Origin of the sequence: Streptomyces sp. NPDC059788 (genome assembly GCF_042732265.1) — a bacterium.
GTDB lineage: Bacteria > Actinomycetota > Actinomycetes > Streptomycetales > Streptomycetaceae > Streptomyces.
This window is the reverse complement of sequence record NZ_JBHWHY010000065.1, coordinates 1-53,398: the sequence shown is the minus strand read 5'-3', so window position 1 is coordinate 53,398 and position 53,398 is coordinate 1. Positions and strand designations below refer to the sequence as shown.

The 53,398-nt window shown below is 71.2% G+C and carries 42 protein-coding genes and 3 pseudogenes; 15 read left to right on the top strand and 30 right to left on the bottom strand.

The window, feature by feature from the left end:
• Positions 1 to 117: 117 nt before the first annotated feature.
• The 6 genes from ACFV57_RS38245 to ACFV57_RS38220 form a co-directional block, all read right to left on the bottom strand.
• On the bottom strand, positions 118 to 876 hold the full coding sequence (locus tag ACFV57_RS38245) for a LuxR C-terminal-related transcriptional regulator (protein WP_385242393.1): 759 nt from the start codon (positions 874 to 876) through the stop codon (positions 118 to 120).
• A 320-nt stretch (positions 877 to 1,196) separates the two neighbouring features.
• Positions 1,197 to 3,938, bottom strand: a complete 2,742-nt coding sequence (locus ACFV57_RS38240) for an ATP-binding protein (protein ID WP_385242390.1) — start codon at positions 3,936 to 3,938, stop codon at positions 1,197 to 1,199.
• Entirely contained in the window at positions 3,928 to 6,747 is a 2,820-nt protein-coding gene (locus ACFV57_RS38235; protein ID WP_385242387.1) for a LuxR C-terminal-related transcriptional regulator, read from the bottom strand. The genes ACFV57_RS38240 and ACFV57_RS38235 overlap by 11 nt, the downstream gene beginning before the upstream one ends.
• 12 nt (positions 6,748 to 6,759) lie before the next feature.
• Positions 6,760 to 9,642 (bottom strand): AAA family ATPase, encoded by a 2,883-nt coding sequence (locus ACFV57_RS38230; protein WP_385242384.1) that lies wholly within the window; start codon positions 9,640 to 9,642, stop codon positions 6,760 to 6,762.
• A gap of 149 nt (positions 9,643 to 9,791) precedes the next feature.
• Complete coding sequence (locus ACFV57_RS38225; protein WP_385242382.1) at positions 9,792 to 10,544, bottom strand: thioesterase II family protein; 753 nt, start codon at positions 10,542 to 10,544, stop codon at positions 9,792 to 9,794.
• A gap of 214 nt (positions 10,545 to 10,758) precedes the next feature.
• Entirely contained in the window at positions 10,759 to 11,790 is a 1,032-nt protein-coding gene (locus ACFV57_RS38220; protein WP_385242379.1) for a GDP-mannose 4,6-dehydratase, read from the bottom strand.
• A 392-nt stretch (positions 11,791 to 12,182) separates the two neighbouring features.
• On the opposite strand from ACFV57_RS38220, the gene ACFV57_RS38215 reads away from it, so the two are divergent.
• The 3 genes and pseudogenes from ACFV57_RS38215 to ACFV57_RS38205 form a co-directional block, all read left to right on the top strand.
• Positions 12,183 to 12,608 (top strand): ABC transporter transmembrane domain-containing protein, encoded by a 426-nt coding sequence (locus tag ACFV57_RS38215; RefSeq protein WP_385242376.1) that lies wholly within the window; start codon positions 12,183 to 12,185, stop codon positions 12,606 to 12,608.
• A pseudogene (locus tag ACFV57_RS38210) lies at positions 12,575 to 12,823 on the top strand (ABC transporter transmembrane domain-containing protein); the annotation flags it as partial. The gene ACFV57_RS38215 and the pseudogene ACFV57_RS38210, both read left to right, overlap by 34 nt.
• A 136-nt stretch (positions 12,824 to 12,959) precedes the next feature.
• Positions 12,960 to 13,385, top strand: a pseudogene (locus ACFV57_RS38205) (ATP-binding cassette domain-containing protein); the annotation flags it as partial.
• 32 nt (positions 13,386 to 13,417) lie between these two features.
• On the opposite strand, the gene ACFV57_RS38200 reads toward ACFV57_RS38205, so the two are convergent.
• From ACFV57_RS38200 to ACFV57_RS38135, 14 genes are all read right to left on the bottom strand, one after another.
• Entirely contained in the window at positions 13,418 to 14,626 is a 1,209-nt protein-coding gene (locus ACFV57_RS38200) for a DUF6895 family protein (RefSeq protein ID WP_385242373.1), read from the bottom strand.
• On the bottom strand, positions 14,619 to 14,870 hold the full coding sequence (locus ACFV57_RS38195) for a hypothetical protein (protein ID WP_385242370.1): 252 nt from the start codon (positions 14,868 to 14,870) through the stop codon (positions 14,619 to 14,621). The genes ACFV57_RS38200 and ACFV57_RS38195 overlap by 8 nt, the downstream gene beginning before the upstream one ends.
• Positions 14,871 to 15,237: 367 nt before the next feature.
• Positions 15,238 to 16,983: an asparagine synthetase B family protein gene (locus tag ACFV57_RS38190; RefSeq protein WP_385242367.1), complete on the bottom strand. Its 1,746-nt coding sequence runs from the start codon at positions 16,981 to 16,983 to the stop codon at positions 15,238 to 15,240.
• 23 nt (positions 16,984 to 17,006) lie between these two features.
• Positions 17,007 to 18,398 (bottom strand): DUF6271 family protein, encoded by a 1,392-nt coding sequence (locus tag ACFV57_RS38185; RefSeq protein WP_385242364.1) that lies wholly within the window; start codon positions 18,396 to 18,398, stop codon positions 17,007 to 17,009.
• 70 nt (positions 18,399 to 18,468) lie between these two features.
• Positions 18,469 to 19,413 carry a glycosyltransferase family 2 protein gene (locus ACFV57_RS38180; RefSeq protein WP_385242361.1) on the bottom strand — a complete coding sequence of 315 codons (945 nt, stop codon included), beginning with the start codon at positions 19,411 to 19,413 and terminating at the stop codon, positions 18,469 to 18,471.
• A 40-nt stretch (positions 19,414 to 19,453) separates the two neighbouring features.
• Positions 19,454 to 20,176, bottom strand: coding sequence for an LOG family protein (locus tag ACFV57_RS38175; RefSeq protein ID WP_385242358.1), 723 nt, complete (start codon positions 20,174 to 20,176; stop codon positions 19,454 to 19,456).
• Positions 20,173 to 21,327, bottom strand: a complete 1,155-nt coding sequence (locus tag ACFV57_RS38170) for a hypothetical protein (protein ID WP_385242355.1) — start codon at positions 21,325 to 21,327, stop codon at positions 20,173 to 20,175. The genes ACFV57_RS38175 and ACFV57_RS38170 overlap by 4 nt, the downstream gene beginning before the upstream one ends.
• Positions 21,324 to 22,481, bottom strand: a complete 1,158-nt coding sequence (locus ACFV57_RS38165; protein ID WP_385242352.1) for a histidine phosphatase family protein — start codon at positions 22,479 to 22,481, stop codon at positions 21,324 to 21,326. The genes ACFV57_RS38170 and ACFV57_RS38165 overlap by 4 nt, the downstream gene beginning before the upstream one ends.
• Positions 22,482 to 22,489: 8 nt before the next feature.
• The gene (locus ACFV57_RS38160; RefSeq protein WP_385242349.1) at positions 22,490 to 23,659 is read right to left on the bottom strand and encodes a DegT/DnrJ/EryC1/StrS family aminotransferase; all 1,170 of its coding nucleotides are present in this window, start codon (positions 23,657 to 23,659) and stop codon (positions 22,490 to 22,492) included.
• A gap of 10 nt (positions 23,660 to 23,669) precedes the next feature.
• Complete coding sequence (locus ACFV57_RS38155) at positions 23,670 to 24,620, bottom strand: DegT/DnrJ/EryC1/StrS family aminotransferase (RefSeq protein ID WP_385242346.1); 951 nt, start codon at positions 24,618 to 24,620, stop codon at positions 23,670 to 23,672.
• The gene (locus tag ACFV57_RS38150) at positions 24,607 to 25,608 is read right to left on the bottom strand and encodes a GNAT family N-acetyltransferase (protein WP_385242343.1); all 1,002 of its coding nucleotides are present in this window, start codon (positions 25,606 to 25,608) and stop codon (positions 24,607 to 24,609) included. The genes ACFV57_RS38155 and ACFV57_RS38150 overlap by 14 nt, the downstream gene beginning before the upstream one ends.
• A gap of 80 nt (positions 25,609 to 25,688) precedes the next feature.
• A complete protein-coding gene (locus ACFV57_RS38145) occupies positions 25,689 to 26,603 on the bottom strand; it encodes a hypothetical protein (RefSeq protein ID WP_385242339.1) in 915 nt (304 codons plus the stop codon).
• A gap of 77 nt (positions 26,604 to 26,680) precedes the next feature.
• Entirely contained in the window at positions 26,681 to 27,493 is an 813-nt protein-coding gene (locus ACFV57_RS38140; protein WP_385242336.1) for an NAD(P)-dependent oxidoreductase, read from the bottom strand.
• A gap of 145 nt (positions 27,494 to 27,638) precedes the next feature.
• Positions 27,639 to 28,850 carry an MFS transporter gene (locus ACFV57_RS38135; RefSeq protein ID WP_385242334.1) on the bottom strand — a complete coding sequence of 404 codons (1,212 nt, stop codon included), beginning with the start codon at positions 28,848 to 28,850 and terminating at the stop codon, positions 27,639 to 27,641.
• 976 nt (positions 28,851 to 29,826) lie between these two features.
• Between ACFV57_RS38135 and ACFV57_RS38130 the strand changes: the two genes are divergently transcribed.
• Positions 29,827 to 30,564 (top strand): class I SAM-dependent methyltransferase, encoded by a 738-nt coding sequence (locus tag ACFV57_RS38130; RefSeq protein WP_385242331.1) that lies wholly within the window; start codon positions 29,827 to 29,829, stop codon positions 30,562 to 30,564.
• A gap of 191 nt (positions 30,565 to 30,755) precedes the next feature.
• On the opposite strand, the pseudogene ACFV57_RS38125 reads toward ACFV57_RS38130, so the two are convergent.
• Positions 30,756 to 30,924, bottom strand: a pseudogene (locus tag ACFV57_RS38125) (MFS transporter); the annotation flags it as partial.
• Positions 30,925 to 31,273: 349 nt separating this feature from the next.
• Positions 31,274 to 32,275 (bottom strand): aldo/keto reductase, encoded by a 1,002-nt coding sequence (locus ACFV57_RS38120; RefSeq protein WP_385242328.1) that lies wholly within the window; start codon positions 32,273 to 32,275, stop codon positions 31,274 to 31,276.
• A 256-nt stretch (positions 32,276 to 32,531) separates the two neighbouring features.
• Between ACFV57_RS38120 and ACFV57_RS38115 the strand changes: the two genes are divergently transcribed.
• Positions 32,532 to 33,110, top strand: a complete 579-nt coding sequence (locus tag ACFV57_RS38115) for a TetR/AcrR family transcriptional regulator (RefSeq protein ID WP_385242325.1) — start codon at positions 32,532 to 32,534, stop codon at positions 33,108 to 33,110.
• Positions 33,111 to 33,245: 135 nt separating this feature from the next.
• Here the strand turns inward: ACFV57_RS38115 and ACFV57_RS38110 are convergent, their stop codons facing one another.
• Positions 33,246 to 33,509, bottom strand: a complete 264-nt coding sequence (locus ACFV57_RS38110; RefSeq protein WP_385242322.1) for a hypothetical protein — start codon at positions 33,507 to 33,509, stop codon at positions 33,246 to 33,248.
• A gap of 479 nt (positions 33,510 to 33,988) precedes the next feature.
• Between ACFV57_RS38110 and ACFV57_RS38105 the strand changes: the two genes are divergently transcribed.
• Positions 33,989 to 34,339 carry an STAS domain-containing protein gene (locus tag ACFV57_RS38105; RefSeq protein ID WP_385242320.1) on the top strand — a complete coding sequence of 117 codons (351 nt, stop codon included), beginning with the start codon at positions 33,989 to 33,991 and terminating at the stop codon, positions 34,337 to 34,339.
• Positions 34,340 to 34,430: 91 nt separating this feature from the next.
• Here the strand turns inward: ACFV57_RS38105 and ACFV57_RS38100 are convergent, their stop codons facing one another.
• On the bottom strand, positions 34,431 to 35,279 hold the full coding sequence (locus tag ACFV57_RS38100; protein ID WP_385242318.1) for a DUF4394 domain-containing protein: 849 nt from the start codon (positions 35,277 to 35,279) through the stop codon (positions 34,431 to 34,433).
• 372 nt (positions 35,280 to 35,651) lie between these two features.
• Here ACFV57_RS38100 and ACFV57_RS38095 point away from each other — a divergent pair, with 372 nt between their 5' ends.
• Both ACFV57_RS38095 and ACFV57_RS38090 read left to right on the top strand, forming a co-directional pair.
• Positions 35,652 to 36,896 carry a PucR family transcriptional regulator gene (locus ACFV57_RS38095; protein WP_385242315.1) on the top strand — a complete coding sequence of 415 codons (1,245 nt, stop codon included), beginning with the start codon at positions 35,652 to 35,654 and terminating at the stop codon, positions 36,894 to 36,896.
• A gap of 161 nt (positions 36,897 to 37,057) precedes the next feature.
• Entirely contained in the window at positions 37,058 to 38,206 is a 1,149-nt protein-coding gene (locus ACFV57_RS38090; protein ID WP_385242312.1) for a cytochrome P450, read from the top strand.
• Positions 38,207 to 38,400: 194 nt separating this feature from the next.
• Here ACFV57_RS38090 and ACFV57_RS38085 read toward each other — a convergent pair whose 3' ends face one another.
• Positions 38,401 to 39,774 (bottom strand): glycosyltransferase, encoded by a 1,374-nt coding sequence (locus ACFV57_RS38085; RefSeq protein ID WP_385242309.1) that lies wholly within the window; start codon positions 39,772 to 39,774, stop codon positions 38,401 to 38,403.
• A gap of 825 nt (positions 39,775 to 40,599) precedes the next feature.
• On the opposite strand from ACFV57_RS38085, the gene wecB reads away from it, so the two are divergent.
• Positions 40,600 to 41,769: a non-hydrolyzing UDP-N-acetylglucosamine 2-epimerase gene (gene wecB, locus ACFV57_RS38080; protein ID WP_385242306.1), complete on the top strand. Its 1,170-nt coding sequence runs from the start codon at positions 40,600 to 40,602 to the stop codon at positions 41,767 to 41,769.
• A 115-nt stretch (positions 41,770 to 41,884) separates the two neighbouring features.
• A complete protein-coding gene (locus ACFV57_RS38075; protein ID WP_385242303.1) occupies positions 41,885 to 44,191 on the top strand; it encodes an NHL repeat-containing protein in 2,307 nt (768 codons plus the stop codon).
• Between the two features lie 111 nt (positions 44,192 to 44,302).
• On the opposite strand, the gene ACFV57_RS38070 is transcribed toward ACFV57_RS38075, so the two are convergent.
• Positions 44,303 to 45,163, bottom strand: coding sequence for an NAD-dependent epimerase/dehydratase family protein (locus ACFV57_RS38070; protein ID WP_385242300.1), 861 nt, complete (start codon positions 45,161 to 45,163; stop codon positions 44,303 to 44,305).
• Between the two features lie 76 nt (positions 45,164 to 45,239).
• Here ACFV57_RS38070 and ACFV57_RS38065 point away from each other — a divergent pair, with 76 nt between their 5' ends.
• The 3 genes from ACFV57_RS38065 (at position 45,240) to ACFV57_RS38055 (ending at position 46,888) form a co-directional block, all read left to right on the top strand.
• The gene (locus tag ACFV57_RS38065) at positions 45,240 to 45,704 is read left to right on the top strand and encodes a MarR family winged helix-turn-helix transcriptional regulator (protein WP_385242297.1); all 465 of its coding nucleotides are present in this window, start codon (positions 45,240 to 45,242) and stop codon (positions 45,702 to 45,704) included.
• Positions 45,701 to 45,841: a hypothetical protein gene (locus tag ACFV57_RS38060; protein ID WP_385242294.1), complete on the top strand. Its 141-nt coding sequence runs from the start codon at positions 45,701 to 45,703 to the stop codon at positions 45,839 to 45,841. Before ACFV57_RS38065 ends, ACFV57_RS38060 begins: the two co-directional genes overlap by 4 nt.
• Before the next feature lie 75 nt (positions 45,842 to 45,916).
• Positions 45,917 to 46,888, top strand: coding sequence for a phosphotransferase family protein (locus ACFV57_RS38055; RefSeq protein ID WP_385242291.1), 972 nt, complete (start codon positions 45,917 to 45,919; stop codon positions 46,886 to 46,888).
• A gap of 112 nt (positions 46,889 to 47,000) precedes the next feature.
• Here ACFV57_RS38055 and ACFV57_RS38050 read toward each other — a convergent pair whose 3' ends face one another.
• From ACFV57_RS38050 to ACFV57_RS38035, 4 genes are all read right to left on the bottom strand, one after another.
• The gene (locus ACFV57_RS38050) at positions 47,001 to 47,918 is read right to left on the bottom strand and encodes a hypothetical protein (RefSeq protein ID WP_385242288.1); all 918 of its coding nucleotides are present in this window, start codon (positions 47,916 to 47,918) and stop codon (positions 47,001 to 47,003) included.
• A 187-nt stretch (positions 47,919 to 48,105) separates the two neighbouring features.
• Positions 48,106 to 49,386 (bottom strand): hypothetical protein, encoded by a 1,281-nt coding sequence (locus ACFV57_RS38045; protein WP_385242285.1) that lies wholly within the window; start codon positions 49,384 to 49,386, stop codon positions 48,106 to 48,108.
• A 200-nt stretch (positions 49,387 to 49,586) separates the two neighbouring features.
• Positions 49,587 to 50,513, bottom strand: coding sequence for an NmrA family NAD(P)-binding protein (locus tag ACFV57_RS38040; RefSeq protein ID WP_385242282.1), 927 nt, complete (start codon positions 50,511 to 50,513; stop codon positions 49,587 to 49,589).
• The gene (locus ACFV57_RS38035) at positions 50,510 to 51,334 is read right to left on the bottom strand and encodes a polysaccharide deacetylase family protein (RefSeq protein ID WP_385242279.1); all 825 of its coding nucleotides are present in this window, start codon (positions 51,332 to 51,334) and stop codon (positions 50,510 to 50,512) included. The genes ACFV57_RS38040 and ACFV57_RS38035 overlap by 4 nt, the downstream gene beginning before the upstream one ends.
• Positions 51,335 to 51,423: 89 nt before the next feature.
• On the opposite strand from ACFV57_RS38035, the gene ACFV57_RS38030 reads away from it, so the two are divergent.
• Together ACFV57_RS38030 and ACFV57_RS38025 are read left to right on the top strand one after the other, a co-directional pair.
• The gene (locus ACFV57_RS38030) at positions 51,424 to 51,840 is read left to right on the top strand and encodes a winged helix-turn-helix transcriptional regulator (RefSeq protein ID WP_385242276.1); all 417 of its coding nucleotides are present in this window, start codon (positions 51,424 to 51,426) and stop codon (positions 51,838 to 51,840) included.
• 466 nt (positions 51,841 to 52,306) lie between these two features.
• On the top strand, positions 52,307 to 53,299 hold the full coding sequence (locus ACFV57_RS38025) for an aldo/keto reductase (protein WP_385242273.1): 993 nt from the start codon (positions 52,307 to 52,309) through the stop codon (positions 53,297 to 53,299).
• Positions 53,300 to 53,398 lie beyond the last annotated feature (99 nt).

Here is a 53,398-nt window from a genome sequence, read left to right as displayed (position 1 = left end):
GTTCCGCGGTGCCCCCGGCGCCTCGTGTCCCCTCGGTCCCCTTTCGGGCCGGGCCCGGCCCCCAGGGCAGGCCGCGGCCCGCGGGTCCGCGCGGCGGACCCCGGGAATGCGGGTGTGCTACTTGATGAATCCGTCCACGACCCGGGGCGGCCAGGTCCCCACCGTCAGCACTCCCATCGCGTACGCGCGGGAGACCAGGGCCGCGCGGTTGGGAACCTTCAGTTTCCGCAGCAGTCCGGTGACGTGATACTCCACGCCCTGCCGGCTGAGGTAGAGCCTGGACGCCAGCGGAATCGTGGACAGGCCCGCCGCGATTCCCTCCAGAATGCGTGCGTCGATCTCGCTGAGCAGTTTCTTCCGGGGCGCCACCACCGCGTCGCCCTCCGTGTTCTGCCCCGACCGCATCGATACGAGAACCGCGGCCGGGCCGGGGGCGTAGCCGCTCACCGTGGTGGCCGTGAGGCTGCCGGTGAACGCGTCGCCCGTCGACCGCAGCGCCACGACGTGCGAGCTGAACCGGTCACAGCGGCCGGTCAGGAGTCTCTCGAACTGCCGCACGAGCGGCTGCCGCACGCTGGGGTGCACCAGGTCGCGGAAGTCCCGCCCGCAGACATCGGGTGCCGTGGTCGAGGAATCGGAGGGGGAAGCGGCGAGGACGTCGACGTCCTGCGCGTCGGGGGTCGCGAAATGCCGGTAGAAGTCCTGAGTGGCCTGACGGATCGTCAGCGTCGGGTCCAGTACGGCCATACACGCGCCGGGCCGGTCGGACGGCGGCCGCTCGTCACGCCGCGCCGGACCGTCGAGCACACCGACAGCGCCGGTCGCACTCCGATCTGCTGATATCTGCGGGGAATCCACCAGAGCAGAAAACTTCAAGGGAGTGACATCCTTTCCAACCCCCGTCTGCACACCTGAAACGCAAGAGAACTCGACCGAGAATGGGAAAACCGGAGAATTTACGCGCGGGCCGACCGGAAGGGCCCGGCCGCTGCCGGGAATTTCCGACCTCCTCGGCACAATCGACACTAGGGAGAGGTCCAGACAAGCGTCAACGCCGACCCGGCCCCCCACCGCTAAACCTGTGGTCGCCCTCCCCCGGGGTACGGTCGCGCCCCGCCCTTTCGGTCCCCCCGAACATCCCGCACCGCTTACCACCGGTAAGCCCTTGCCCCCACTGGGTTCCCGCCTCCGCAAACTCAGTGCGCCGCGAACACCCCGCCCGCACTTCGGCCCCCCAGCAGCTCACGCCGCCCCGCCACACCCAACTTCCGGTAGCAGGACGTCAGGTGCTTCTCCACCGCACGGGTGGTCACGCCCAGTTCATCGGCGATTTCCTGATTGGTCAGGCCGCGCCCCACCAGCGAGACGACCTTGCGCTCGCTCTGGGTGAGCGACACCTCCGGGCTCGGGGCGGTGGCACCCAGCGCCACGTAGGCACGTTCGGTCAGCCAGGGGGCGCCACAGGCCGTGGCGAGATCGGCGGCCTCGCGCAGCACCGCCTTCGCCTCCTTGCCGCTCTCCATGGCACGGCCCAGCTGGAGGAGCGTACGGGCCCGTTCGAGCGCGTTGGCGGACGAGCGGAGGACCTCGGCGGACTCCCGCAGGGCGGGGACTCCCCCTCCCCCGGGCAAAAGGGCCTTCAGACGCAAGGCGCGGCCCAGGGCGACGGGAGCCGCCCACTGCCGCGCCCAGGCCAGTTCCTCCTCCGCCAGGGCCAGGGCCGCCCGGGGTTCGCCCAGCCGGTGGTGGAGGACGACGGCGCGGGGACGCCACGGGTAGAGGGAGGAATTGCGCCAGCCCGCCGCCTCCAGTTGGCGGCCGCAGGCCAGCAGGGATTCCAGCGCGTGGGCCCCACGTCCGCGGCGGGCGTCGAGCGAGGCTTTGAGGAGTTGCAGCATGGCCGTCAGGCCCAGGCTGTTGGTCCGGCGCTGCCCGGCGTCTTCGAGGAGGCTCTCGATCAGCTGGATGTCGCCGGACTCCATGGCCACCGCGGCCAGGACCGCGGTGATGGGCTCGCGCCAGTCCGCGTTGGCCAGTTCGGTGGCCCGGTCGGCCTGTTCGCGGGCCTGGGGCAGGCGTCCGCTGGCGAGCTGGAGCAGGGCGTTCTCGGCGTGCACCACCGCGTCGGGACGGTCGGAGCGCTGCTCGCAGGACAGGCGGGCGTTGATGCCCTCCGCCGAGTCGGTGGCGTACAGGGCCACCGCGACCAGCGGCAGAGCGATGCAGGCGCGGGCGGCGGTCAGCGGCTCGCGCTCCATGATCTGCTGGGCCAGTGCCGCGACGTCCGGTGCCGGCAGGGCACTGGAGAGCACCGCCGCGTTGGTCAGAACGGCCGCCAGTTCGCGGGCGCCGCCGGTGTCCATGGGGGGCGGGGTGCCCAGGCCGCGCAGGCGCTCCACCGCACCGGCCACCTCCGTCGGGTTCTCGTGCCCGGCGTGCCACAGGCGCGCCTCCAGGCGCAGGGCGATCTCGCGGGCGGTTCCCTGGTGGGCCGCCGTGGGGTCGAGGTCCTCGGATACGCGCCGCAGCAGGTCCACCGCCGAGGGCGGCGCCTCGCCCAGGAGGTTGGGCGGGATGAGCAGGGTCGCGGCGGCCCGGTCGGTGGCCGAGGGCAGGAGACTGACGGCCTGGCCGATGTGGCGTTCACAGGCTGCGGGGTCGCTGCCGCGTTCGGCGCCGGCCAGCTCGATCAGCAGGCGGGCGCGCTCGTTGCCGCCCGTGCTTCCCAGCAGGGCGCGCCGCAGATAGCGGATGGCGGCCTCCGGCGCGCCGCGGCGCAGCGCGGTGCGCGCCGCGGTCCGCAGGACCCGTACGGCCCACGGGCGGTCGGTGGTGGTGACGGCCATCAGCAGGTCCGCGACGTGTTCGGCGGGGCGGCCTGCCTGGTGCAGGAGTTCGGCCGCCGCGTCCCGGGCGCGTTCGCGTTCGTCGACGGTGAGGGCACAGTCGACGGCGTCGCGGACGACGTGGTGGACGAAGCGCGGGGTGCCGTGGGGGGCGAGCAGGCCGAGGTGGTGCAGGGTGCGCAGGGCCTGCTGGAAGCCGACGACGTCCAGTCGCGCGTGGCGCCGGATGAGGTCGGACTCGCCGTGGTCGCCGAAGGCGGCGATGGCCGCGGCCAGGTCGCGTACGGGTTTGGGCTGGGTGCACAGGCAGGCGGCCAGGCGGTCGCGGAGCTCCGCCGGGCCCTGCACGTGGACCTCACCGGCGTGTTCGGCGGTGGGGCGGTGGCCGCTCATGGCCAGGTGGCTCAGAACGGACTGGAGGAACATGGGGTTGCCTCCGCTGGTCTCGCGGCAGGCCGTGGCGTAGCTGTCGTCGGCGGGTTCGCCCATGTGGTGGTGGATCATGGCGCGGATGCCGTCGAGCGACAGCGGAGCGGGGCGCAGCACGTCGGCGGCGTCCGCGAGGTCGCGCACGAGCGGGTGCTGGGCGCCGGGGTCGCCGTCGCGCAGGGTGCACACCAGGACGACGCGCAGCCCGTGCGGGCGCCGGGACAGGTAGGCGAGCCAGCGCAGCGAGGGCAGGTCGGCCCACTGCAGGTCGTCGACGAGGATGAGTACGGGCGTGGTGGCGCTGGCTTCGGCCAGCACGGACCGCAGGCCGTGCAGGACGGCCTCGGAGGCGGGAGCGTCCCGGTCTCCGCAGGCGGGGACGTCGGGGTGCTCCGGCCGGGCGCCGCCCGCGCCCCGGTCGCCGGCCAGGTCGGGCCCCAGGAGCTGGTGGACGATGCCGAAGGCGAAGTCCTGCTCCGTGGGGTCGGCGTTGGCCCGCAGGACTCTTAAAGTATCGGGCGGATGGGCGCCGGCTTCCTGGAGGAGCGCGGTCCGGCCGATGCCCACGGGGCCCGCCAGGAGCAGTGCGGAGGAACGGCCCGCCTGCGCCCGGCGTACGGCGGCTTCGATGCGGGCGAGTTCGGTTTCCCGCTCATACAGCATCCGTTTTATCCTTTTCCATCTGCCGGCTCCACTCGCGGAGTTCCTTGCGTGAGGTGATGCGCAGTTTCCGGTACGTACTGCTCAGCCGGTGCTCGACGGTGCGCCGGCTCACCGCGAGCTGTTCGGCGATCTCCCGGTTTCCCAGGCCGCGGCGGGCCAGTTCGGCGGTCTGCCGCTCGGCGGGCGACAGGGCGGCCCACTCCTCGGAGAGGGCGGCGTCCTCGGGGGCGGTGGGCGCTTCCAGCCAGGCGGTCAGGAACCGTATCCGCTCGGCCAGGTGGCTGGAGGTGTCGGTGGCGGTGAGGCGGGACAGTTCGGTCAGCAGACGGGCCGCCTTGGCGCGGTCGCCCTGGGTGACCACCTCGGTGGCGAGGTCGGCCAGCAGCCGGGTGTAGGCGAGCCGGGCGGGCAGTTCACCCGGAATCCGGCGGGGTTCGCGCACGCCCGCGGCCGGTTCGTGGTCGTCGGGGCAGCCGGCGGACAGGTGGGCCAGGCCCAGCGCGCTGGGGGCGCCCCAGCGGCGGGCGAGGACCAGTTCCTCGTGGAAGAGGCGCTGGGCCTGTTCCTGGTCGCCGAGTGTGAGACAGGTCCGGGCGGCCGTCGAACGCCAGGGCAGCAGCACGGGGTTGACCCACTGCCTGCGCAGCAGCCAGCGTCCGCTCTCCTTGTACAGTTCGACGGCCTCGGCCGAGCGCTCTTCGACGGCGGCCAGCCGGCCACGGGCGTACAGCAGATAGGGCCAGGAGACGCCGTATTCGGAGCCGGGCGGCATGGGGACCTCGCACAGGGCGCGGGCCTCGTCGTGGCGACCGGTCTCCATGGCGATGACCGTGCGTACGGCCAGGAGGCTCGAAGCGGCCAGGGGGTGCCAGGCAGCGGCGGGCAGTGCCCGTTCGGCGGCGTCCGCGGCGCGCTCGGCGGCGTCCATGCGGCCCCCGCGCAGGTGCAGTTCGGCGCACAGGACCAGGGCGCGGGCGAGCGTGGGGTGACGGTGGCGGCGGCGCAGTTCGGCGACGATGGCGGCGAGCCGGTCCTCGGCCTCGGTGCCGGCGTCGGTGAACCACAGCGCCCTGGCGGCGACCAGGCGGGGCATCACGGGTACGGCGTTGCCCGCGTCCAGGGCGCGGCGGGCCAGCTCCGCGACCTTGGTGCGGTGCAGGCCGCGTGCGGAGAGCTGCCAGGCGCGGACTCCGGCCTGGGCGGGGGCGAGCGGGTCCTCGGGCAGGGCGGGGACGTCGAAGGCGCAGTTGTCGGTGATCTCGGGTGCGGCCTCGGTGGCGTACCAGTACAGCGCGGTCATGTGGTCCCGCTCGTCGCCCTGGGCGGTCGCGAGGGCTTCGGCTGCGGCGCTGCGGCCCCAGGCTTCGTCGCCGCGGGCCAGGCCCATGTCCAGTGCCCGTACGCGCAGTTGGGACCAGGCTTCGCCCTCGCCGGCGGCGTGCACGAGGGTGGCGAGCCTGCGGTCGCCGGCTTCGGGGGCGGCCACGGCCTCGGCGCTGGCCAGGTCGAGGCTGATCTGCGCGCGTTGCAGGGGGTCCTGGGGCTCGTCGAGGGCGCGGTCGAGGTAGGTGGCGGCGCGGGCGAAGTCCCCGCGGCGCAGGGCGGCGCCGAAACTGCCGCGCAGGGCGTGGACCGCCCAGGGCTCGCCGATGGGCGGCGCCTGGAGGAGGAGGCGGGCGATGTCCTCGTCGTCGGCCACACCCCGGTAGGCGAGGTGGGCCGCGCGGGCGTGGAGGTCGGCGCGCTCGGCCGCGGGCATGTCCTCCAGGATGCGGGCCCGGACGACGGGCATACGGACGCGTTCGTACGTGCCGTCGGGGATGGTGAAGCCGGCCACTTCCAGCGCCCCGCGCAGCCGGGACTCCCGTATGGTGCGCAGCCCGGCCAGGGAGCAGACCAGGGGGAAGTCCAGCAGGTCCCCGGCGACGGCCAGCGCGCGCAGCACGGCGGTGGCCTCGTCCGTCAGTCCGCGCAGGGCACGCCCCGAGCGGTCGCCGATGATCCCGGTGATCAGGGTGCGCAGCTGTGGGAGGCGGTCGACGGTCGGCCGGTGGCCTGCGCCGGCGAAGCAGTGCAGGGCCGCGTGCAGTACGGCGGGGCTGCCGTGCGATGCCTGGGTGGCCGCGGCGGCGAACACCTCGTCGCAGGGGGTGCCGCAGATCTGCTCGACCAGGGCGGCGACCGCGGCGGGGCTCAGTGGCCGGACGGTGAGATTGCGGGTCAGCCGTGCGGAGCAGGCGGCGTCGGCCAGCCGGTCGAGGCCGTGCGGGTCCAGGCCGGTGCGTCCGGTGAGCAGGGCGAGGGCCACGCCGGTGGACAGGCGGCGCACCAGGGCCTGAAGCCAGTGCAGGGAGGCCGCGTCCAGCCACTGCGCGTCCTCCACCGTCACGAGGGTGGGGGTGCGGCGCACCGAGTGCAGGAGTTCGGGCAGGCCCGGCAGGCCCCCCGGCTCGTGGTGGCCGCGCAGCTCCCGCAGGGGGCCTTCGGCCATCTCGCCGAGCAGGGTGAGGAGTTGGGCCACGGCTCCGTAGCGCAGGTCGCGTTCGGAAAGGGAACCGCTGATGCGCAGGACGCGGACGGAGCGCTCCTCGGCGAGGCGGGCGGTCCAGCGCAGCAGGGCGTTGTGGCCGAAGCCGGGGCGGCCGGTCACGGAGACCACGGCGGGGCGGCCCTCGCCGAGCGCGGTCACCACGCAGCTCAGCTCCGCCTGTTCCTCCTCGCGTTCGAGCAGGGTCGGGTCGGAGCGCCGGCGCCCCGCCCGTATGAACCCTGCGTATAGCTGCTCGTCCCGCAGTCCCGTCACCGCCACCACCCGCCGCCTTCAGCGCTGTCCGCGCGGCCGCGACGCCTGCCGTGGCACCCGTACCCCGTGGACACCCGGGGGGCGGAGGACCGCGGCGAGCTGGGCGCGCTCGGAAATACCCAACTTGCGGTACACGTTGGTCAGATGGGTTTCCACCGTGCGCACGGTGACGTGCAGCGACTGTGCGATCGAGCGGTTCCTGGCGCCGCCGGCGGCGAGGCCGGCGACCTTGCGTTCCATGCTGGTGAGCAGGTCCAGGGGCGAGGCCGTCATCTTGCGCATCCGGCCGCCCGCCGTCAGCAGGGCGCCGCGGGCGTCCTGGCCCAGCGCGAGGGCGCCGCAGCGCTGGGCGAGGTCGGCCGCGGCGCGCAGGTGCTCGCGCGCGCCGCGCCGGTCGTCTGCGGTCAACAGCGCCCGGCCCAGGAAGAGTTCCGCGCGTGCGTGTTCGACGCGGGCCGGTGAGGCGGACAGTTCCCGCACCGCCTCGCCCAGCTGCGCCACGCCCTCGTCACCGGGGGTCGCCACGCCGCGGGCCAGGGCGGCCAGGCCCAGGACGCGCGGGGTGCCCCAGCGCTGCGCGAGCCGCGTGCCGTGCGCCGCGATCTCCTGGGCCTCCTCGGCCCGGCCCAGTTCCGCGAGCACGCAGGCCGCGTCCGCCCACCAGGGCAGGTACGCCGCGTGGCGAACTCCGGCTTCCTCCAGCGACCTGCCGCACTCGCGGAACAGGGCCAGCGCGCCCTCCGCGTCGCCCAGGGCGTGACGGGCGCGTCCGTGGGCCATCAGGTAACGGGGGTGGGTCCACACGTACTGGTCGCGCCAGACGGGCCCGGTGTCGGTCAGCAGCTTCTCGGCGGACACGGCCTCGCCCCGGTCCACCAGTACGCCCGCCAGGGCCAGGCGCGGCAGGACCACCATCGCGCTCCAGCGTTCCGCCTCGCTGACCTGCACCGCCTTCCTGGCGTCCGCGAGCGCGTCCGGAAGGGCGCCCATGCCGTGCAGGAGCAGGGCCTTGAGGGCCAGGGCCAGGGAGTAGGTCCAGATGGCGGAGCTCTCCCGGCCGTGGCGCAGGAGCAGGTCCAGCGCGTGCAGCGCGTCCTCGGTGCGGTCGGCGATGTCCAGCACGAAGGAGGCGTTGATCAGGGACCAGTTCTTCAGGGGGAACTGGGGGGCGCGGACCGCGCGCTGGGCGCACCGGGTCACCAGCTCCGGACCCTGGTCGCCGAGCGATCTGAGGACGGCCATCGCCGCCAGCTTCTGGCGCTGGGCGGGGGTGTCGCCCTCGGGCACGGTCATCGCCTCGGCCCGCTTGCGTGCCGCGGCGAACGTGTCGCGGCCGTGGGAGCCGACGACCAGCAGCACCGACTCGACGAGCGTGCACAGTTCCCGGTCGGCGGGCAGTGGGTCGGGGCCGAGTTCGGCGTCGAGGGCGTCCAGTACGTCTTCGAGCATGACCATGGCGTCGGCGCTTTCGCGGGCGGCCAGGCAGACCATGCCGAACTGCGCGACGATCCTCGCCCGGGTGCGGACGTCGACGTCGGGCCCCAGGGCCCCGCGGAGCAGGCCGATGGCCCGGGGCGGGTCGGTCTCGGACAGCGCCCCGGCCAGCCGGGCGCGGATCTCCACGCTGCCGGGGTCCACCTCCAGCACCCGGTACAGGTAGCGGGCCGCCGCCTCCGGGGCACCGCGTTCCTCGGCCCGGGTGGCGGCCTCCAGCAGGACGCCGGGCATCCACGGTTCGGATATCGAGGGCAGCGGCAGAAGGAGTTCGGCGACTTCCCCGGCGGGCCGGCCCGCGTCGCTCAGGAGCAGGGCGGCCCGTGTGCGCAGGCCGGACAGCGCCTGGGCGTCCAGCGGCGCCAGCATCGCCGCGCGTACCGCGCCGTCCGCCGGATGCCTGCCGCCGGGCGTCAGCAGTCCGGCCTCGCGCAGGGCCGTCAGGGCGTCCTCGACGACTTCGGCGGGGAGACCGGTCAGAGGGCCGACGTGGTCGGCGCCGTGCTCGCCGAGGACCGCGGCCGCGCGGGCGACCTCGCCGACCCAGGGCGGCCGGCGGGCCAGGAATTCGCGGGTCCAGCGCGCCAGGACGCGGCCGCCGATTTCGGCGATGCGGTCGGCGCCGCCCACACCCGAGCCGACGCCCTCGGCCCGCAGTTCCCGCAGCAGGCGGTCCAGGAGGCGGGGGCTGCCGCCGGTCACGGCCGCGGCGCGGGTGACGAAGGCGGGGGCGGCGGGTGCCGGGAAGAACTGCCGTACGGCCTCGGCGACATCCGGCTCGGTCAGCGGCCGCAGGCGCAGTGTCGTGGTGCGGTGGCGGCCGGTGAGGTCCGCCAGGGCGCGGTGGGCCGGGGCGAGGGCGGTGGCCTCGGTCCGCCGGGTGAGGACGACGAGGAGGGGGAGGCCGTCGGCGCGGCGCAGCAGGAAGTCCAGCCAGCGCAGGGTCAGCTCGTCGCACTGGTGCGCGTCGTCCAGCGCCAGGACGAGCGGGCGGCGCCGCAGCTCGTTCAGCGCGAGGCGGTACAGGCCGTGGAACGCACGCTGGACGGCGGGGGCGTGCGGCGGCTCGCCTGCCAGCGCGCCGGGAGTGAGGGCGTCGCGGGCGGCGTCTTCGAGGGAGGCGTCCCGCGCGGCCGGGCCGAACAGGGCGCGTACACCGCCCAGCGAGTGGCCCGAGGTACTGTCCTCGCAGGGGGCGTGCAAAACCGTGGCCTGCCGGCAGGCGTCACCGTTGAGGAAGGTACGCAGAAGGGCGGATTTGCCGATTCCGGTGGGACCGGTCACGACCACCGAGCCCGCACGCCCCCGGCACGCGGCGCGGACGAGGTGGTCGAGTGCCGCCGTCTCGTCGGCCCGGCCGACCAGGGCGCTGTTCGGACAGGATGTGCGGCTCCGGTCTTGCACCATAGAGCTCCTCGCACCTCAGAGACACAACAGATGCGACGGGGCGTCACCACACCGTGTTGTAAATCACCCTAAAGAGTGATGTCCGACGAGCGCCACAGTACATGATCGGCAGACTGCGTGACCAGGAACGGAATTCGGCCTACGAACTCCTAACGTCCGCCGAGGTGTTTGCGCAACAGCGCGAGGACGGCAGGGGCCTGGGAGCTGACGAAGAAGTGACCTCCCGGATAGACCTGGAGGTCGAACGCCCCCGTGGTGTGCGCGCGCCAGCTCTCGGCCTCCTCCAGCGTGGTCTTGGGATCGCTGTCGCCCGTCAGCGCGGTGATCGGTGCCTTGATCGTCACCTCGGGGCCGCAGCGGTAGGTCTCCACCGCGGTGTAGTCGCTGCGGAGCGCCGGGAGGATCATGCGCAGAAGCTCCTCGTCGCCCAGCACCGCGGCGTCCGTACCGGAGAGCAGCTTCAGCTCGGCGACGATCCCGTCGTCGTCGCGCCGGTGCACGCTCTCCTCACGGTGGGTCGAGGGCGCGCGCCGCCCCGAGGCGAAGAGGTGCGTCAGTTCGCCGCCGTCGGCCTCCAGCCGCCGGGCCACCTCGAACGCGATCATCGCGCCCATGCTGTGCCCGAAGAACGCCGTCGGACGCGAACCGAGCCGGCCCCGCAGGGCCGCGTACACCTGATCGGCCATGACCTCGATGCTGTCGGGGCTGGTCTCGGTACGCCGGTCCTGGCGGCCGGGGTACTGCACCGACAGCACTTCCGCCACGGGCGACAGCTGCGCCGACACGGGGAAGAAGAAAGAGGCCGAACCGCCCGCGTGCGGAAAGCAGACGAGCTGGCGCGGCCGGTCCGGCGCCGGGTGATAGCACCGGGCCCAGAGCCCCTCCGCCGTGGTCGTGGTCATGGTGCTGGCTCCTCCTCCTCGCGATGACGCCGGACCGGCACGCCGGGATACGGCGGCCGGTCCGGCGCCTGTGGTCCACACGCCCATTCCACAAGGAGGAATGCGGGAAATCACCTAGTGTTCGCGCTCCGCGTGACGACGCACCCGCCGCGCCGGAGCGGTACGGGACACGCCCGGCGCCGACGCCGCGCGCCGGGGCGTCCCGTGGGCACGGCTACCAGCTGGCGGCCAGCAGCAGGTCCCCGTACTCCCGCTCGCGGGAGGCCTGGCGCAGGTCCGCGTCGACCATCATGCGCATCAGTTCGGGGAAGTCGACGCTGGGCTCCCAGCCCAGCTGGGTGCGGGCGCGCTCGGCGTCCGCGCACAGGATCTCCACCTCGGCCGGGCGCACCAGCGAGGGGTCGATGCTGACGTAGTCCTCCCAGTTCAGGCCCACGTGCTCGAAGGCGATGCGGACGGCGTCGCGGACCGAGTACATCTGGCCGGTGCCGATCACGTAGTCGCCCGGCTCGTCCTGCTGGAGCATCAGGTGCATGGCGCGGACGTAGTCGCCGGCGAAGCCCCAGTCGCGTACCGCGTCGAGGTTGCCCAGGGACAGCTTGTCCTGGTAGCCGAGCTTGATCCGGGCCACCGCGAGGGAGATCTTCCGGGTCACGAACTCCGCGCCGCGGCGCGGGGACTCGTGGTTGAACAGCATGCCGGAGACCGCGTACATGCCGAACGACTCGCGGTAGTTGCGGGTGATGAAGTGCCCGTAGGTCTTCGCCACACCGTAGGGGCTGCGCGGCCGGAAGATGGTGGTCTCGCACTGCGGGGTCTCGGCGACCTTGCCGAACATCTCCGACGAGGAGGCCTGGTAGAAGCGCATCTGGCTGCCGTCGGTGGCGCGCGACCCGTTCAGGCCGCTGACCATGCGGATCGCTTCCAGCATCCGCAGGACGCCCATGCCGTTGATCTCGGTGACGAGTTCGGCCTGCTGCCAGGACATCGGCACGAAGGAGATCGCGCCGAGGTTGTAGATCTCGTCGGGCTGCACCTTGTCGACGGCGGAGACCAGGCTGGCCTGGTCCATCAGGTCGCCGTCGACGAAGTTCAGTTCGGAGACGAGCCGGCTGACCCGCGACTTGCGGGGGTTCGCCTGCCCCCGCATAAGGCCCCACACCTGGTACCCCTGCGCGAGCAGGTGCTCAGCCAAATAGGACCCGTCCTGCCCGGTGATTCCGGTGATCAGCGCACGCTTGGACATCTCATTCCTCTCCTCCGCATAGAACAGACCGCCCAAACGCAGAGCCGGGGTGACTTCTTGGCCGCTTGGCCACTTGGCATCGAATGGCATCGGGTGACATCGAAAACGCCGCGGTCCGGACGCTGGGTAATCGAACGCTTCCAAGCGGCCGGTCGCGGTGTCAAGGAATTCCCGGCACACTAGGGAATTCCCGAGTCCCAACCGGCGTTCGCCACCCGCCTGTTGTGACCCGCTGTGTCGGCGGACGGTACGGTTTGCGACGCCCACGGACGGGACACTAGGGATTTTCCGGTATGCGGTGCGCTGCACTGTCCGGGTGTCCCCTCCGGGCCCGGGCCGGCGCTCTCATCCGTGCTGCCGACCAGGCCTGCCCGTCCCCTGGAGCGTCCCCGGTGCTGCTCGGACTCCTGCGATTACACTGGCGGCCCCACCGCCGCTCCGTCGCGCTGCTGGGGCTGCTGGGGCTGCTGGGGCTGCTGGGGCTGCTGGGGCTGCTACAACTGGTGCAGAACCTGGCCACCCTGGCCCTGCCGACCCTGGGCGCCGAGGTCATCGACCACGGTGTGGTCGAGGCCGACAGCGAATGCATCACCCGGACCGGCGCGGTCATGCTGGCCCTGGGGGCCGTGCAGGTCGCGGCGTCCGTCGGCGCGGTGGCGCTGGGCGCCCGCACGGCCATGGCGATGGGCCGCGACATGCGCTCGGCGGTCTTCCGCCGGGTGCTGGACTTCTCGGCACGCGAGGTCGGACAGTTCGGCACCCCGTCGCTGATGACTACACCCGTATGCAGAAATACCTGGACCGCATCAACGGGCTGATGCGCGAGCGCATTACCGGTGTCCGCGTCGTGCGGGCGTTTGTACGCGACGCCCACGAAGGGGCGAGATTCGACCGCACCAATTCCGAATTCCGCGACATCTCGCTGCGCGTCGGCCGGATGCCGGCGACCATCATTCCCGTCGTCCTGCTGACCCTGAACGCCTTCATGGTGGGCGTGCTGTGGTTCGGCGCCCGCCGTGTCGAGGCCGGGGCGATGCCGTTCGGCGCGCTCAGCGCCTTTCTGAGCTATCTGTCGCTGCTCATGATGTCGGTGGTGATGGTGACGATGGTGTGCCTGATGCTGCCGCGGGCGCGGGCCTCGGCCGGGCGCATCCAGCAGGTGCTGGCGGCGCGCCACGTGCGCCGACCGCTTCATCCGCACCCTGCCCGACGGCTACGACACCGTCCTGGACGAGGAGTCGGCCAACGTCAGCGCGGGCGAGAAGCAGCTCGTCACCATTGCCCGCGCCTTCCTGGCCCGGCCCTCGATCCTCCTCCTGGACGAGGCGACCAGCTCCGTCGACACCCGCACGGAGGCCCTCATCCAGCGCGCGACGCAGTCGCTGCGCGCGGGCCGCACCAGCTTCGTCATCGCCCACCGGCTCTCCACCATCCGCGACGCGGACCTGATCCTCGTCATGGAAGGCGGTCGCATCGTCGAGCGCGGCACCCACGACCAGCTCCTGGCCGCCGGGGGGACGTACGCCCGGCTGAACTCGGCCGTGGGCGCCGCCGGACCGCAGGACGCCGAACTGGAGGAAGCCGCGTCTCGCTGACCGGGCCGGCCACAAGCCTGCGGCAGGCCGGGTCACGCCGCTTTCGCCGGTTCGGTACGGTCCGGGCCGTCTCGGGTCGCGGCGCGTTGCAGCTCCAGATAGCGGGCCGCCGCCCGGGCCGTCGGGGTGAGCGGCCCTCGCGCCGCCCCGAGCCGTCCGAGCTGCTGCTCAAGTACGTCGAGCCGGTACTCCCTGGCGGCCAGTGCGAGCACGGCGTCCGAGGCCACGTCGTCGGGCGCGGCATGCGCGTGCGGGCGTGGCGTCGCGCCGTGCGTGTCGTACAGCACCGCGCAGAGAATCCCGGCGACGAACATCGTGTGATAGGTGTGCTGGAAGGAGTAGGCGGGGCGGGCCCCGGGCGGCAGCTCCTCGTATTCGGGCGTCGAGAACCGCGGGCTGGGCAGGTAACCGAGCCGCTCCCACACGCCGGTCAGCAGGTCCCAGCCCGCGCGGGTGTACGCGCAGGTGGTGCCGGGGCGCAGCATCGCGGCGGAGAAGAGCAGTTCTCCGGTCAGGTCGAGGTTCTCGTTGGCGATCTGCAGGGCCAGGCAGGAGTCGAGGGTGGCCAGTACGGCGTCGGTGCCGACCCGTGGATCGGCCGCGCGCCGTCCGAAGTCGGTGCCGAACATGACGGCGTGGGTGAGCGCGTAGACGTCGTTGGGGTGCATCTCGACCGCCGTGAGATCCGCGTACAGGACGGACCCGGGCGGGGCCTCGACCCCGTGCCGGCTGCTGCCGCCCGGGGCGAGCGAGGCGAGCCACCGCTGTTCCATGTAGCGGTAGGGCAGCCGTTCGGGTACGCAGGGGTGTGCCGCGGCGACCGCCGCCGAGTGGAGCGCGTCGTAGCGCGCGTCCGGGTATCCGATGCGGTCGAGGAGCAGATGCGAGGTGCCGATCGAGGCGGCGCTCTGCGGGACGCGCGCCAGCAGGTCCGCGTTCCGCGCACTCCTGGCGTGCGGCAGCAGGGCTTCGGCGAGCGCCCGGACCCCGGCCGCGATACGGGGCTCCGCGTGGCTCACCCGGTGGCAGGCGAAGGCCAGGAGCGCCGCCTCGACCACGATCTTCTCGTTCATCGAGACGATGGGGTCCTGCTTTCCCCGCCAGTGCTGCTCGTAGGAGGAAAGACGCGGTAGGTGGCGCACGGCGAATTCGAGGATCTCGCATATCCGGCCGCCGAGATATGTTCCGCTCGCGGCGGTGCCCGCCGGCGTACCGGCGGGCACCTGGTCCTGGCTAGGCAAGGTCGCTCCGCACGCTTTCCGCGACCGAGTCGGAGTCCTCGGTGGGCTGCGGCATCCCCTGGGTCGCGAGGAAGTACTCGTTGCAGCACAGGACGTGGAGGTCCGGGTCCGCGGGCCCGTCGTCCAGCGTCGTCGCCTGCGACTCCACGAGCTTGCCGAGGGTCATTCCGCCGTCTACCACACCCGCCCTGATGAGGCCCGAGACCATCTTGGTGACCTCGCTGTGCGTCAGGCTCTCTTTCATGTTTCTCCTCTTTCTTCGGTGTTCTCCTTCGTTGTTCGGGCGGCCTGACGCCGTCGGATCGGATGAACGCTGAACAGTCCTGCGCTGTGACAAAGTCCGCAAACGGAGCCGCGTTCTCGACGGGGCCGGTGTTTCCCGGGCGGCGTTACGGTGCGTGGGGTGCGGCTTCTCGCACGCGATCGTTCCGCTTCGGGTTCTTCCCGCGTAGCCCGACCGGTCGGCAGCGACGACACCCGGGTGGTCCGTATCGAGGCCGTAGCCGCGCACGGGCGGCTACGGAGCGGTCCGGAGATCTGCGGAACCCCGTCGCCGCGGACTTCGGGGCGAAACGGCGCTTCCGGCGCCCGGAAGGCAGCGGCCCCTGTTTTCAGAAGCGCTGTCGGCGCTTCAGCCAGGCCGACATGGAGAAGAGGCGCCACAGGAGCCGCCAGTCCATGTCGGCGAGACGGTGGAGCGCCGTTTCCCGCACCACGCCCATCTCGGCGAGCGGCCCCTCGGTGATGGTGGCGGAGAACTCCGGCCAGTTCTCGTTCATCCAGTCCGAATAGGAGAACGCGTCGTCGAAACCGACCTTGCGGGCGGCGAACATGTCCTCCATCGGGGTGCCCCGGAGCGCGCGCTGCAACAGGTGCTTCTTGGTGTGCGGCACGATGCGGCGGTCCACGGGCAGGGCGTACACCCCGGCGATCAGGTCGAGGTCGAAGAACGGCGAGCGCACCTCCACCCCGCGGGCGATGCCGTTCTCGTCCGTGGCGCGGAAATTGTCGTAGGTCATCAGCCGGAAGAGGTCGAGGGCCTGGCCGAAGAGGACCGGGTCGCTGTCCTCGGCGAATTCGTAGGGGAACGGGCGGCCGAGCGCGTCCGTCGTGAAGTCGGCGTGCGAGGCGAAGGCGTCGCCGGCCAGTTCGTCGACGAAGTTCTTCCAGCCGGCCGTGCGGCGCCACCTCTCCCACAGCGAGGCGCCCATCCACTCCAGGGTGGTGGCACGGTTCGCGTCCGCCTGAAGGGCGCTGTAGCGGTCGTAGCCGCCGAACACCTCGTCCGCTCCGTGGCCGCCGAGCAGGACCCTGGCGTAGTCGCGGGCGACGGTGTGCAGGGCGTCGTTGTGCAGCACGAGGGGTTCGGCGGCGGGCATGTCGAGGGTCTCGTCCAGGAGGGCCACGGTGTCGTCGAGGGACGGGATGCTGAACGGCACTTCGACGAGGTCGACGCCCATGACCTTGGCGACGGCGCGGGCGCGGCGCAGGTTCTCGTCGATGCCCGGACCGCGTTCGGAGAAGAGGGTGATGGCCGCGGCGACGTCCGTGCCCTCCATCGCCGCCTTCAGGACGACCGTCGAGTCGACGCCTCCGGAGAATCCGACGGCCACCGGGCAGTCCGCCACGAGCAGCCGGTGGTTCGCCTGCTCGATGAGGCGCTGCACCCCTTCCTCGCCGCCCGGACGGGCGGACGCGTCGTGCAGGTTCGGTACGGGGGCCAGCTGCCGCCGGGTCGTCCGGCCGCCCTTGATCTGCAGGATCTCGCCGGGCGCCACCGACTTGATCTCCTTGTAGAGGGTGCGGTCGCCGGTCATGCGCCCGAGCCCGACGAACGACAGGACGCTCGCCTCGTCCAGGGTGAGCCGGCCCCGCAGCGCCGTCTCCAGGCACCTGACCTCGGAGGCGAACATGAACAGCTCGGGCGTCTCGTAGTAGTACAGGGGCCGTTCGCCGAGGCGGTCGCGTACCAGCGTCAGTTCGTCACCGTCCCACGCGGCCAGCGCGAACGGCCCCCGCAGGGGCTCGAACCCGTCGGGCCCCCGCGCCGCGAACAGCTCCAGCGCGACCTGGAGATCGCCCGGCGGCAGGCGCCGCCTGCGGTCGGCCGGCACCTGCGCCGTCAGATCCCGGTAGTTGAGCACTTCGCCGTTGCCCACCATCACGTAGGCGCCGCCGCAGTCCCGGAGGGGCTGGCGTGCCTCCTCGATGGCGATGACCGCGTGCCGGGCGGAGTGCAGCGATACCAGTTCGTCGGCGTACGCGCCCTCCCCCGACCTGCCGCGGTGGGCCAGCGAGGCACCCAGCCGCCGTGCCATGGCGTCGTCGCGTACGCCGCCGCGCCTCTTCAGCACCATTCCACCGATGCCACACACAGGTCCTACCTCTTTTCCTCGGTCCGGCTCGGCCCGGCGGCCTGCCACAGCCCCAGCCGGCGCCCGTGCCGCTCGCCCGTGCGGGCGGCGGCGGACGTGAGCGTGGGCCAGAGCCGTACGAGCCCGGCGAACTCCTCGACGGCGTCGGCGATGTCACGCGGTGCCGAGTCCACCGCTCCTTCCAGCGCGGCGACGCGGACGTCCAGCCGGTCCCGGACGTCCCCGGTGGCCGTGGCGGCCGCTTCCTTGTAGATGGCGACGTAGGTGTGCGGGAGGCGCGCCGCCCGGTCGGCGCCTTCCCGCAACGCGTCGAGGAACAGTTCGCCGTAGGCGGGCGAGTCGAAGCCGCCGTCCGCGAGCAGCAATTGTCCGCGGTGGGCCTTCACCTTCTCGTTGAACGCGTTCCAGTGGAAGCGGAGGATCGAATAGCGCAGTTCGGCCAGGGCGTACCAGCCGAGGTGCCGCGCGTCGCTCTGTTCGGCACGCCATTCCTCGTAGACGTGATGGGCCCGCAATTCGTGGTGCAGCACCGGCAGGGCGAGCTGGTAGAGCAGGCCCTTTTGGAAATAGTCGCTGCCGAGGACTCCTACGGCGGGCATTTCGGGAATCCATTCGTACACCGTGCGCAGGGCGGCGATGCCCATTTCGACGGTGCCGGTGTCGTCCCGCTCGACCCGCACACCGTCGCCGACGGTGATCCGCCCGGGGACCGGCGCGGGGACCGAGGGCAGTCGCTGCGCGCCGGGCGGCGGCTTGCTCAGGTCGTCGATCCGGCGCGCGAAGTCCGGGTCGTCGTGCTGGAGGTCGCGCCGGTCGCGGGTGGACTCCCCGGTCAGCGACGAGCCGACGCAGTACGCCGCGGTTTCGGGCCGTACGGGGCCGGGGGCAGGGTCCAGCAGTCGGCTCTCGACGTGCAGGGGGGACCAGCCCGACCGGGGGTCCACCCCGGTGAGCTGGTCGCTGTCGCGGCGGTGCAGGGAGGCAGCGCCGGTGAACGCCGCGACCAGGGCCGCCTTGTTGGGTCCGGCCCCGTACGAACCGGTCGGCTTGACCAGAGCCGACCGGGCCGCCGCCGCGTCCGCCGGTGGCAGGCCGGCGGTGGCCACGATCTCGTCCGCCAGGCGCTGCCAGTCCCGCGGGGTCAGTACGTGGATGTCGCAGCCGTGCTCGCGCCCGGCCCGCTCGGTCAGGTCCCGGTTGCGCCGGGAGTCCTCCGGCGAGCAGTCGTCGATGACCAGCAGCCGGACGTCGTCGGAGGAACTCTTGCGTACCGCCGCCACCTCGGCGACGACGGAGCGGAAGGCGGCCTCGAAGGGACGGTTGGTGGGGATGTAGACGAGTCTGGTGGCGGGGGCGCCGCGCGTGTCGTCGTGTGCCGGGTTGACAGGGTGGTTCATGGCGTGGCGGGTTGGCCTCTCGTACCGGGGACGGGGTGGTGACGGACGGGCGGCCGCGGGCCCGGGCGGCTCAGGGCGCCGGCGAAGGCGTCCGCGCGCCGGTGTTCTCCGGCAGCAGCCCGAGCGGTGTCCGGCCGCGGCCGCGCAGCGCGCGGGCCGCCAGCTCGAACCGCACGGCGCTCTCGATCCAGGTCAGGTCCGATGCGACGGCCGGGTCGATGACCGGCCCGAAGACGCGTTGCAGCGGTACGACCGGATCGTCGTGCTTGCGCTCGAAGCGGGCGAGGTTGCGGCACCACTCACGGTGCATCCGGGCGGTGACGCCGTGCCGGTGCTCGTGGTAGACGACGGCGCGGGGGTTGTGCGCGAACCGTACGCCGGCCCGCGCCAGCCGGTAGCCCAGCTCGCTGTCCTCCAGCCCCCAGCCGAGGAACGCCTCGTCGAATCCGCCGAGCGCCGTCAGATGGCTGCGCCGGACCGAGGTGTTGCAGGTCCACATGAAGTGCCAGGCGGTCTCCAGATCCTCAGGACCGCACTCCAGCGCGGCGAAGACCGGTTCGCGCTCGTCGCCCCGTACGACCGGGGGCAGCGCTTCGAGAGCGAACCCGTCGCGCAGGCGCTCCCGGTCGGCCGGCCCCTCCCCCAGCTGGAACCGCGGGCCGAGGACCAGGAGGTCGTCCTCGCCGGTGTGCGACGCGACGTGTTCGGCGAGGAACGTCGGCGCGACCACCTGGTCCGCGTCGAGCAGGACGACGAGGTCACCGGTCGCCGCTTCGAGACCGATGTTGCGGGCTCTGGCCCGGCCCGATGCCGGGGTGCGCGGCTCGTGGACGTAGCGGATGTCGAGGCCGGTGGCGAGGCCGGCGACCATCTTGCCGGTGTCGTCCGAGGAGCCGTCGTCCACGACGACCACTTCCGTCGTGTACACCGCGCCGCCGGCCTGTTGGTGGGCCAGGGACAGCAGACACAGCTCCAGCGAGTCCCGCGCGTTGTAGGCCGGGATGATCACGCTCACCCGCACGGTCCACCTCCTCGCGCCGCTCCGGTCCGGGCGCTCATACGGACAGCCCGTCGAGGCCGGCCCGCGCGCCGGCGTACGCCGGTACCTCCTCGCGCCCGGCCTCCTCGGCCTTGATGTCCGCCACCGCGGCGAAGGCCTCCTCGACGCTCGTGGCGACGGTCAGTCCGGACAGTACGGAGGGGTTGGCCAGCCCGCCCTGGACGAGGTGTTCGTCCATGAAGCGCAGCCACGCCTCCCACATGCGTTCGCCCTCGGGCGCCATCAGGACGACGGGGAACCGGTTGAGCCGGCCGGTGTCCTGGTGCACCAGGACCTCGAACAGCTCGTCGAAGGTGCCGACGCCCCCGGGGAAGGTGAAGAGGGCGTCGATGTCGTGCGTCAGCAGCAGTTTGCGCAGCGCGAACGTGCCGACGGTGATCGACCGGGCCGAGTCGAGCACGGTCTCGGGGACCTCGCCCTCGATCTCGATCCGGACCGCCCGGGACAGCGTCTCGCCGCTCCCGTCGCGGACCGCCTGCATGATGCCCGGCCCGCCGCCCGTCACGGTCGTCCACCGGCGTGCCGCCAGCGCGGCCCCGAGGTCCCGGGCCATCTCGTAGGCGGGTTGTCCGCGGCGGGTGCGCGCCGATCCGAAGACCGTGGCGATGCGTTCCTGCGCCAGTGATTTGGACGCCTGGCTCCACTCGTGGACGTTCTCGATCTCGTCGGCGATGGACCGCAGCGTCGTCACGAGGCTGCCCTGCACCTGCTTGGTCATCGTGCCCCCACATTCATCGACAGGTCATTGGTGACGCGTGCCACGCCCAGGTCGGCGGCGACCACGGACGCGATCTCCTCGGCTCCGCCGAACGGGGCGCCCACGGTGGGCACCTCGCCCTCGCGGGCCGCCCGGCGGGCCAGCCGGCCGTACTCCGCCAAAAAGCCCTCGTCCGCGGCCAGGTCACGGTTGATCTCCCGCACGGCTGCCGCCTTGGCCGCCTCGGCGGCGCGGGTGTCGACCGCCCGGTACCGGCCGGCCAGGAACGGCCAGACGCCCTGGCCGGAGAGCCGGCTCATGTGCTCGCAGATGAGCACCTGGCTCCAGTTCTGCGGCGGCAGCGGCACATAGGGCCGGCCCGCCTGCGACGTCTCGATCAGCGTCGTCAGGCCCGGTGAGCTGAGCACCGTCGCGCAGTCGGCCAGTGCCTGCTGGAATCCCGTGCCGGAGAGCTGCCGCACCGCTCCCCCGCCGGCCAGGCGGAACGCGCTGCCCGCCTGGTTCATGGCCACCGTCAGCTCGTAGCCGTCGTCGCGGAGCGCGCCGAGCAGCCGCTCCGCCAGCGGCAGGTAGGCGTGTGCGGAGCCGGTGCCCGCGGGGTTGCCGAGGCCGCCCAGGTGGACCAGGGCGCGGGCGGGCGGGCCGTCCGGTGCCCGGTCGGCGGACGGGGCCGGGGCCGGAGCCGACACGATGCCGGAGACCGGCCGGACGCCGGGCACGCCGAGGGCGGTGAGGTTCTCGACGCTGCCGAAGACGTTCTGCGCGAAGTAGCCGCGCACCTGCTTGAGCGGGCTGTCCACCGGGATGTCGGCGGACTGCCACATGAAGCCGAGGCTGTCGACGTAGTACGTCGCCGCGGCCGTCTCCCGGGACCGGATCAGCTCCGGGGCCAGCACGTTGACGATCGCGTCGTAGCCGCTGAGCAGGCCGGGCTCCCGGTCCAGCGCGCCGGCGCTGATGTGGCGGGCGCGCACGCCGTCCTGCGCGTCGAAGAAGTCGCCCGCCGAGTCCGCGCCGTAGCAGTGGACGCTCATGCCGTACGAACCGGTCAGCACCTGGGTGATGGTGTAGGCCTTGGACGCCGGGCCGAACCCGAACGGAGTCGCCACCACGGCGATCCGCGCGGGCCGGACCGCGAACTGTCGGATCATCGCTCTCCCTTCGTCGTGCTGTCGCTGCTCGGGACGTCGTCCGGCGACCGGTTGAGGAAGCGCACGGACACCTCGTCGCCGTCCAGCCGGAAGCCGGAGAAGTGGCCGGTCTCCCACGCCAGGCTCCGGACGCCGGTCATGTCCGCGCGCAGTGCCTTCTCCACGAGCCATGCGTGCGGGCCGCCGTGGCCCACCACCAGGACCCGTTGGCCGCGGTGTTCGCGGGCGAGCGTGCGGAAGAAGTCGAGCACCCTGCGCTGCGCCGCGGCCACGGACTCCTCGTCGGGGTGTTCCCACAGGTCGCTGTTGCCGGAGAGCACGCGGTCGGCCTCGTCGTCGAGGAGTTCGCGCACCCGCTCCAGGGGCCTGCCGAAGAACTGGTGGAACACCCGCTCCCGCAGGTCGGCGCTGCGCCGGAGGTCGATGCCGAGGTCTCCGGCCGCTGTCTCGGCCGTCTCGTACGCGCGCCGGAAGTCGGAGGTGTAGACGGCGTCGGGCGCGAACCGCCGGACGGCGGCGCGCGCGGCGAGGGCCTCCGTGCGCCCCGTCCGGGACAGGCCCATCACATAGGGGTCCGGGTAGACGTCCGACGGGTATTCCGGCGCCCCGTGCCGCAGGTACAGCAATTCCGTACCGGAGTACGGGGCGGGCGCGTCCGCCGGGATCAGGTCCAGCAGGTCCAGTACGTCGTCGGCGACCTCCTCGGGCTGTTTGTCGCCGACGTCGAGCACCGTGCCGAAGGGCTGGAACGAGGCGTGCAGCTCCTTGATCCGGCCCTCCTCCATGCGGGCGAGCGGGTCGCGGGCGTCGTTGCGGATCAGCAGGTCCTCGACGGACGCCCGCAGGGTGATCGTGACGAGCCGCAGGCCCTTCCTGCGGAGCCGGAGCTCCTGGGCGGCCAGGAAGTCGATGTCCTCGTAGACCCCGTCGATCACCGCGGTGAACCCGCTGTCGAGGTAGGAGACCGCGAGGTCGACGCACGCGGCCTCGGACGCCTTGAGGGTGAAGTCGCTGAAGTCCCGGGGCTGGGCCATGTACCGCACCGAGTCGTTGGAGACCCGGACGGACGGGACGAGCGCGTTGCGCAGCAGGGCGGCCGTGGTGGTCTTGCCGGTGCCGGGAAGGCCGCGCAGAAGCAGGGCGATGGAGTTCACTTTCCGTCTCACCATTCCCGGGCGAGGTGCTGACGGTGGTTCAGCACGGCCTCGGCGACCCGTGCCACACCGGACTCCGGTACGTACTTCGAGACCGGGACGCTGAGGATTCTCGGCCCCAGCGCGACGGCCGTCTTGGGCCATTGCTGCGAGGACAGCTCGTCGGTCAGCCCGGACTGCCGGAACACCCCGTATTCGAGGAACGTCTTCTTCCACACGACCCGGGCGACCACGTCCTCGGCCTTCAAAGCCGCGCAGAACTGCTGTGCGTCGGACGCGGTGCGGGCCACGAACAGGGTGTGCGACCCGGAGTCGCCGGCCGGGTGTTCGCTGTCCAGGACGGTGACCTGCGAACCGAGCGCCTCCTTGAGCCGGGCCCGGTTCGCCCGCTGCCGGGCGAGGGTGTCGTCCAGCGCGGTGGCCTGGTCCATCACCAGCGCCGCCTGGAGCTCGGTGAGCCGGAGGTTGTCGGCCATCACGGCCCGTTCGTCGTCCCAGTCCGGCAGGCCGCCGCCGTGGCGTACGGCGCCGAGGTCGGAGAGCCGGTAGACGCGCTCGACGAGGTCGGCGGTGCCGGCGACGAGCCCGCCCTCGCCCGACGAGATCTGCTTGGACTGCTGGAAGCTGGTGACGGCGATGTCCGCGAGCGCTCCCGCGCGGCCGTCCGGGGAGGCGGCGCCGACGCCCTGGCAGACGTCCTCGATGAGCGGGACCCCCAGGGCGTCGCAGAGTTCGCGCACCCGCCCGACCGGTACGGCGTGGCCCTGGACGTGTACGACCATGACGGCCGCCACGGGCCCTTCGGCGGCCTTCAGGGCCGCGGCGTCCACGGTCAGCGCCGTGTCCATGTCCATCGGTACGGGCACCGCGCCGACCGACGCGACGGCCATGGCGCAGGCGATGAAGGAGTACGCGCTGACCAGGACCCGGTCGCCCGGCTTGACGCCGGCGGCCTGGAGGGACAGGCGCAGGCCGACCGTGCCGTTGGCGACCGCCACGGCGGCCTCCTTGCCGAAGTAACCAGCGAAAAAGCGTTCGACGGCGGTGTTCGCCGATTCCCGCTCGCTCTCGACGTAGCGGAAGAGCTGTCCGTCACCCAGCACGGCATGGAAATACGGCAGGGTGTCGGGGGATTCGGCGGGCAGGTCGAAGAACTGATGGGGATTTACCACTGCCATGGCGATACTTTCATCCAATCTTTACGAGGAGGGGGTCGACGGTCCTTTTCTCGCCGGGAAACACCAGCTTCTCGACTCCCCGGAACATGGGCAACCCCGATGGTGGAACCGCATGCAATTCCTGTACGGGGCCGAGAGTTTCCAGCATTCTCCGCAATTCCCGGGCCGGCCGCGCGGACACCGACGGCAACGGGTAGAGCGGCATTCTCGTCCACCCCGCGCCGGCGTCCGGCGGGAGGGGCGGCAGGCGGAAATGCGCGGACAGTTCACCGGCGAGGAACTCCGCGACCCCGGACCGGCGCGCCGCCAGGCGTGCGTCCGCCCGCTCCAGGGCGTCGGGCAGCCGTTCCAGCAGGGGCCACGGAAACCGGGCCGGGGAGGGCACGCGGTCCAGTCGGCGGTCGCCGACGCCGCCCTGTGCGACCGCCCCCTCCAGAGCGGCGGCCGTCCCGAGGACCGCGCCCCCGGCTCCCAGGGCGACGGGCTTCGAGGGGCCGAACGACGTGACCGCGAGGACGCCCGTGGCCCCCGAGACCACCCCGCCGGAGTGCGAGCCCCAGGTCTGTGCCACGTCCTCGATCACCAGGGCGTCCGGCGGCACGGCGGCCACGATGCCCCGCACGTCGCAGGGCAGCCCGTACTGGTGCGGGACGATCACCGCACGGGTCCGGCGCGACCAGCACGCCGCGACGTCGTCGGGGTCGAGCGTCAGCGACTCGCCGACGCCGACGAACACCGGTGTCGCACCGGCGCGCACCACCGCCGCGGCGAGCGAGTGGCAGCCGAGGTCCGGTACGGCGACCTCGTCCCCCCGGCCGATCCCGAGGATTTCCAGGGCGACTTCGAGCGCCGCCGCACCGGTCGCCGTCAGCGTGGCGGCCGGCTGCCCGAACCGGTGGGCCACTTCGGCCACGGCCGCCGCGTACGCACCGTCGGCGTGCGCACCGTCATCCGTACGCATGACGAAGACCCCTCCCCCCGTGCTGCGCCCGGGACACCCGGGCGTCCAACTGCCGCCGTTCGGCCGCGAGTTCGGCTCCCTGCTCCGGATCTCCGCACCAGACGTCCGTGCGGTGCGGACGCTCGCTGTACAGCAGGTCCTTCAGCGAGTCCGGGCTGCCGAAGAGGTCGACGGTACGGACACCGGCGCCGCTCCACTGCCGGGTCAGGCCCGTGGTGAGCAGATACAGCCCAGGGGAATAGCGCCGGTACGCCTCGTCGTAGGACCATTTCAGGCACACCACGCGGTCCTTGGCCCGGCCGTCCAGCCGGAAGGCCACCGGGCGCCCGCCGTCCCGCAGAAAGGTGGCCGTCAGCACGCCGGCGCGCACCAGGCCGCCGTAGACCTCCTGCTGCGAACCACGCTGCCGCATACTCTGACCGCGAGCCGCCTTCCAGGAGTTGTCGTCCACCGCCAGCATGTCATGAGCGGCGGCCGTTCCGGTCCGCGCCAGGTCCAGGACCAGGCCGTCCCGCTCGACGAGCCGCCTTTTGCGGGTCAGTTGGGAGGTGCCGCGGCCGAGGGCGCGGTCCCAGAGGTCGGCGCCGTCGTGCGCCCAGTCGATCACGGAACTGGGCAGCCGTGGCCAGGTGCGGAACTCCGCCCCCGCTGCCACGCCCGCGTACTCGGCCGCGACCAGCGGCGCGTACACCGACAGGCCGGTCGCCCGCCGCACCTGGGCCATGACGTCGGACAGCTGCCCGGAGCCGGCCGGTTCGGCGCTCAGCACCGGTACGTCGTTGCACAGGGCCCTGCACATGGTTCCGTCCCGGCCGAAGGCGACGGCCGTCTCCGGGCCGAGAGCGACGAGCACCCGCTCGCCCGCCCGGTGCATGGCCTCCGCGTACGCGGGCGACTGCTGGACCCTGGTGCCGTACCGGTCGTACAGGGCACGCCAGCGCTCCGTCAGGCCTGCGGTGAGGCCGTTCCAGTCCACGACGGACACCATGTGTCGGTCCTTCCTCGGGCTGTCCGAGCAGTGGGGAGCCGTTCGCCGTCCGGCCGGGGTCCCGGTCCGGCTGCCCGGGGTCATCCGAATGCCGCCGCGGGCGACGAGGACGGGCCCGAGCGCTGCCACTGGATGTGCGGATACGCGGCGGCGCGGGCGCCGAAGCCCGCCATGAACTGGTCGATGCCGGGAATCACACTGCCCTCGAAATCGAAGGCGGTCGCCTCCCATTCGCCGACGGCCGCACCGATCGCCCGGTCCACCAACAGGCTCGGCACGCCCCGGGTACCCGAACGGTCGAACCAGGAATGCATCAGGATCGCGGTCCCGGCGGACCCGAGCACGAAAACCTGGCCCCGGCAGACCTCCCCCTCGTCCACCGCCGCGAGGCACAGGGTGGCGTTCTCCCGGCTCACCGCGATTCCCGATGCGCGGCGGGCCGCGACGGCGGCCTCGTCCTGCCCCACGATCGCCCGGGAGAAGTCGAATTCCTCCGGTTTCACGCGTTCGACGGTGTGCTTCTTCTCCGCCGCGCGGACGTGGTTGCGTACGGTCGATGTGTACGCCGACCGGAAGTCGTGCCCCGGTTCCAGGTCGAGCATCCGGGTGTGCCGGCACAGCGCGACGGCCCCCGCTTCGAAAAGGGCCGCGACCTCGCCGAATCGCGGGTCCATGGGGAGTTCCACCGATTCCGCGTGGGCCATCAGCGTCGCCGTCATCGAGGCGACCACCCGGTGCCGGTCGATCGGGTGCAGGCGCGGATCGACCCAGGGCGAGGCGTAGGGAAGCAGCCGGTACGGCCGCCGGGCGGCGGGCGTGTCCGCGCCGTCGAGCGGGCAGACCCAGACGCCTACGGGGGTGTCCCCGCGCCGGAAACACACCACGTCGAGCGTGCGTCCGTAGACCTTCGCGGCGAGGGCCGAATTCCACAACTGGACAGGGAGCGTGTGTGTGAGGCCGGACAATCCGTCCTCGTGGAGGACTGTGCTGCGCATTTCCGCCTTTCCGCCATGCACGTACGCCGACGGCGCCGTCGTCCCGTCTTTCCGCGGCAGCTTCCGCTGACGGCCGTCTACATCGCGTCGATCAGGGCGAACGCCTCCTTCAGGCTCGTCGGCGGCTCCCCCAGGGACGCCGCCATCTCCCGCGCCATGCCCAGTTCGGAGGCGGTCCGGTCGCGGGCGACCGGAGGGGCGCCGCGGCCCGCGACGATCGCCTCGTCGAGGTCGGAGTAGTGCGCGAGGGCCCAGCTCGATCCCGTGGACGTCGCCAGGGCCTGCCGCAGCACGTCGATCTCGACGCCCAGTTCCCGCCCCGTCCGCAGGGCCTGGAGAGCCGCGTTGCGGTTGCTGTAGAGCAGCCAGTTGTTGCAGAGCTTGACGGTCATTCCGGCGCCCGTGGGCCCGGCGTGCACGATGTTGTCGGCGTACACCTCCAACGTGGCCTTGACCGAGGCGATGTCGGGGTCGGAGCCGCCGAGGAACAGGGAGAGCGACCCCTCGCTGACACGGCCCCCACGTCGGCTGAGCGCGGCGTCGATCAGGGCGTGTCCGTAGGTGTCCCGCACCCGCTCGTGCAGATCGCGCACGACCTGGGGGGTGAGCGTGGTGTGCAGCACCACCAGGGAGCCGCGGGGAGCGGCCGCGCACAGCCCGCCCTCGTCGAAGAGCAGCGACTCCAGGTCGCTCAGCTTCTTGAGTACGACCAGGTGGACGCGCGCTCCACCGGCGGCCTCGCCGGCGGAGGCGCACTGCCGGATGCCGGGCAGTTCGCCCGACAGGTCGATCACCGGGTCGTAGGCGGCGAGTTCCCGCCCGCGTCCGGCGATACAGCGCGCGATGTCCGCGCCCATCTCTCCCAGACCGTAAACAGCGATGTCCGGCATGGTTGCTTCCCTTCCGTCATGACTCTTGTTCGGTCAGGTCGTCACTGTGCGTGTTGGTCGGAGGTTTTGGTCCGCCGGGGAACGGCGGTTCACCAGGGGAACCCTGAACAGTCGGGCCGAGGGGCGCGGGGGCGCGGACCCCGGCTCAGGCCTCTTGCCCGGTCATCGGCCGAGCGGCCCGCAGCCGCGCCAGGAGCAGCAGGGCTCCGGCGGTCATCCCGCAGACGACGATCGTGGCGACATACAGCACGTGTACCGGCAGCCAGGACAGGAACCAGGAGATCACCAGGGCGCCGACCAGGTGCGACGGGCCCTGGACCGCGCCGAAGACGGCGTACGCCTGGGAGGAGCCGACCGGCCGCCAGCGGTCCTGGACCTCGCTCTGCAGGGCGCTGTCACCGCCGCTGAGCAGGCCGACCAGCGCGTACAGACAGATGGCCAGGGCCGGATAGGCGGCGGTCAGTCCGAAGACGATCTGGACGGCGAATCCGGTCAGGACGATGTGCGGCGTCAGGGTCCGCGCGTACCGCCCCAGCACACCGCCGGAGATGGCCACGCCGCTGATGACCGCCGCCAGCGCGAAGGACGCGTTCGCGATGCCCGCCACCCACGATCTGTCCTGGTCCCCCGAGGTCAGCAGGGGGATGAACATGCTGAACGCGAGGGTGTGGGTGAGTTCCAGGAGGAGCAGCGACGCCGTGAACAGCCCCAGCCGCCCGGGTGCCCACATGTTCTTCCAGGTGCCGGCCGTCACGGTCCGCGGCGCGTCGTCGCCCTGCGCCGGTCCTGGCAGCAGCCGCCTGAAGCGCGCCCGGTTGACGACGACGAAGACGACGAACTGCAGCACTATGCCGACGGCGTACGACAGGACACAGACGAGCAGGGACGCCGCGATGCCGATCGACGCGGCCAGTACGCCGCCCACCGCCCAGCCGACGACGACGGACGCCTGGGTCGCCACGGCCAGCATCGCGTTGAGCCAGGTGAGTTGCTCCAGGCTGCCGGTGCGGCCGGCGGCCCACTCCCGCATCGCGGGCATGTAGAAGGCGCCGAAGGTCGCGAAGAGGAACATGCCGACGTAGACGTGCCACAGTCGGGCGTTGCCGCTGTGCACCAGCCACCACAGGGCCGACGAGACCGAGAAGGCCCCGACGTCGGACAGCAGCATCACCCACCGTTCGTCCAGCAGGCGGTTCACCACGCGTACACAGCGCACGAACAGCAAGGGCGGGAGCGCTCCGGCCGCCACGACCAGCGGAACGCTCGCCGACGACCCGCTGATCTTCAGCGCGAACAGCGAGAGCAGCATGAGCAGCAGCGTGGAGGCGCTCTGGCTCTGGAAGGTGGAGACGACCACGGCGCCGATCTCACGCCGTTCCCCCGAGGAAAAATCACGCCAGATTTCCCCGCGGGAACGGACGCTTGTTAACACACTCGCCATGTTCTGGTGAGCCCCAATCCTGAACAGGAGGCGACCTTACAAATAGACATATATAAGTGGCGCGCAGCGCGCCGTGGCGTGCCGCTTCGTGCGGTTTGGGCGGTCAGGACACCGAAAACATCCGCGCTGCTCTACGATTACCCGCAGACGCGCCAAAAAGACGTGGTATTTGCAGCCACATTCGTAGTCAACCATCGGCCGGAGCGGGCAGTCAACTCCCTCCCGGCGGTTCCGGAACCTCTTCGTCAACTTTCCCGCGGTCGTTGAAGCCATGCCGCGGCAGCCCGGCTGACCGGCAGCGGAAGGCCTGCCGGCAACCCCGGGGACAGGCCGCTCGGCCGTGCGGGACACGGCTCACCATTGATATGACCGACACACTGTCGATATCCCGAAGCACCGATTACCCGCTCTCCGGGGCCATGCGACCGACATCCGCAAACGGACCGGAGAAGTGGCTGAATCGGCACGGTGACTGGCTTGCGGAACGTGGTTGCGGAGACTCTGCGAAGGTTTTGAAACAAACAGTAAAATCCTTACAGGCCGGGGGTGGATTCCCCTGTCCTGGGTACCTGTTGACCCTCCGAAGGGCGGGGTGTTTGACTGCCGACGGCGGCGCGACGGGGACGGCCCGGCGGTCGGAACGGACGCGCGACCCGCGCCGGAAAACGGCGATGACCCGACGCGTCCGGCACTTTCTCCGGCCTGTGGACTGTCCGAATTCGCGGCGCCCCGGCTCCCGGTCCTCGCCCGGCGCCCCGTCCCCCCCTGCCCGGCGCACGCTCCCACCGCCGAACACCCCCGAGGAGGACACCATCCGCTATCCGGCACCGCCGTACGGCACGACCGGCCCCGGTACCGAAACGTCTGCCCGCCGCCCCCGGCCGGACGCGCCATGAGCGCGCCCACCGCGCCGGACGCCGCGGCATGGGAAGCGTCCCTCTACGACTGGCACAACGACCACCGCCTGCGCCGCCAACAGGCCGACATCGCCTACTGGTTGACGGTCACCGAAGAAGACGAACGACTGCTCGTGCTGGGCGCCGGCACCGGGCGCGTCGCGGTACCGCTGGCCGAGCACCGCCACCGCAGCGTGACGGCCGTCGACGCGAGCCTGGCGCGCCTGCGGCGGATGCCACGGGCGCCCGGCCTGACACCGGTGTGCGCCGACATGCGCGAACTGCCGCTGCACGGGCCGTTCGACGCCGCCGTCGTGCCGTACTCGACGCTCCAGCTCCTCCTGACGGCACCGGACCGGCACCGGGCCCTCACCGAGGCCGCGCGGGTACTGCGTCCCGGCGCGTACATCCATATCGACGTCAGCGGCAACTTCGACGCCCGCGCCGCGACCGACTGGCATCTCGCGCTGGCGGAGCCCTGCCCGGCGGCCGGCGCGACGGTGGAGGAATGGGAACGCCAAACCCCCATGTCCGACCATGTGCTGATCGAGAAATCCTTCCGCATCGGCGAGCAGGTGCTCACCGAGGTACAGGAGCGCTGGGCCTATCTCGGCTCGCTCCGGACCGAGGCCGCACTCGACCGCGCGGGCTTCGACCTGACCGGAACCGACCACGGCTACGGCGCGGAAGCCTCCCCGCACCGCCTCATCCACCATGGCCGCCGTCGGCACTGAACACCGGGGCCTCACCGGGCCGCGGAACGGCGCGCGCCCGGACGCCAGGAGAGACAGTTGCCACTGCGCCACGCGCTGTTCTTCGCCCAGCGGCCGGTCGAGGCGAGCGCCCCGGCCACACCCGCCCGGTCGGCCGGCATCCCCGACACCACCGTATGGGTGGCCGGGCCGGACACCAGCCCGGACCCGGCGCCCAGAACGACGTAGCCGACCGCCGGGCTCAGCCCGACGACCGAGGTCCGCACCCCCCACCGCACGCGCGCGCTCCTTCTTCTCCGGGAAGACGCCGACGATGATGGACATCGCCACGGGATTCAGCAGCGCCCCTCCAACGGCCTGGAGGGCGCGGAAGGCGATGAGCCGGCTCCCTTCATCAACGCAGTCCACGGGGCATTCCTCGATGCGCGCCTTGTCCTTGACGCTTACTCAGGGCTGCGCGAAGCCATGGGTAATTGGAGACTCTCCCGTCCGGAGCGAGTGTCGGTAGGCGTTCGGAACCGAAGGCCGCCACAGGGGGCGGCCACGACGGTCCATGTGCAGGCAGGTGTCCGGTCACCCGTCCGGACCTCGCTCACAGACCGGCCGCGGCAGCACTGATCAGCTTACGAAATATTACTTCCCCGTATTTCTCTTACCCCGCGGAGAAACGGCAACGGTCTGAAGCATCAGCACCCCTTCCCCTGCAACACTTCACATGCATGACGGCGCGTCAGCGACCGTTCATGTGCATGACGCTTTCTGGATAGCGGGTCCCGGCCACCGCCTCCACCGGCAGGGCCTCGTCGAGTCGCCGCAACGCCTCGGCATCGAGAGCCAGCTGCTCGGCGGCCAGGTTCTCGGCAAGGGTGACGCGCCGTTTCGTGCCGGGGATCGGCACGATGTCCGCGCCCTTGTGCAGCAGCCAGGCGAGAGAGACCTGGGCGGGCGTGGCCGAGAACTCGCGGGCGATCTCGCGTACCACGTCGGCGGCGGCCGTGTTGCTGTCGAAGTTGGCGCCCTGGAAGCGCGGGTCGTGCTTGCGGTAGTCGCTGTCCGGGTAGTCCTCCGCGCGCATCGCCGACCCGGTCAAGAAGCCCCGGCCCAGCGGGGAGTAGGCGACGAGACCGATGCCCAGCTCCCGGATGGTGGGGAGAATCTCCTGCTCCACGTGCCGTTCCCACAGGGAGTACTCGGTTTGCAGCACGGTGACGGGGCAGACCTTGTGGGCCCGCGCGATGGTTCCCGCGCCGGCCTCGGAGAGCCCGAAGTGGGCCACCTTTCCCGTCGCGATGAGGTCGCCGACGGTGCCCGCGACCTCCTCGATGGGCACCTTCTCGACCCGGTGCTGGTACAGCACATCGATGCGGTCGGTATCGAGGCGGGCCAGTGAGGCGTCCACGACTTGGCGGATATGTTCGGGCCTGCTGTTCAGTGCCCCGCGCCGGGTGCCTTCGTATTCCCAGCCGAACTTCGTCGCGATCACCGCCCGGTCCCGCCGACCGCGCAGCGCCCGGCCCAGGAGCTCCTCGTTCACGAACGGGCCGTACGACTCCGCCGTGTCGAAGAAATTGCAGCCCATATCGAGGGCGCGGTGGATCGTTGCGATGGACTCGTCATCGTCGGGAGTTCCGTACGTCTGGCTCATCCCCATACAGCCCAGACCGAGGGCGGAGACTTCGAGACCCGTTCGCCCCAGACGGCGGCGCGGAATCGGTAAGGCGCTCAACTCCACGGTCCCTTCATCGGATTCCGGTGGTCTTCTCCGTACGGCCCGGACCCGGCCCGTGTGGTGCACTCTAGAATCCGACCGCAGGAACCGGAGTGACGATACGGAGCGGGCCCCCCGATTGTCAACGTTCAACCAGGAGATATACGTGGTAAATACGGACGAACCCTCGAATGCCATCGGTCCTCCTCCTCAGGAAACGGAGACCACTCCCCGTTTTCCTGCTCCGCTGCGCTCCGATGCGCAGCGGAATCGGGCCCGGGTGCTCAAGGCCGCCCAGGAGGCGTTCGCTTCGGAGGGTCTCGCCGTCCCGCTCGACGAGATCGCCCGCCGCGCGGGGGTGGGCTCCGGCACCGTGTACCGGCACTTCTCCAGCAAGGAGGTGCTCTTCGAGACGATCATCCTGGGCCGGCTGCAGCAACTGGTCTCCGAGGCCGAACAGCTGGTGGACACCGACGAGCCGGCCGAGGCACTGCTGACGTTCCTCTCCCTCACCATCGAGGAGGGCAGCGTCCGCAAGGACATGATGGACGCACTCTCCGGGGACGACGCCGACCCGTCCGCCGCGGTACCGCAGGCCCGCCTCCAACTGCGCCGCGTCATCGGCAAGTTGCTCTTCCAGGCCCAGCAGGCGGGCGCGATCCGCGACGACATCAGCGTGGCCGACCTCATGGCGCTGATCACCGGCCTCATCCTGGCCCGGCACCGCAACGACGGCGGCCTGGCCGGGCCCCAGCGGGTGCTGGGCGTCGTCTGGGACGGCCTGCGCGCCGGGTGTTCCGGGGCGGTCACACGGTCCCGGCGCGCTCCGCGAGCTGGTGCAGATCACGCCGAACCGTGACGCTGCTCTGGGAGGCCGCCTGGCGAAACCGCGGCGACGCCGGACCATACCCGGCACTACCTGCGCATCAACCACCCCTCGGTCACCTGGCCGCTGCCGGTGCATCCGCACGTCGTGGGCCAGCGGCCGTGCCGTTCACCTGTGGTCCGGCTCCAAGCATCCGCGGGTCACCGACCGTTTGCGAGTCAGCGCGGCGACCAGCACCTCGGCGGCCAGTGCGCCCGCCGTCTGAGCAGCGCAGGTGGCCGCGAACGCGCCGCGCAGGTCGTCGACTTGCAGGCAGCTACGGGCACGCAGGGCAGCCTCCGTCAACAAGGCGACCTGCTCGCCGATGACCTCCTCCAGTGGCCGTTCGCCCGTATCGTCCAGGCCGGCCTCGGGGTCGCGGTGCTGCGTCATGTCGTAGATATCCCCTCCGGGACCGACCGGCACGCCCCCCGGCGCGCCCCGTACTGCGGCACACGCCATGCTCCCAGCCTGTACCCGCGCGGCCCGCCCGGCCGATCTGGCGCCCCCTTCGTCTCCCCACATCCCCCACATTGCCGACGGACAGGCCACCGGTGTGCCTGCCGTACGGAGGCCCCATGAAGGCCCTGCACCGAAAGACCAGTGCCCGAGCCAGGTAACGCGGCGGCGGATACGCTGCCGACAACACGCCTTCCCTCTGGCGTGCGGTGTGCCGGGAAGTCTGGTCGGCGATGCACAAACTGCTGAGCCGTGACGACGCCACTGGGAGTCCCTGATGTCCCCTCTCCGCACGCGGGAACGCCCCGGTCACGCACCTGATCGCCCTCGGTGCGAGTGCTGCCGTACCGGAGCAGCGGAGTCCGCTGCCCGCGCCACCACCCACTCCTGCCCGTGGAACGAGGGGGTACGCCATGTCCCGGGAGCTCTTCAGCCGCCGGGCCGAGCCGCCCGACTCCCGGCTGCTCGTCGAACCGCTGCCGGACCCCGCGGGCCCCACCGTTCTCCACCTCACCGGAGAACTCGACGTGCGGACGGTGAACCTCCTGTGCGACACCACCGTGGCACTCCTCGAAGCCGGTGACCGCCGTATGCGCCTGGACCTGTCACGCATCTCCTGGTGCGACAACGCCAGCCTGTACACGATTCTCGGCCTGCAGCACGCGGTCCTCACCGCCGGCGGGCACCTCGGGCTCACATCGGTGAGCTGGCCGGTCGCCCAGGCCATCGCCCGCAACAGCCTGTGGCAGTTCCTGCGCCGATGAGGCTGTTCGGCCAGGGCCGCGCCGCCCTGCTTGCGGTGGCGCGCCGCGGTCCGGTGGTGGTCGGGCCGCGGCGCGGACGTGGCCGACGGGATCAGGAGCCGGTGAGGGTGATGGCCAGGTCCGTGATGTTCAGCGGGAACTGGGCGATGGAGGTGGCCTGGCCGGTGAGGATGTCGATGCTGTAGAGCGACGGGGTGCCGGCGCCGTTCGGGGTGAGGGAGGCGAAGGCTGCGTTGGCGACGGTCTTCCCGCCGGACAGGGTGCTGTAGATGTCCAGGCCGGCGTTGAGTCCGGCGTTGATGCCGAGGCTGCCGGTCGGGACGAGCGTGCCGCTGTTGGCCGGGGACTGGAGGACGACCTGGTCGCTGGTCGTGTTGATGTCGACCAGGGTGGTCCCGGTGGCCGCGTTGAGGTCGTTGTTCGTGTACGCGGCGGCGGTGACGCCCTTGGTCGTGCCCTCGATCGGCGGGGTGGTGAGGTTCTGGTCCTGGATGGTCGAGTGGTCACCCAGGTTGTGCCGCAGGTTCTGGCCGGTGTCGCTGATCACCCGGAGCCGGTCGGCCGCCGGGTTGAAGTCGACGCCGAACGTCGTGCCGTGCAACGCGTACTGAAGCTGGGACACCTTGGTGACCTCGGCGTCCGTGGTGGCCGGCGGGGTCTTGATCGTGTAGATGCCGCCCTTGTTGCCGACGCCGTACAGCAGGCCGTTCTGCACGCGGAAGTCGATCCCGATCAGGGCCGTGTCGCCGCTGAGGCCGGTGACGGCCCGCACCCAGTCGAGGACGTTGGGCCGGTCGGTCGTGAACGTGGCCATCAGGGTGCCGTCGCCGCTGATCCCGAACGCGCGCAGGCCGGGGGTGGCGGCGGGCGCGGCCGAACCGGTGCCCGGCGTGCCGAGCATGAGCGACGCCGACGTGGTCAGGACCGCGACCGCCGCCATGATTCTCTTTCTCGTACCAGCTTTCATCGGAGCATCCCTCCGGTTTGGGCGAGCGCCATGGTGCGGCGCCTGGCTGGAGATTCCCGTACGTTCGCCCGTACTGGTTACCGGAGAATCATGCCGCGGCCATGCCGGAGTCGGGCCCGGAACGACTGCCGCGATGTCCCCCACGGGCGTGTACGCGGTTCTCATTAAGGCCACTTCACGGCTCCTCCACAAGCGGAACAGGCGACGGGAGCGTCCCGCTCCGGGAAGTTTGCGCAGTGTGACAAAAGCCCGGCCGATACACTTGCCACCGTTTTGTGCGCAGTGATGAATGCCGACCAGTTCTCGCCTGTCGGCCGGTTCGTCCGGAATGACATGCTCGCGTGCGTGGGGAGCCTCTTCGTCGAACTGGCCCGGCAGGCGACAGCCAACGCCCGCCGGGAGGTCGAGACGTACACACGCGAGATCCCGGAATTCGGCTTCCTGGACAACGACTCCCGGGCACGGGCCGAGACGCTGGAGCACGCGCTGTGGCTCCGGCGCCGCACCATCGACCTGTCGCCGGACAGCAGCGCGTTGACCGGCGACGATCTCGCCTACATCGCGTCGATGGGGGAACTGCGGGCCGGGGCGGGAATGCCGCTCGGCGCACGGCGGCGCATCCTGTGGCTGCACACCGCGCTCATGCTGCGCGAGATCAACGAGGCGACCGAGATCCAGCGCGACGGCGGCGCCGAGGAAATCATGCGCATGATGAACTGGTTCGCCCCGCAGGGCGAACGCGGCATCGCCGCCTACTGCCAGGGATTCGTACGGGTACTGCGCCGCCGGTTGCCGTATGTCGAGCAGATCACCCTGTTGACCCGGGCGCTGCTGAACGGAGATCCCATATCGGCGGAACTCGCCTCGGCCGTCGGCATGGAACTGCCGGATTACTGGGCAGTGACGGTGATCCGGATTCCGGAACGCCCCGTCGGCGATCGTTTCCTGGAAAACGAGATCGAGACGCTGGTGAAGAACCACCGGACGCCTGTCATGTGGGGCCCGGAAGACGGAGACGGAAGCGGTGAGCTGATTGCCCTGATTCCGCTGCTTTCCGGCGCGGCGGAAGCGGAACCCGTACCGCCGCACGCCACTCTCGACCTCTCGCCCGACCTCGTCCCCGACTGCCTGTCCGAGCTCGTACGGGACTTCGCCCGGGCCCTCGGCCGTCCCTGCGCCGCCGGCACCGCCACCGCACCGCTGTCCGAACTGGCCGACGCCCTCGGCCGGGCGCGTCGGATCAGCCGGGCCGCCCCGCTGCGCCGGGCGTCCGCCCGCCTCCGGCCGCACACCCTGGCCGACGTGTTCGCCGAACTCGCCGTAGCGGACGTGCCGTTCGTCGACATGTGGCTGCGCGACGTGGCCAGACGCCTGGAATCCGGCCCGGACCTCCTCGTCACCCTCGACGCGTACTACCGCCACGACATGCACCGCGGCGCCACGGCCACCGCCCTCAACGTCCACACCCGCACCCTGGACTACCGCCTGCGCCGGGTAAGGGAACTCACCGGCATCGCCCCCGGCTCGACGCGGGGCGTACGCACGCTCAGCGCGGTCGTCACCCGGCGCCTGTCGGGAGCCTGGCGCTGAACCCATCGGGCGCGCGTCCGCCGTGTTCACCTTTACGGGTGGCGTGCCATCCCCTCGGCACTGAGGAAGGCCGTCGATGGGCAAACCCCCGATATTGCTGCCGAATTGGACGAACCGGCTGACGGTCCTCCGGAAGGGCGCGTGGGGTGAGCGTGAGGGAGATGCGCCGATTCCGCCGTGATCCGCTGGAATACCTCGAAGTCTGCGCACGCCGGAGCCCGGCCGAGGTGTTCCGGCTCCCCTGGGGCGCCTGGTGTGTGCGGGACACCGAGCAGGCGCTCACGGTCCTGCGCGACCCGGCCTTCCACAGCGGCATATCCACCTTCTTCGGCGACATGCTGCCCTCACGAGCCAACCAGATCGCCCTCGGCCGCGCCGTCCGGAACCTGCTGCGGTCCCAGCTGCCCGCCTACCGCCGGTGCGTGACCGAGGCAGCGGCCGGGCTGGGCCCGGTCAGCCGGTGGCCCGAAGCGGGGCCACTGCTGGTGTACCGGTGCACGGCGGACGTACTGCTGCACCCCGGTGCCCCGCCGGCACTGCGGCGGCAGCTGGCACAGGCTGTGGCGGCCGGCCTGACCGCCCGCCAGCCGTCCATGCGACAACGGGCACGGGCGGAACTGCTGCGCCCCGGACTGCTGGCCGCGATCATCGAACACGTCCGCGGCCGCCGGGCGGGAGGCTCCGAACAGGGTGGGCCGCAGGATGTGCTGGACGCCGTGATCGGAGCCTGTCCCGAGGAACTCACCGACCGCACCGTGGCAAACCTGTACGTGCTGCTCTTCCAGTCCATCGTCGGCAACATCGGCTACGCGGTGGCATGGACGGTCCTGCTGGCCTGCCTCCACCACCCGCCCGGCCCGCCCTGGCCGTGGCCCGCCGAATGGCTGGTGCGCGAGGCCGCACGCCACCGTCCGTTCGTCTGGATGGTCGGCCGCCCCGCCCCCCACCCCCTCGAATTCGGCGGCCTGCCGTTCGCGGCGGGCACGATCCTGTCGGTCAGCCCCTACCTGCTGCACCACGACACGCACCGCTGGGACCGCCCCGAGATGTTCCGGCCCGAACGCTGGAACGGAACAGAACGGCAAGGCCCCTATCTCCCCTTCAGCACCGGCCCTTTCACCTGTGCCGGCGCGGCCGTCGCCCACAGCCTGATCACCGAGACGGTCACCGCCCTGGCACAGGACGCCCGCCTGACCGTCAGCGGCGGCGATGCCCGCCCCCTGGTGTCCGGCTCCGTCCTCCCCCGCCCCTTCGCCCTGCACCGCACCCTCAAAGCCCCCAGCGAAGCCCGCGCTCACGAAGGGAGGTGAATGACATGCTCGCTGCCATCCGACGCATCATCCGGAACAAGCCCGCCAGTTACTGGGAGCCGGACGTCTGGCTCTAGCAGTACCGGTCCACCCTGGTGGCCCGCGCGCCATGGCCAATGGCGCGCGGGCCAGCTGCCTGTCCCCTGCCTCCGGGCCGGCGCGCTCGCGTGTGCGGGAGCCGTCCGGCACCCGTATCAGGCTGCTGCCGGTGCCCCGGACTCGGACTCGCGGGTGGTCTTGGTCCACCCGGTACGGCCGCGGAGCATGCGGAAGAGGGCGCGCCAGGCGCACAGGAACGAGAGGTAGTTCATGACGACGAAGGAGTGGCCCAGGAGGAGCGCCCGGGCCGGGCCGACCTGCCTGTCGCGGCGAAGGTAGGTGAAGGAGGTGGCCAGGGCGGGGGCGAAGGCGAGGAGGTACCAGGCGGCGAGGTTGACCGGCCACTTCAGCCAGGTGGCGTTGAGGGCCGAGGCCCTTCTGCCGCGCAGGACCAGAACGTTGGGGCTGCGCAGGAACCAGATCAGGCAGTACTGGAAGAGCAGCGACCAGGGCAGGTCGAGCACCCAGGGGACGAGGAGGTAGGCGAACATCTCCAGGGCGGCCAGGTGCCGCATACGGGGCGCCCGCCAGATCTCTCCCATCCGCGATATGGACGTCATGTGACCCTGGTACCAGCGGGTGCGCTGGCGGATGAGGCGCCGAAGGTCGCTCACCCCCTGCTGGTCGACGGAGGCGTGGGCGGTGGTGCGCAGGCGCCAGCCCCGTACGGCCAGGCTGATGGCCAGGTCCAGGTCCTCGGTCAGCGACTGGGACCAGGGCCGCTCGCCCAGGCCGTCCAGCGCCGACAGGCGGGTGAACTGGCCGTTTCCGCCGAGACTGACGGTCGAGGTGAGGTTGCGGCCGAACTGGGTGACGGCGGCCATCGCCCAGAACTGGTAGTCCTGGAACCAGGTCAGGAAGTTGCCGTGGCGGTTGCGGATGCGTACCCCCAGTTGGACGCCGCCGACCCGGCGGTCGTCGAAGAGCGGCAGGATGTGGGTCAGCGCGCGGTCCGACAGGCGGCCGTCGGCGTCCATGACACAGACGATCGTCTCGGCGGGGTCCTGGCCCCGGATCGCGACCCGGTCACGGATCAGCCGGATGCCGTGGTTGAGTGCCTCGCCCTTGCCCTGGCGGGCGTCTGGGGGCTCGCGGCGCACAACGGTCACCTCGCCTTCCCGTCCTGCCGCCCGGGCCCGGGCCCCCGCCTGTTCGGCGACCTCGCCGGTGGCGTCGTCCGATCCGTCGTCGATGACCACGACGGTGGTACGGGGCCCGAGCAGCCCGGTGACGGTGGTACCGATCACCGATTCCTCGTCGAGGCAGGGGACGAGGACATATACGTGGCGTCGGTCGCGGCGGCCGAGGTGCGGGCTCCCGTAGGCGGTGTCGCCCTGGACGCGTAACGCGGCTTTCTGGCGGCGCAGTTCGAGGAGGCCGGCGCCCATGGCGACGGCGAGGTAGCCGGCGGACATGCCGATGACGGTGTAGCCGATGGCGTCAACAGCTCGGAGAAGGGCGCGTTTCACGGTGGGCGTCCTCGCTTTCCTGGCCCGTCCGTGACGGTGCGGCGAGGGCGATGGGCGCCGGGAGGCTGCGGCCGGGCCCGGACGGGCGGGGTACGGGCGGATGGGGTACGGGCGGGTGGGGTACGGAGGGGCCGGGGACAGCTGGGCCGGGAACGGACGGGTGGGGGTCTCCAGCCCCGGGAGCCGGCAGCGGACGCCTCGTTCCGGTCAGCCGGCGCTGCACCTCCCGTCCCAGGACAAAGCCCGCCGGCAGTGCCACCGCGCCGAGCGCCGCGAGCAGGGCGCCGCGTCCGGGCGCCGCCCCTGCCCCCGCCCTGGCCGCCGCCATACCGCCGACGAGTGGCCAGGTGAATCCCAGGTACATGGCGCGGCGGTACCTCCGGGCAGGCGGGAGCGGGAAATGCGCACGGGACGGGGCCCGACCACTCTCGCCGAGAAACCGGCTGTTGGCCAGACCCCCATGCGGCGGGAATGCGGAAGCCGGAGGCGGTTTCGCGCCGACCCCACGAGAAACGGATTTTCCTGTTCGGCGAGTGCACCAGGACGTTTCCGCCCGCCTGCTGTGAACGCTGCCCGGATCCGGCCATTCCCGTCGGAGCCGGGCCGTTGCACGACCCGGACACCGGAGTTAACTTCGTCGGCGGGCCGCTCTCCAGGGCTTGCGCGGCCGGGGCCCTTTCGGCTTCCGTTCCAGCTTCCGCGTCATTTGCTTGATCTTGCGTACTGCTATGCGACAGGTGGTGATCCGGTGCGCCGGCGATTCCTTCGCAACGCCGTCAGGGCGAGCGGCAGTTCTTCCGTACGACGGACGGGGACCATAGCGCGTTGAGCGACCGACAGCGCATTGCGATAGTCGTGGGCACCCGCCCCGAGGCCATCAAACTCGCTCCTGTCATTCACGAGTTGCAGCGAAAGCGCTGGGCGCGGCCGGTCCTCGTCACCACCGGGCAGCACGGCCCGGTGGTCCACGAGACCCTGGCCTGTTTCGGGCTGCGCGCACAGGTCGAGCTGACCCTGCCACCGGGCGCGCACTCGGTGTCCGAGCTGACGGCCGGGCTGCTGAGCGGCCTCGGCAAGGGGCTCAGCACGCCCGCGGCCCAGGCGGTCGTGGTGCAGGGCGACACCTCGTCCGCCCTGGCCGGGGCCATGGCCGGATTCTTCTCGGCCATCCCCGTGGTGCACGTGGAAGCGGGGCTGCGCTCCGGCGATCTGCGCAGTCCGTTCCCCGAGGAGGCCCACCGCCGCATGATCGCCGAGGTGAGCGACCTCCACTTGGCGCCCACCCGTGCCGCCCGGCGAAATCTCCGCGCGCAGGGGGTACCGGCCGGGCGGATCGTGGTGACCGGCAACACCGTGATCGACGCGGTCTTCTCCGCGAGCCGCCGCCCGTCCGTGCAGCGCGATCCGACACTGCACCGAATCGAACGCACTTCCGCTCCGTTGGTTCTGGTGACCGCACACCGCAGAGAGAACTGGGGCGCTCCGATCCGGCGCATCGGGGCGGCGGTGGCGACCCTCAGCCGGCAATATCCGGAAGTCGGCTTCGTGGTGGCGGCGCACATGAATCCCTTGGTCCGTAACGCGATCGAGGATTGTCTGCGCGGCCGCCCCAATGTGCATCTGCCCGGCCCCATTCCGTACGACACCTTCGCCCGGCTGCTCGCCCGCTCCGTACTGGCCATCACGGATTCGGGCGGTATTCAGGAAGAAGCGGCCGCCTTCGGGCTCCCCGTTCTGGTGACCCGGGACAACACCGAGCGCACCGAGGGAATCGATTTCGGCCTCGCCCGGCTGGTCGGTACCCAGGAGTCGGAGATCGTGGCGGCGGCGGAAAAGGAATTCGCCCGTGAAGGCGCGTTGTCGGGCGATGCCGAGCGGCCCTTCCCGCCGCGGAATCCGTACGGCGACGGGCGGGCGGCCCGGCGCTGCGCGGACGCCTGCGGCTGGCTGCTCGGCAAGCGGCCGAAGCCCTCCGAGCTGCCCGAAGAGCCATGATGACCACCGAATCGCCCCTTCCCGCCTCGGCGGCGGGCGGCTCCCGCACCACCGATCCAGGCGACTCCCCCACCGCTGACCGGGCACATTTTCCGACCCAGACAGGAGCGGCATCATGACAACCGCAGCCAGCGCCGGAACCGGCCCGCAGCCCGCGGGCCTGGCGGAAGGCGCCATCGCCACGGTCGCAGGAAACGGCGTGGCCGGGTTCATCTCCGACGGCGGACCGGGCGCGCTGACCCGCATCCACTACCCGCAGGGGGTGACCGTCGACAAGAACGGCAACCTCTTCATCGCCGACCGGTACAACCACCGGGTCCGCAAGGTCACCCCGAACGGGATCATCACCACCGTCGCGGGCGACGGCAACGCGGGTTACGTATCCGACGGCGGACCGGCGGTCGCCACCCGGCTCCACTACCCCGCGGACGTGGCGGTGGACGACTCGGGCAACCTCTTCATCGCGGACACCAACAACCACCGCATCCGCAAGGTCACCCCGAACGGCGTCATCACCACCGTCGCGGGCAACGGCGAGGCCGGCTACATCTCCGACGGCGGACCGGCCATCGCCACCCGGCTCCACTACCCGCACGCCCTGACCGTGGACCGCAGCGGCAACCTGTACATCGCCGACCACCACAACCACCGCATCCGCAAGGTCACCCCCAACGGCAACATCACCACCGTCGCGGGCAACGGCGAGGCCGGCTACGTCTCCGACGGCGGACCGGCCATCTCGACCCGGCTCTACCACCCCATGGGGCTGGTGGTGGACGGCGACGGGAACCTGTACATCGCCGACCGGTACAACCACCGGGTCCGCAAGGTCACCCCGAACGGCATCATCACCACCGTCGCGGGCAACGGCACCGCGGGCTACGTCTCCGACGGCGGACCGGCGATCGGAACCCGGCTCCACTACCCCTGGGGCCTGGCACTGGACGAGGCCGGCAGCCTGTACATCGGCGACGGGCACAACCACCGCATCCGCAAGGTGACTTCGGACGGCACCATCACCACCGTGGCGGGCAACGGCACCGCCGGATACGTGGACGACGGCGGACCCGCGGCCGGCACCCGCCTCTTCTACCCCTACTCGGTGGCCCTGGACCGGTCCGGCAACCTGTACATCACCGACTGCAACAACCACCGTATCCGCGGTGTCACGGCCGTCGCCCAGATGACCCCGCCGCCCCCGCCGACCGCGGATCTGTACGGCGAGGTCGTCAGCCCGTACCGGGTACAGCGCGGTCAGGAGTTCGACCTCGGCGCCCGGGTACGCAGCCGCGGCCCCAACCCGGCCGACGGGCAGTACGTGACCGTCGTACTGACGTTGGCCGACGGTCTGTCCGGCGGCCCCGGCTCCTCCGGACGCCGCCTCGCCCGCACCTTCACCGGACAGCAGTTGTCGCCCCACCAGGGGGTGCTGGACGGCGTGTTCCGGGTCAGCGCGCCCGAGGGCACCCCGCCGGGCACGTACACCTCGACCCTGGAGATCCAGTACGGCGGCGACCTCAACCTGAAGGACAACACGTATACGCTGCCCGTCACGGTCGTCGTGCCCGAGCCGGTGGCGGACGAAACGGCACTGACGATCTTCCAGGACACCGTCCCCGAGGCCGGGCCGGGCCAGTACACCGCCTTCAACGTGAAGTACACCGCGCCCGCCGGGCAGCCGGTCAACCCCGGCACCGTCGTCCAGCGCTTCACCGCGCCGACCGGCTTCGTCTTCACCGGTCACCCCACCTACGCGTACTACGAGACCATTCACGGTGTGATCGCCGGGAACCTCACCCACCGCGTAGAGGACGGCGGCCGGACGCTGGTCATCACGGCCAACCCGCACCTCAACACCACCACCAGCGACACCGGTTCGGTGATCTACACCATCCCGGTGCAGGCGCGGGTCGATGCCGCGCCCGGCAGGTACGACAACGGTTCGGCCAGCGTCGGCCGGCATACCCCCGTCCAGCTGTCCGGCAAGATCACCGGCAGCGCGCAGAACGAGACCGCGCTGCGCGTGGTGCAGGAATCGGTCCCCGCCGCGGCGCCGGGCCAGACCACCACGTTCAACCTGGAGATCCGCTCACTGGGCAACCAGGCGGTCAACCCCGGAACCGTCGAGCAGCGCTTCACCGCCCCCACCGGCTTCGCCTTCACCGGCGGCGCGTCGTACGGCTACTACTACGTCCAGCCGTACGTCACCGGGAACCTGGAAACCAAGCTGGAGGACGGCGGCAAGACGCTGGTCGTGTCCTCCAACCCGCACCTGAACACCGGCGCCACGGACAAGACCGCGCTGATCTACACCCTCGGCATCCGTGCCCTCCCGGACGCCCGGCCGGGCACGCAGTCCGACGACGGTCAGGCGTCCATCGGCCGCCTGACACCCGTACCGCTGAGCGCACGGGTGCTGTAACCGTCCTCGGCGCCTCCCCTTCCGGCATGCGGCGTCCGCGCCGTGGAAGGTGAACGGCCGTTGCTCCGGTCCAGGGCCGCCCCGGGCCGGAGCAACGGCACGCTCCGGTGGTCACCGGGCCGGGGCGTCGCCGGAGGTGCCGATCGGCCAGGTCGTCTCAAGGCACGTCAGGGACAGGCCGAAGGCGTGGGCCACCGCTTCGGAGCCGGGCGGCACCGCGTGATTGGCGAGCAGGTCGGCGAGGGTGTGGGGCACCTTGGAAACGGCTGTGGCCTGCCCGGCGGACACGTACTCGACGGGTACGGGCCGACCGTTGATCAGCCCGGGGAGGTCGGCGGCCAGGAACTCACCGGGGCCGACCAGGTCGTAGGTGCCGGGCCTGCCGTCACCGCCCGCGGCCTTGACGAGTGCTTCCACGGCGTCGGCGGAATACACGGGGCGAAAGCGCTGCGTTCCGTCACCGATGACCCGCACGGGAACGCCCGGGGCGGCCTGGCGGTACATCAGCTCGAACGGGGCGGGGTCGTCGCGTCCGCCCGCGAGCGCGTCGATGCGGAAGATCACGCTGTCCGCGACGGTGGAGACGAGCTCCTCGGCCTGGCCCTTGGACTTGATGTACCAGTTGTCGCCCGCAGGGTCCGCTTCGACGTAGGACAGGCAGACGAGCCGGGCCGCCGGGTTCATCGCCTCGACGACCCTGCGGGTGGTGGCGACGGTGCCGTCGCGGTAGCTGTCCCAGTCGGAGGCGGCGAAAACCCCGCTGAGGTGGACGACGGCAGAAGCCTCCCGGAGGACCTCGACGGCTCGCGGCGCGTTCGTCCAGTCCTCCACGACCTCGTCGGCGGGCAGATCCTGTGCCGTGCGGACGAGCGCGACGACGCGTACGCCCGGTCCGGCGAGGCGGGGCAGGAGTTGCCGTCCGGTGCGGCTGTTCGCGCCGGTCACGGCGATCGTACGGATGGGGTGGGGCATGACGGTCTCCTCGCAAAGTGTGTGCTGTGCGAATATAACGCACAGCATATATTCGCACAGCACTTACAATGGCGGCATGGATGCCATCGAGGAGTTCGGCCTGCTGCTCAAGGCCGTCACCCGCGAGTCGGACCGCCGGCTCAACGACCTGCTCCGGCCGCTCGGAATCACCACGAGCCAGGCCGAGGCGCTGCAGCTGACCGACCGCTACGGCCCGCTGTCCCTGGGGGAACTGGGCACCCTTCTGATCGCCGAAGGCGGCCACCCCAGCCGCCTGGTCGACCGGCTGGTCGCCTCGGGATTCCTGCGACGCGAACCCGCCGCCGACGACCGGCGACGCATCGAGATCTCCTGCACCCCGCGCGGCCACGAACTCGCCCGAGCCGCCCGTGACCGCAAGGAGGACTTCCGCACCTGGCTGCGCGACCGGCTGGCCGACCACGACCTGGCCCCCACCGCGGCACTGCTGGAAGCCTGTCTGCACGACACTCCGCTGGCACAGACCGTCCACCAACGCCGCGAGCGCGCCCTCGCGGAGTGAAATCCGCTCAGGCAGGGACGGAACGGCTGCGCAGGAGCGACACCGTCATCGCCGGTGTCGGCATCGACACCGACGAGGCCGTCCGCATCGTTCAAGCGGCGCTGACCAACGGGATCGCAGCATCGCCCTCGTCATGACCGGCCACCTGCACCTGGAAGCCCCGATGAGGCCGGTGCGACTGCGGCTAAGGCTGCGACTGGTCTAATACGAGGATGGAGGACGTCCCGAACAAGGAAGCCCCGCACTCCGACCCATGGCTTGCGCACTTCGCCGGACGCGGGCACACGGGTGTCCGCCGTATCGGCGCCGGTGTCGAGGGCGTTGTCTACAGACTGGGCGAAGGCCGGGTCGCCAAGGTGTGGAGCGGTCGGCCTTCGACCGACTTCGACCTCACCCGCCAGGTGTACGCGGACATCGCGCGGCATTCCCTGCCGTTCTCCACCCCGGAGATCTTCGACGCCGAGGACTACGACGGCGTCCTGGTGACGTACGAGCGCGAGCTGCCCGGAGCCCCGATGCGGGCCGACTCCGCACACGCGGACTATGAGCGCGAGCTGCCCACCCGGCAAACGGATGCGCTACTCGCCGTTCTGCGTGGCCTGGCGTCCGTACCCGGCACCGACGCCATGCGCCAGTTGACCGTCCAGGGCGACGACCGTCCGCTGTGGCGCGGGCACGACTGCTTCCGTAACGCGCTCGCGGCCCTGGTCGCCAGGGCCACAGCCCGACATGGTGCCGCCCTGGCCGCCTGCGTGCCGGACTTCGAAGCGGGCGTCGAACGCACACAAAAGGCGCTGCGCTCGCTCCCCGACGCCCCGGTGACAGCGATCCACGGCGACCTCGTCCCGCCCAACATCCACATCGACGCGGCCGGCAGGCCGGTCGCGGTGCTCGACTTCGGCTTCTACACGACAGCGGGCGACCCGGCCTTCGAGGCCGCCGTCACTGCTGCCGCCTGGGACATGTACGGTCCGCACGCCGAGGAACACGCCGCGGAACTCACCAGGCTCTTCGCCCACGAACTCGGGTACGCGCCGTCGGCCCTCGCCGCCTGTCAGGCCGCGTACGCCCTCACCACCTACGACCTCTTCGGCCTGGACGACAGCGACGGCCACTTCCGGTGGTGCGCGGAACAGCTACGCCGCAACGCCGTGTTCAGCGCCGGGGACGGGCGCCCGTCATAACCACTCCGTAGGGAGCGGCGGGCGAGGTGCGTGGCTACCGCCCCGCAGACAGCCCGTACGGCAGCCAGGCCTGGGCCTGTGGCCGCGGACTTCCGACTTCAGTCGCCGGGGTTCAGTCGAGGTATTCCACCTTCACCGGCGCGGTGTTGTTCTCCTGGTTGGGGTCGATCTCCGGATCCGAAGAAGCGGAGATGCCGCCCTGGGCGCCCGGGACGCGTTTGTCGATACGGGCCCGCAGCCACGCGCCGCCGTCCAGACGTCCGGAGCAGTGGGCCAAGCCATGTTCCTGATCGGCGTATTCGCAGTAGGAGACTTCGCTCGGGTGGTTCTCGGGCTTCACCGGTACCAGGGTGACGCCTTCGGGCAGCTTCAGCCGGAGCACGCCGCCGTCGTAGTTCCGCGGATAGGGCACCTGCGTGTCGAACACCTTGCCGACCTTGCCCTTGATGGTGAACCCGATGGCCTGCACGTCGTTGATCTGGTTCGTGCTGAAGGACAGTTCGCCGCCGGCCATCTCCGCCTTCCCATACCCGGACGGGATGAAATCGTCCCCGCTGCCGTCAACGGGTCGCACGCCCAGCGGACCTCCGGTCCCGCGCGGCGCCGAGGCGGGCAGCAGGGTGTTGTTGAGGGGGTCGTGCGCCCGGAGCACGGTGGTGTAGACCTTGCCGTACATCGCCGTCTCATCGACCACGGCCGTCAGCGGCCCGTCGGTCTCGTATGCCGCCCCGACCGGCAGCGGGCCGGGCAGCTCACACTGTGCCCTGGTGGGCGATACGGCCTTGTCGTAGCGGCAGTTGCTGTACTGCCTGCGCAGCGTCGCCTCCTCCGTCCACAGCTCGACGATGAAGCTGTCGCCGATCGCGGTGTCGCCCTTGTTGCCGAAGGCGGGCGTCACCCGCAACTCGGAACCGGGTTCCACACCCGTCAGCGGCTTGTCCTGACGGGCTGTCAGGACTGGCGCCCCCATGACGATGTGGGTGGTGTGCCGGACGGTGGGGGCGTTGGCGCTCGTAACGGTGACCTTCATGTCACCGGCGGGGCCCGGTACCGCGCCCGGCTCCGGCTTCAGACGGAACGGGGTGAACGACGCCCCCGACGGCTCGTGCAGGCAATCTCAAGCTCAGGCAGGTGCGGAGCGGGGCGACACTGCGCGAGTTCGCCTGTTGGTCGAACCGGCGAACTCGCGCACCGTCAATGAACCACCGCGTGGGCCGTCAGACTCCGATCAGGCTGTACGTACCCGTACCGTCCTGCCTGCCGCTGGAGTACTGGCGTATGAACTCCCCGTCCGCGTACCGGTCGTGGCCCATCATGGAGCCGGTGTACTTGTTCTGCACACCGATCTTCGAGCTGCCGGGTACGTCGCGGTAGATGTAGAACCGCTGGAGGTCGTCCTCCGTGCAGGTGGCCGTCTGCAGGACCGCCCGTTCGGTGGCCGCGTTCTGCCCGGCGATGGTCGCGCACCCGCCGTTGCCCCAGTTCCACAGGGATGCCTCAAGGACCCCGTTGCGCTCCGTCACGTTGCACAGGCGCCAGTTGTCCAGGTGGGCACTGAAGATCGACGAGGGTCGCAGGCGCACACCGTCGTCCGCCAGGACCGGCGCGCCCCAGGACAGGGGCTTGCCGGGTACGGCGATCTTGTAGACCTCGGGCTTGCAGTCGAGAGCGGCCCGCGCGCCGCGCCCGGTGGCCCTGGGCTGTTCGGCGGACGTGCCGCCGGCGGGAGCCGGGCGCTGTGCGAGGCGGTCCCGCTCCTGCTTCGCCGTCGGCGCCACCGCACCCGCCGGGTGCTCGGCCTTCGCGACGGCCGAGCCGCAGTCGAGGAGGGTTTGCGCCTTGGCCATGATGCTGCCGGCGGGCACCTTGTCCTGACAGCGCACCGCGCCTTCCTCAAGGGTGGTGTAGGTGGTGAAGTTGCCGCCGTCGGGCCCCTCGATCCACTTCAACGCCCAACCGCCGCCCTGCTGGACGCGGTTGCAGTTGAGGCTTGCGTACGTACCGGTGACCTTCTTGGTGCCCTTGTAGACGCCGTAGTAGCCGGGCTGGCCGAAGTTCCACTCGACCGTGTTCGACTCGGTGCTGGTGGAGGTGTATTCGAGCTTTACGTTCAGGCCCAGGCTCGCGCCGGCCTTGCCGAGGGCCTCGGTGCCGAAACCGCCCTCGATCTTCTCCTCGAGACCGACGGAGACCGTGATGGTCGTCTGGGTGCTGGTGGTGACGGAGTGCTTGCCGGTGGTGCCCTCGGTGACGTACCAGCCCTTGAAGTGGGTGATCGTCGGGGACACTTCGGTGGTCTTGATGTACGGGTGGCGTGTGCCGAGGTCGGCCGCCGTACAGGTGTCGCCGGGCGCGGGCGTCTGCGCCGTCACGGCGGCGGGTGCTGCGGCAGCCGGCGAGGCGGCAAGGCCCATGGCGGGGACCGCGCAGGCGGTCGCCGTAGCGGTCACCGCCATGAGTGATCTGCCGATGCGGCTGACGGGTCCTATGAGGCGCATCGTTGCCCTTTCCCCCTGGTTGTGTGTTCGGACAAGGGGTGAACGTAGCGGCCACGGGGGTGGTGGCGAGAGCCTGGAACTGGCCAAAAATCATCATAGAGTGGCTCATTCCGTGCCTGGCGCGCACGGACGCCGGACCGGTCCACCGCGATCGGGATCCGGCCGGCCGGGCCCGCGTCCGGGCTTGACGTGGTGGGTGGTCATCCCGTCCATCCGGTGTGGCGCAGCCAGTCCTCGAAGGTCATCAAGTCGGGGTGCAGACGGCGCAGGAGGGTGATGTCCCGGTCCCGTGCGTAGAGATCACGGTCGGCGAAGAACTGGAACATCGCCGCGTAGTCGTGGCCGAAGTCGGGGACGGCGGCGCGCAGGTCGTCGTGCGGCATCGGGATGTAGGCGCTGGGGGTGCCCGTGACGCGAGTGAAGGCAGCGGCGATCTCGTTGCCGGTGAGGCTGTCGCCGATCACCGCGAGGTCGCGGGCGCCCCAGGACTGCCAGTTGTCGAACATGTGGCAGGCGAACCAGGCGATGTCGTCGAGGGCGACGAGCGGGTAGCGGGCGGCGCCGAGGGGGAGCCTGAACGTCAGGCCGCCCCGGCCGTCCGGTCGAGGGGTGAGCCGGTCCCGCAGATTCTCGAAGTACGGCGCCGTGGTCAGTACCGAGACGTGCCCCGTGTACCAGCCGACGGTCTCCTTGCGGAGCATTTCCTCCGACCGCATCAGACCGATATGGGCGGCGACGGCGGCCTTGCTGTCAAAGTGCGGGACGGGGTGGCCGGTCAGGGACACCGCGCTGTCCAACGAGGACCAGATGAAACGCTCCACGCCGGCCCGCTCCGCGGCGGCCGGCAAGTGCAGCCCTTGCCGGTACTCGCCCACGGCGCTGCCCGTCGCGAAGAAGTCGGTGTTGGCGAACACCCGGTCGGCCTGCCCCATCAGGGCCTCGAAAGCCGCCGGGTCGGAGCGGACCAGCCGCACGCGGTCGGGCGCGGTGGCGGCGATTTGGGTGGCGTGGGCGGACTCCGGGTGACGGGTGGACACGGTGACGGTGGCGCCGGTGGTGGCCAACAGGTGCTGGACCACGTGGCGGCCCATGGCTCCGGTGCCGCCGACGACGAGGACGTGGGTCATGGCGTTCTTCCCTGGTGTGTCAGGACGTGTTCGGCCACCTGGGCGTGGGTGGCGACCCAGACGTCGCCGGACTCACGGACGTGGTCGAGGATCTGGCCGACCATCCCCGCCAGGGGCGGTCGGCCTGCGACGTGGGCGTGGACGGTCAGGCGGAAGACGCCCGGGCCGGGGGCGGCGAGCAGCTGGTCCAGTAGCTCACGGTGCAGGTCGCGGTAGGCGTACGGGCCGGCCGCGGCGTCGCGGACGTCGGAGTGGTCGCTGTGCATGAGGGAGACCACGGGGCCGTGAGCGGTGGACAGGAGCTGCGGGAGGTCGTGGTCGCCGTGATCGCCGGTCCAGCGGTAGCCGGCCTCGGCGAGGAGGCCGACCGTGTGCCTCGAACCGGTGGCTCGTGGGCTCATCCACCCCGTCGGGCGGACGCCGGTGACTCGGCGAAGGATGTCGGTGCAGCGGCGGATATCGGCCCGCTCGGCATCGACACCGAGCAGCGCGGGCACCACGTCCTGGGCCCAGGAGGGTGCGGCGATCTCGTGACCCGCCTCGTGCACAGCCATGACGGTCTCGGGGTGCCGCTCGGCCACCAGTCCGTTGACGCCGACGGTGGCGGGCAGGTCACCGAGGACGTCGAGCAGCCGCCAGATGCCGGTGGTGACGCCGTAGTCCGCCCAGGAGGCGCTGTGCGTGTCGTCGATGCCGGGCAACGGCCACGCCGCGGCCATCGGCGCGTAGGCGGGCCAGTGCCCTGGTGACCACAGCTCCAGTGCGACGGTGACCAGCGCGGCGACCTTCCGCCCGCCCGGCCAGTCGGTTTCTGCCCTCATGTCGTTCTCCCTGCTCGACAGCTTCCGCCGTGGACGCTAGTGAGGGGGCAGGTACCTCCAGGTTCCTGGCGGCGGGCTACGGTCGGGGCATGCGTGGGTACTCCGGCAGCGTCTTCCTCGCCGACTGCCCGGCTCGGCTGGCGGTCGAGATCATCGCCGACAAGTGGGCGGTGGTCGTGCTGTTCGCGTTGAGCCGGAAACCGTGCAGGCACGGCGAACTGGTCGGCCTGATCGGCGGAATCTCCCGGAAGGTGCTGACCCAGACGCTGCGGCGGTTGCAGGGGTACGGCCTGGTCGACCGCCACGTCGATGCCGGGAAGGTGCAGTATGTCCTGACGGACTTGGGCCGGACGCTGGTGGAGCCGATCGCCGTACTGACCGAGTGGGCCCACGAGCACGGCGCGGCCGTCGCGGAATTCCAGGAGTCCCGCACTTCGGGCCCAGCGGGGCCGGTGCCCATCGCGGCGGAGTCCTCAAGCTCGTCGGTCTCCGCCCAGAGGAAATGACAGGTTCTTGAGACCCCGCAGTTGAGCGACACGGCCTGAGCTTGCCGTTTCAGGTGCAGTCAGACGGGCCGCACGTCGAGTCCGGCCAGGGGAAGCCGGGCGACCCGCACGTCCTGGTCGTGCTGGACGCCGGATACGGCGCGCCCCGCCCGTCACGACGTGGGCCGCGTCCTCGCGACCGGCGAGGCATACAGCCGCCCCGCCCATCACAAAGTCGGCACGAAACCACGGAGAGCCGATGCCGATCGTTGCGTGACAGGCTGATTCGGGGTGAAACAACGGGAGAAAACACCCTCTCCCCTGTTCTGCTTGCTTGGAGTGCACTTCAAGGCCATAGCGTTGAGGGCATGCCTGTATCACCAGGGTCTCGCCGGCGCCCCGGAAGGCTGCCCGACTTCTCTGCCGACTCCCGGCTGAACACGAAATAAGCGGGAGCCGGGCGATCGCTATCCCAGGAGCATCTCTGATGCAACAACGCACACTAGGACAGGGCCTCGAAGTCTCGGCTCTCGGGCTCGGCTGCATGGGCATGAGTTTCTTCTACGGTCAGCCGCAGGACACAGCCGAGATGACGAAGCTGCTGCGGGCGGCCGTTGACCACGGCGTGACTTTCTTCGACACCGCCGAAGTCTACGGCCCGTTCACCAATGAGGACCTGGTCGGTCGGGCGCTGGCACCGGTCCGCGACCAGGTGGTGATCGCCACCAAGTTCGGAATCAAGCACGGTGAGCACGGGCCGACCCCGATGTCCGGGGTCGACAGCAGACCCGAGCAGATCCGCCGAGTGACCGAGGCCTCGCTGAAGCGCCTTCAAACCGAAAGCATCGACCTGCTTTACCAACACCGCGTCGACCCCGACGTGCCCATTGAAGACGTGGCCGGCACGGTCAAGGAGCTGATCGCCGAAGGCAAGGTAAAGCACTTCGGCTTGTCCGAGGCCGGTGCCGCGACGATTCGTCGCGCCCACGCCGTGCAGCCGGTAACGGCACTGCAAAGCGAGTACTCGCTCTGGATGCGCGAGCACGAATCCGAAATCATCCCGACCCTGGAGGAACTGAGCATCGGCCTGGTGCCCTACAGCCCGCTCGGCAAAGGATTTTTGACCGGAAAAATCGATTCCGGCACGTCGCTGGCCGACGACGACCTCCGCCGCCTGCTTCCGCGCTTCAGCCCCGAAGCACGGCAGGCCAGCCAGGTGCTGGTCGATCTGCTGCGGCAGATCGCCGACGACAAAGGAGCCACGCCGGCCCAGATCGCCCTCGCCTGGGTGCTGGCGCAGAAGCCGTGGTTCGTGCCGATCCCCGGCACCACCAAGCCGCACCGCCTGGAAGAGAACCTGGGCGCACTCGACGTCGAGCTGACAACCGGCGACCTGCACCGGATCGAAGAGGCCGCGGCCGACATCCGGATCCAGGGCGAACGTCTCCCTGAGCAGTTGCAGTCACGGTTCGGCCGCTGAAAGCCTGCTCTGACTCCTGAAATCGCAGGCCACCGCGCCGATGGCGGGCAGGAGGTCCCCACGCTGCCGTTCGTGGAACCGTCTCGGAGACGGTTCCAC

What these genes read in the sequence shown, in the direction of transcription:
- ACFV57_RS38025 (WP_385242273.1), top strand. Translation starts at nt 52,307, where the DNA reads ATGCAACAACGCACACTAGGACAGGGCCTCGAAGTCTCGGCTCTCGGG.
- ACFV57_RS38075 (WP_385242303.1), top strand. Translation starts at nt 41,885, where the DNA reads ATGACAACCGCAGCCAGCGCCGGAACCGGCCCGCAGCCCGCGGGCCTG.
- ACFV57_RS38105 (WP_385242320.1), top strand. Translation starts at nt 33,989, where the DNA reads ATGTCCCGGGAGCTCTTCAGCCGCCGGGCCGAGCCGCCCGACTCCCGG.
- ACFV57_RS38045 (WP_385242285.1), bottom strand. Translation starts at nt 49,386, where the DNA reads ATGCGCCTCATAGGACCCGTCAGCCGCATCGGCAGATCACTCATGGCG.
- ACFV57_RS38100 (WP_385242318.1), bottom strand. Translation starts at nt 35,279, where the DNA reads ATGGCGGCGGTCGCGGTCCTGACCACGTCGGCGTCGCTCATGCTCGGC.
- ACFV57_RS38220 (WP_385242379.1), bottom strand. Translation starts at nt 11,790, where the DNA reads ATGTCCAAGCGTGCGCTGATCACCGGAATCACCGGGCAGGACGGGTCC.
- ACFV57_RS38195 (WP_385242370.1), bottom strand. Translation starts at nt 14,870, where the DNA reads ATGAAAGAGAGCCTGACGCACAGCGAGGTCACCAAGATGGTCTCGGGC.
- ACFV57_RS38070 (WP_385242300.1), bottom strand. Translation starts at nt 45,163, where the DNA reads ATGCCCCACCCCATCCGTACGATCGCCGTGACCGGCGCGAACAGCCGC.
- ACFV57_RS38065 (WP_385242297.1), top strand. Translation starts at nt 45,240, where the DNA reads ATGGATGCCATCGAGGAGTTCGGCCTGCTGCTCAAGGCCGTCACCCGC.
- ACFV57_RS38190 (WP_385242367.1), bottom strand. Translation starts at nt 16,983, where the DNA reads ATGGTGCTGAAGAGGCGCGGCGGCGTACGCGACGACGCCATGGCACGG.
- ACFV57_RS38155 (WP_385242346.1), bottom strand. Translation starts at nt 24,620, where the DNA reads ATGCGTACGGATGACGGTGCGCACGCCGACGGTGCGTACGCGGCGGCC.
- ACFV57_RS38230 (WP_385242384.1), bottom strand. Translation starts at nt 9,642, where the DNA reads ATGGTGCAAGACCGGAGCCGCACATCCTGTCCGAACAGCGCCCTGGTC.
- ACFV57_RS38110 (WP_385242322.1), bottom strand. Translation starts at nt 33,509, where the DNA reads ATGACGCAGCACCGCGACCCCGAGGCCGGCCTGGACGATACGGGCGAA.
- ACFV57_RS38225 (WP_385242382.1), bottom strand. Translation starts at nt 10,544, where the DNA reads ATGACCACGACCACGGCGGAGGGGCTCTGGGCCCGGTGCTATCACCCG.
- ACFV57_RS38050 (WP_385242288.1), bottom strand. Translation starts at nt 47,918, where the DNA reads ATGAAGGTCACCGTTACGAGCGCCAACGCCCCCACCGTCCGGCACACC.
- ACFV57_RS38035 (WP_385242279.1), bottom strand. Translation starts at nt 51,334, where the DNA reads ATGAGGGCAGAAACCGACTGGCCGGGCGGGCGGAAGGTCGCCGCGCTG.
- ACFV57_RS38140 (WP_385242336.1), bottom strand. Translation starts at nt 27,493, where the DNA reads ATGCCGGACATCGCTGTTTACGGTCTGGGAGAGATGGGCGCGGACATC.
- ACFV57_RS38160 (WP_385242349.1), bottom strand. Translation starts at nt 23,659, where the DNA reads ATGGCAGTGGTAAATCCCCATCAGTTCTTCGACCTGCCCGCCGAATCC.
- ACFV57_RS38130 (WP_385242331.1), top strand. Translation starts at nt 29,827, where the DNA reads ATGAGCGCGCCCACCGCGCCGGACGCCGCGGCATGGGAAGCGTCCCTC.
- ACFV57_RS38185 (WP_385242364.1), bottom strand. Translation starts at nt 18,398, where the DNA reads ATGAACCACCCTGTCAACCCGGCACACGACGACACGCGCGGCGCCCCC.
- ACFV57_RS38175 (WP_385242358.1), bottom strand. Translation starts at nt 20,176, where the DNA reads ATGACCAAGCAGGTGCAGGGCAGCCTCGTGACGACGCTGCGGTCCATC.
- ACFV57_RS38030 (WP_385242276.1), top strand. Translation starts at nt 51,424, where the DNA reads ATGCGTGGGTACTCCGGCAGCGTCTTCCTCGCCGACTGCCCGGCTCGG.
- ACFV57_RS38090 (WP_385242312.1), top strand. Translation starts at nt 37,058, where the DNA reads ATGCGCCGATTCCGCCGTGATCCGCTGGAATACCTCGAAGTCTGCGCA.
- ACFV57_RS38240 (WP_385242390.1), bottom strand. Translation starts at nt 3,938, where the DNA reads ATGCTGTATGAGCGGGAAACCGAACTCGCCCGCATCGAAGCCGCCGTA.
- ACFV57_RS38150 (WP_385242343.1), bottom strand. Translation starts at nt 25,608, where the DNA reads ATGGTGTCCGTCGTGGACTGGAACGGCCTCACCGCAGGCCTGACGGAG.
- ACFV57_RS38145 (WP_385242339.1), bottom strand. Translation starts at nt 26,603, where the DNA reads ATGCGCAGCACAGTCCTCCACGAGGACGGATTGTCCGGCCTCACACAC.
- ACFV57_RS38055 (WP_385242291.1), top strand. Translation starts at nt 45,917, where the DNA reads ATGGAGGACGTCCCGAACAAGGAAGCCCCGCACTCCGACCCATGGCTT.
- ACFV57_RS38170 (WP_385242355.1), bottom strand. Translation starts at nt 21,327, where the DNA reads ATGATCCGACAGTTCGCGGTCCGGCCCGCGCGGATCGCCGTGGTGGCG.
- ACFV57_RS38040 (WP_385242282.1), bottom strand. Translation starts at nt 50,513, where the DNA reads ATGACCCACGTCCTCGTCGTCGGCGGCACCGGAGCCATGGGCCGCCAC.